Annotated in this window: 49 protein-coding genes and 1 pseudogene; 19 read left to right on the forward strand and 31 right to left on the reverse strand. The window is 65.1% G+C overall.

Features of this window, described 5'->3' with window-relative positions; genetic code table 11:
- The 16 genes and pseudogenes from VEC01_RS15640 to VEC01_RS15715 all read right to left on the reverse strand — a co-directional run.
- A pseudogene (locus VEC01_RS15640) lies at window positions 1-325 on the reverse strand (8-amino-7-oxononanoate synthase); the annotation flags it as partial.
- A 2-nt stretch (window positions 326-327) separates the two neighbouring features.
- Entirely contained in the window at window positions 328-1,719 is a 1,392-nt protein-coding gene (gene bioA / locus VEC01_RS15645) for an adenosylmethionine--8-amino-7-oxononanoate transaminase (protein ID WP_414691460.1), read from the reverse strand.
- On the reverse strand, window positions 1,720-2,139 hold the full coding sequence (locus VEC01_RS15650; RefSeq protein WP_324901834.1) for an endonuclease domain-containing protein: 420 nt from the start codon (window positions 2,137-2,139) through the stop codon (window positions 1,720-1,722).
- 43 nt (window positions 2,140-2,182) lie between these two features.
- Window positions 2,183-2,968 carry an enoyl-CoA hydratase/isomerase family protein gene (locus VEC01_RS15655; protein WP_324901835.1) on the reverse strand — a complete coding sequence of 262 codons (786 nt, stop codon included), beginning with the start codon at window positions 2,966-2,968 and terminating at the stop codon, window positions 2,183-2,185.
- Between the two features lie 24 nt (window positions 2,969-2,992).
- On the reverse strand, window positions 2,993-4,600 hold the full coding sequence (locus tag VEC01_RS15660) for a carboxyl transferase domain-containing protein (RefSeq protein ID WP_324901836.1): 1,608 nt from the start codon (window positions 4,598-4,600) through the stop codon (window positions 2,993-2,995).
- Complete coding sequence (locus VEC01_RS15665) at window positions 4,597-4,992, reverse strand: YchJ family protein (RefSeq protein ID WP_324901837.1); 396 nt, start codon at window positions 4,990-4,992, stop codon at window positions 4,597-4,599. The genes VEC01_RS15660 and VEC01_RS15665 overlap by 4 nt, the downstream gene beginning before the upstream one ends.
- A complete protein-coding gene (locus VEC01_RS15670; RefSeq protein ID WP_324901838.1) occupies window positions 4,992-5,393 on the reverse strand; it encodes a rhodanese-like domain-containing protein in 402 nt (133 codons plus the stop codon). Before VEC01_RS15670 ends, VEC01_RS15665 begins: the two co-directional genes overlap by 1 nt.
- A 12-nt stretch (window positions 5,394-5,405) precedes the next feature.
- Complete coding sequence (locus VEC01_RS15675) at window positions 5,406-6,008, reverse strand: 2-hydroxychromene-2-carboxylate isomerase (RefSeq protein WP_324901839.1); 603 nt, start codon at window positions 6,006-6,008, stop codon at window positions 5,406-5,408.
- 9 nt (window positions 6,009-6,017) lie between these two features.
- Complete coding sequence (locus VEC01_RS15680) at window positions 6,018-7,148, reverse strand: acyl-CoA dehydrogenase family protein (RefSeq protein WP_324901879.1); 1,131 nt, start codon at window positions 7,146-7,148, stop codon at window positions 6,018-6,020.
- Between the two features lie 11 nt (window positions 7,149-7,159).
- The gene (locus tag VEC01_RS15685) at window positions 7,160-7,831 is read right to left on the reverse strand and encodes an SDR family oxidoreductase (protein WP_324901840.1); all 672 of its coding nucleotides are present in this window, start codon (window positions 7,829-7,831) and stop codon (window positions 7,160-7,162) included.
- A gap of 83 nt (window positions 7,832-7,914) precedes the next feature.
- Window positions 7,915-9,096, reverse strand: coding sequence for an acetyl-CoA C-acetyltransferase (locus VEC01_RS15690; protein ID WP_324901880.1), 1,182 nt, complete (start codon window positions 9,094-9,096; stop codon window positions 7,915-7,917).
- Between the two features lie 21 nt (window positions 9,097-9,117).
- Entirely contained in the window at window positions 9,118-10,911 is a 1,794-nt protein-coding gene (gene aceK, locus VEC01_RS15695; protein ID WP_324901841.1) for a bifunctional isocitrate dehydrogenase kinase/phosphatase, read from the reverse strand.
- A 3-nt stretch (window positions 10,912-10,914) separates the two neighbouring features.
- Window positions 10,915-11,856 (reverse strand): pyridoxal-phosphate dependent enzyme, encoded by a 942-nt coding sequence (locus VEC01_RS15700; protein WP_324901842.1) that lies wholly within the window; start codon window positions 11,854-11,856, stop codon window positions 10,915-10,917.
- Window positions 11,857-11,890: 34 nt separating this feature from the next.
- The gene (locus VEC01_RS15705) at window positions 11,891-12,328 is read right to left on the reverse strand and encodes a PaaI family thioesterase (protein WP_324901843.1); all 438 of its coding nucleotides are present in this window, start codon (window positions 12,326-12,328) and stop codon (window positions 11,891-11,893) included.
- Between the two features lie 203 nt (window positions 12,329-12,531).
- On the reverse strand, window positions 12,532-13,716 hold the full coding sequence (locus VEC01_RS15710) for an isovaleryl-CoA dehydrogenase (RefSeq protein WP_324901844.1): 1,185 nt from the start codon (window positions 13,714-13,716) through the stop codon (window positions 12,532-12,534).
- A gap of 138 nt (window positions 13,717-13,854) precedes the next feature.
- Window positions 13,855-14,292, reverse strand: coding sequence for a MerR family DNA-binding transcriptional regulator (locus VEC01_RS15715; RefSeq protein ID WP_324901845.1), 438 nt, complete (start codon window positions 14,290-14,292; stop codon window positions 13,855-13,857).
- Window positions 14,293-14,445: 153 nt separating this feature from the next.
- Between VEC01_RS15715 and VEC01_RS15720 the strand changes: the two genes are divergently transcribed.
- Together VEC01_RS15720 and VEC01_RS15725 are read left to right on the forward strand one after the other, a co-directional pair.
- Complete coding sequence (locus VEC01_RS15720; protein ID WP_324901846.1) at window positions 14,446-15,489, forward strand: MBL fold metallo-hydrolase; 1,044 nt, start codon at window positions 14,446-14,448, stop codon at window positions 15,487-15,489.
- Between the two features lie 246 nt (window positions 15,490-15,735).
- The gene (locus VEC01_RS15725; protein ID WP_324901847.1) at window positions 15,736-16,143 is read left to right on the forward strand and encodes a hypothetical protein; all 408 of its coding nucleotides are present in this window, start codon (window positions 15,736-15,738) and stop codon (window positions 16,141-16,143) included.
- Here the strand turns inward: VEC01_RS15725 and VEC01_RS15730 are convergent.
- The 6 genes from VEC01_RS15730 to VEC01_RS15755 all read right to left on the reverse strand — a co-directional run bounded on the left by VEC01_RS15730 (window position 16,121) and on the right by VEC01_RS15755 (window position 21,423).
- Window positions 16,121-16,921: a helical backbone metal receptor gene (locus tag VEC01_RS15730; RefSeq protein ID WP_414691461.1), complete on the reverse strand. Its 801-nt coding sequence runs from the start codon at window positions 16,919-16,921 to the stop codon at window positions 16,121-16,123. The genes VEC01_RS15725 and VEC01_RS15730 overlap by 23 nt on opposite strands.
- On the reverse strand, window positions 16,921-17,706 hold the full coding sequence (locus tag VEC01_RS15735; RefSeq protein WP_324901849.1) for an SDR family oxidoreductase: 786 nt from the start codon (window positions 17,704-17,706) through the stop codon (window positions 16,921-16,923). The genes VEC01_RS15730 and VEC01_RS15735 overlap by 1 nt, the downstream gene beginning before the upstream one ends.
- Before the next feature lie 115 nt (window positions 17,707-17,821).
- Window positions 17,822-18,487 carry a thiol:disulfide interchange protein DsbA/DsbL gene (locus VEC01_RS15740; RefSeq protein ID WP_324901850.1) on the reverse strand — a complete coding sequence of 222 codons (666 nt, stop codon included), beginning with the start codon at window positions 18,485-18,487 and terminating at the stop codon, window positions 17,822-17,824.
- 34 nt (window positions 18,488-18,521) lie between these two features.
- Window positions 18,522-19,187 carry an SPOR domain-containing protein gene (locus VEC01_RS15745; protein WP_324901851.1) on the reverse strand — a complete coding sequence of 222 codons (666 nt, stop codon included), beginning with the start codon at window positions 19,185-19,187 and terminating at the stop codon, window positions 18,522-18,524.
- 20 nt (window positions 19,188-19,207) lie between these two features.
- On the reverse strand, window positions 19,208-20,947 hold the full coding sequence (argS, locus tag VEC01_RS15750; protein WP_324901852.1) for an arginine--tRNA ligase: 1,740 nt from the start codon (window positions 20,945-20,947) through the stop codon (window positions 19,208-19,210).
- 74 nt (window positions 20,948-21,021) lie between these two features.
- Window positions 21,022-21,423 carry a gamma-glutamylcyclotransferase family protein gene (locus VEC01_RS15755; RefSeq protein WP_324901853.1) on the reverse strand — a complete coding sequence of 134 codons (402 nt, stop codon included), beginning with the start codon at window positions 21,421-21,423 and terminating at the stop codon, window positions 21,022-21,024.
- A 137-nt stretch (window positions 21,424-21,560) separates the two neighbouring features.
- Here VEC01_RS15755 and VEC01_RS15760 point away from each other — a divergent pair, with 137 nt between their 5' ends.
- From VEC01_RS15760 to VEC01_RS15785, 6 genes are all read left to right on the forward strand, one after another.
- Entirely contained in the window at window positions 21,561-22,634 is a 1,074-nt protein-coding gene (locus tag VEC01_RS15760; RefSeq protein WP_324901854.1) for a 3-deoxy-7-phosphoheptulonate synthase, read from the forward strand.
- Between the two features lie 62 nt (window positions 22,635-22,696).
- Complete coding sequence (locus VEC01_RS15765) at window positions 22,697-23,389, forward strand: cytochrome c4 (RefSeq protein WP_324901855.1); 693 nt, start codon at window positions 22,697-22,699, stop codon at window positions 23,387-23,389.
- 7 nt (window positions 23,390-23,396) lie between these two features.
- Window positions 23,397-24,674 carry a cytochrome c gene (locus tag VEC01_RS15770; protein ID WP_324901881.1) on the forward strand — a complete coding sequence of 426 codons (1,278 nt, stop codon included), beginning with the start codon at window positions 23,397-23,399 and terminating at the stop codon, window positions 24,672-24,674.
- Window positions 24,675-24,724: 50 nt separating this feature from the next.
- Window positions 24,725-25,645 carry a delta(1)-pyrroline-2-carboxylate reductase family protein gene (locus VEC01_RS15775; protein ID WP_324901856.1) on the forward strand — a complete coding sequence of 307 codons (921 nt, stop codon included), beginning with the start codon at window positions 24,725-24,727 and terminating at the stop codon, window positions 25,643-25,645.
- Window positions 25,646-25,704: 59 nt separating this feature from the next.
- Window positions 25,705-27,471, forward strand: coding sequence for a thiamine pyrophosphate-requiring protein (locus VEC01_RS15780; protein ID WP_324901857.1), 1,767 nt, complete (start codon window positions 25,705-25,707; stop codon window positions 27,469-27,471).
- 14 nt (window positions 27,472-27,485) lie between these two features.
- Window positions 27,486-27,659 carry a hypothetical protein gene (locus VEC01_RS15785; RefSeq protein ID WP_324901858.1) on the forward strand — a complete coding sequence of 58 codons (174 nt, stop codon included), beginning with the start codon at window positions 27,486-27,488 and terminating at the stop codon, window positions 27,657-27,659.
- A gap of 6 nt (window positions 27,660-27,665) precedes the next feature.
- Here VEC01_RS15785 and VEC01_RS15790 read toward each other — a convergent pair whose 3' ends face one another.
- Window positions 27,666-28,679 (reverse strand): AI-2E family transporter, encoded by a 1,014-nt coding sequence (locus VEC01_RS15790; protein ID WP_324901859.1) that lies wholly within the window; start codon window positions 28,677-28,679, stop codon window positions 27,666-27,668.
- 113 nt (window positions 28,680-28,792) lie between these two features.
- On the opposite strand from VEC01_RS15790, the gene VEC01_RS15795 reads away from it, so the two are divergent.
- Entirely contained in the window at window positions 28,793-29,902 is a 1,110-nt protein-coding gene (locus VEC01_RS15795; protein WP_324901860.1) for an NADH:flavin oxidoreductase/NADH oxidase, read from the forward strand.
- A gap of 15 nt (window positions 29,903-29,917) precedes the next feature.
- Here the strand turns inward: VEC01_RS15795 and VEC01_RS15800 are convergent, their stop codons facing one another.
- Both VEC01_RS15800 and VEC01_RS15805 read right to left on the reverse strand, forming a co-directional pair.
- Window positions 29,918-30,592: a hypothetical protein gene (locus VEC01_RS15800; RefSeq protein ID WP_324901861.1), complete on the reverse strand. Its 675-nt coding sequence runs from the start codon at window positions 30,590-30,592 to the stop codon at window positions 29,918-29,920.
- Between the two features lie 126 nt (window positions 30,593-30,718).
- The gene (locus tag VEC01_RS15805) at window positions 30,719-31,870 is read right to left on the reverse strand and encodes a metallophosphoesterase (protein WP_324901862.1); all 1,152 of its coding nucleotides are present in this window, start codon (window positions 31,868-31,870) and stop codon (window positions 30,719-30,721) included.
- A 274-nt stretch (window positions 31,871-32,144) separates the two neighbouring features.
- Between VEC01_RS15805 and VEC01_RS15810 the strand changes: the two genes are divergently transcribed.
- The gene (locus VEC01_RS15810; protein ID WP_324901863.1) at window positions 32,145-34,730 is read left to right on the forward strand and encodes a sensor domain-containing protein; all 2,586 of its coding nucleotides are present in this window, start codon (window positions 32,145-32,147) and stop codon (window positions 34,728-34,730) included.
- Window positions 34,731-34,807: 77 nt separating this feature from the next.
- On the opposite strand, the gene VEC01_RS15815 is transcribed toward VEC01_RS15810, so the two are convergent.
- Window positions 34,808-35,722 (reverse strand): Tim44-like domain-containing protein, encoded by a 915-nt coding sequence (locus tag VEC01_RS15815; RefSeq protein ID WP_324901864.1) that lies wholly within the window; start codon window positions 35,720-35,722, stop codon window positions 34,808-34,810.
- A 217-nt stretch (window positions 35,723-35,939) separates the two neighbouring features.
- Here VEC01_RS15815 and VEC01_RS15820 point away from each other — a divergent pair, with 217 nt between their 5' ends.
- From VEC01_RS15820 to VEC01_RS15835, 4 genes are all read left to right on the forward strand, one after another.
- Window positions 35,940-36,821 carry a Ku protein gene (locus VEC01_RS15820; RefSeq protein WP_324901865.1) on the forward strand — a complete coding sequence of 294 codons (882 nt, stop codon included), beginning with the start codon at window positions 35,940-35,942 and terminating at the stop codon, window positions 36,819-36,821.
- A gap of 12 nt (window positions 36,822-36,833) precedes the next feature.
- Window positions 36,834-39,359: a DNA ligase D gene (gene ligD / locus VEC01_RS15825; protein WP_324901866.1), complete on the forward strand. Its 2,526-nt coding sequence runs from the start codon at window positions 36,834-36,836 to the stop codon at window positions 39,357-39,359.
- 114 nt (window positions 39,360-39,473) lie between these two features.
- Entirely contained in the window at window positions 39,474-40,211 is a 738-nt protein-coding gene (locus tag VEC01_RS15830) for a type 1 glutamine amidotransferase domain-containing protein (protein WP_324901867.1), read from the forward strand.
- A gap of 101 nt (window positions 40,212-40,312) precedes the next feature.
- Entirely contained in the window at window positions 40,313-40,594 is a 282-nt protein-coding gene (locus VEC01_RS15835) for a hypothetical protein (RefSeq protein ID WP_324901868.1), read from the forward strand.
- Between the two features lie 19 nt (window positions 40,595-40,613).
- Here VEC01_RS15835 and VEC01_RS15840 read toward each other — a convergent pair whose 3' ends face one another.
- The 3 genes from VEC01_RS15840 to VEC01_RS15850 all read right to left on the reverse strand — a co-directional run bounded on the left by VEC01_RS15840 (window position 40,614) and on the right by VEC01_RS15850 (window position 42,515).
- Complete coding sequence (locus VEC01_RS15840; protein WP_324901869.1) at window positions 40,614-40,994, reverse strand: hypothetical protein; 381 nt, start codon at window positions 40,992-40,994, stop codon at window positions 40,614-40,616.
- Between the two features lie 95 nt (window positions 40,995-41,089).
- Window positions 41,090-41,779 carry an MgtC/SapB family protein gene (locus tag VEC01_RS15845; protein ID WP_324901870.1) on the reverse strand — a complete coding sequence of 230 codons (690 nt, stop codon included), beginning with the start codon at window positions 41,777-41,779 and terminating at the stop codon, window positions 41,090-41,092.
- Window positions 41,780-41,918: 139 nt separating this feature from the next.
- A complete protein-coding gene (locus tag VEC01_RS15850; protein ID WP_324901871.1) occupies window positions 41,919-42,515 on the reverse strand; it encodes a TetR/AcrR family transcriptional regulator in 597 nt (198 codons plus the stop codon).
- A gap of 115 nt (window positions 42,516-42,630) precedes the next feature.
- Between VEC01_RS15850 and VEC01_RS15855 the strand changes: the two genes are divergently transcribed.
- On the forward strand, window positions 42,631-43,452 hold the full coding sequence (locus VEC01_RS15855; protein ID WP_324901872.1) for a metal-dependent hydrolase: 822 nt from the start codon (window positions 42,631-42,633) through the stop codon (window positions 43,450-43,452).
- 22 nt (window positions 43,453-43,474) lie between these two features.
- Here the strand turns inward: VEC01_RS15855 and VEC01_RS15860 are convergent, their stop codons facing one another.
- Both VEC01_RS15860 and VEC01_RS15865 read right to left on the reverse strand, forming a co-directional pair.
- Window positions 43,475-43,780 carry a YkvA family protein gene (locus tag VEC01_RS15860; protein WP_324901873.1) on the reverse strand — a complete coding sequence of 102 codons (306 nt, stop codon included), beginning with the start codon at window positions 43,778-43,780 and terminating at the stop codon, window positions 43,475-43,477.
- A 90-nt stretch (window positions 43,781-43,870) separates the two neighbouring features.
- Complete coding sequence (locus VEC01_RS15865; RefSeq protein ID WP_414691462.1) at window positions 43,871-44,782, reverse strand: DMT family transporter; 912 nt, start codon at window positions 44,780-44,782, stop codon at window positions 43,871-43,873.
- Window positions 44,783-44,909: 127 nt separating this feature from the next.
- On the opposite strand from VEC01_RS15865, the gene VEC01_RS15870 reads away from it, so the two are divergent.
- The 4 genes from VEC01_RS15870 to VEC01_RS15885 all read left to right on the forward strand — a co-directional run.
- Complete coding sequence (locus VEC01_RS15870) at window positions 44,910-45,449, forward strand: hemerythrin domain-containing protein (protein WP_324901875.1); 540 nt, start codon at window positions 44,910-44,912, stop codon at window positions 45,447-45,449.
- Entirely contained in the window at window positions 45,446-45,742 is a 297-nt protein-coding gene (locus VEC01_RS15875; RefSeq protein WP_324901876.1) for a hypothetical protein, read from the forward strand. Before VEC01_RS15870 ends, VEC01_RS15875 begins: the two co-directional genes overlap by 4 nt.
- 112 nt (window positions 45,743-45,854) lie before the next feature.
- Window positions 45,855-46,361 carry a nuclear transport factor 2 family protein gene (locus VEC01_RS15880; protein WP_324901877.1) on the forward strand — a complete coding sequence of 169 codons (507 nt, stop codon included), beginning with the start codon at window positions 45,855-45,857 and terminating at the stop codon, window positions 46,359-46,361.
- A 51-nt stretch (window positions 46,362-46,412) separates the two neighbouring features.
- The coding region (locus VEC01_RS15885; protein WP_324901878.1) for a PQQ-dependent sugar dehydrogenase at window positions 46,413-47,524 on the forward strand (1,112 nt) is incomplete at its 3' end.

Consider the following 47,524-nt stretch of genomic DNA (forward strand, 5'->3'; position numbering starts at 1 on the left):
AATACAGTGCGCGCGGCGCTTCCAGGTGCGGCGCCAGGAATCCGGCAAAGCGCTCTTCCAGCAGCGCATGCGCGCGCGAATGGCCGCTGATCAGGTGCGACGCGCCGCTGCCGGCGCCGTAGCGCGCCGCACCCTCCCGCAAGGCGTCGACCAGGCTTGGATGCGCGGCCAGGCCGAGATAGTCGTTGCTGCAGAAGGCAAGCAGTTCGCGCCCGTCCACCGTCGCCTGCGGCGCGCAGGGCGTATCCGCGACCCGGCGCCGGCGGCGCAGCCCCTGGCGGTCGAGCTGCTGCAGGTCCTGTTCGAGCGCGGCGAGCAGTTCCATCGTCATGCCCCCAGCACCCGGTCGAACACCGCCTGCGTGCGTGCGGCGAGCAGCGCGATCTCCTCGTCGTCGAGGATGTAGGGCGGCATCAGGTACACGGTGCGGCCGATCGGGCGCAGCAGCAATTCCTGCCGCAGCGCTTCGGTGAAGAACCGGCGTGAAAAGGTCGCCGCCTTGTCCGGCTCGTCGACCACCGCGTCGAAGGCCAGGATCATGCCGCGCTGCCGGAAATGCCGCGCCTTCGGGTGGTCTCTCAGCGGCGCGAACGCGGCGGCGATGGCGTGCGATCGCTCGCGGTTGCGGCGCAGCACATCGTCTTCCTCGAAGATCTGCAGCGTCGCCAGCGCCGCGCGGCAGGCGAGGGGATTGCCGGTATAGGAATGCGAGTGCAGGAAGCCGCGTGCCAGATCCGGGTCGTAGAACGCCTGGTAGATAGCGTCGCGCGTCATCACCAGCGACAAGGGCAGGTAGCCGCCGCTGATGCCCTTGGACAGGCAGAGGAAATCCGGCCAGGCCGTGCCATCCTGGTTCGCGGCTTGTTCCGAGGCGAAGAAAGTGCCGGTGCGGCCGCAGCCGACCGCGATCTCGTCGGCGATCAGGTGCACCTGGTAGCGGTCGCACAGCGCGCGCACCTGTTGCAGGTAGACCGGGTCATACATTGCCATGCCTGCCGCGCATTGCACCAGCGGCTCGATGATGACCGCCGCGATCGACTCGCTCCTCTGCCGCAGCAGGGTTTCGAGTTCCCCCGCGGCGCGGCGCGCGACATCGGCGGCCGATTCGCCTTCGCCGGCGGCGCGCGCGTCGGGCGACATCACGACATGGGCCTGCTGCAGCAGCGGGCCGTAGGCATCGCGGAAAATCGCGACATCGGTGACCGCCAGCGCGCCGACGGTCTCGCCGTGGTAGCTGCCTTTCAGGCACACGAATTCGCGCTTGCCGTCCTTGCCGCTGTTGCGCCAGTAATGGAAGCTCATCTTCAGCGCGATCTCGGTCGCGGAGGCGCCGTCGGACGCATAAAAGCAGTGGCCGAGCGCATGGCCGGTAAGCGCGGACAGTTTTTCCGACAGCGCAATCACCGGCTCGTGCGTGAAGCCGGCCAGCATCGCATGTTCGAGCAGGTCGAGCTGTTCCTTCAGCGCCGCATTGATGCGCGGATTCGCATGGCCGAACAGGTTCACCCACCAGGAGCTGATCGCATCCAGGTAGCGCCCGCCGTCGGCATCGTACAGCCACGCGCCGCGCCCGTGGCTGACCGGCACCAGCGGCACCGTTTCATGGTGCTGCATCTGCGTGCACGGGTGCCAGACGCTCTTCTTGCTGCGTGCGATCCAGTCGTTCGCGACCCGGTCGGTTGTGAGACTTGCGTTCAAGTACTGCTCCACGTAATGCATCTACTGGACGGCTCCTTCCCCCTTGCAGGGGGAAGGTTGGGATGGGGGTACGACGGCCAAAGCATCGGCTACAACAGCCAATACCCCTTCAAAATTCTCCAATACATCGTTATTCCAGAACCGAAGAACCCGCCAGCCTTGTTGTTGCAAAGCCGCTGTTCTCCGATTGTCATATTCCGTTTGCTCCTGATGCTGGCCGCCGTCGAGTTCGATGACCAGCATTTTGTTGATGCAGGCGAAGTCCGCGATATAACGGCCGATTGGATGCTGGCGGCGAAATCGGCATGCTCCAACCTGCTTCCCTCGCAATGCCTGCCAGAGCTTGTATTCGGCGATTGTCAGGTCGCTTCTCAAGGCTCTTGCATTGATGGTTCTTTCCGGTTTGATACGCCTTCTATCGTTCAACCTCCGCACCCCCATCCTAACCTTCCCCCTGAGAGGGGGAAGGGACCGTTCTTTATGCTTAACCCAGCCACCCCGGCTTGCGCTTCTCCAGGAACGACTTCACGCCCTCCCTGCCTTCCTCCGAACTGCGGATGTCGGCGATGCGTTCCGCGGTGTCGGCGATCAGCTCCGCCGTCAGCGGCCGGCCGGCGACGTCCTGCACCAGGCGCTTGGCTTCCTTTACCGCATTCGGGCTGTTCGTGACCAATGCCTTGACGATGTCTGCGACCGCGCCATCCAGCGCTTCCGGCGCCACCGCCTGCTGCACGAAACCGATGCGCTGCGCCTCCTGCGCGGAAAAGCGTTCCGCCGTCAGGAAATATCGGCGCGCGGCATTGGCGCCCATTGCGATGATCACGTAGGGCGAGATTGTCGCAGGAATCAGGCCGAGTTTGACCTCGCTCAGGCAGAAATTCGCAGCCTCGCTGGCGATGGCGATATCGCAGGCGGCCGCCAGCCCCATGCCGCCGGCGTAGCAATCGCCCTGGATTTTTGCAACTACCGGTTTCGGACAGGTGTAGATGGTTCGTAGCATTTCCGCCAGCTGCGCCGCATCCGCGCGATTCTCGTCGTGCGTGTAGCCGGCCATTTTCTTCATCCAGTTCAGGTCGGCGCCGGCGCAGAACGCCGGACCGTTGGCCGCCAGCACGATCGCGCGCAGCGCCGCAGTCTGCCCGAGTTCGCCGAATGCCCGCGTGATTTCGGCGATCGTGGTTTCGTTGAATGCGTTGCGCACGTCGGGCCGGTTCAGGGTCACGGTGGCGACCTGCGCCGCGATGCTCACATCGATTGTCTGCCAGTTCACGTTGTTTCCTTCCATACGCTGTCGTCAGATCCGGAACACGCCGAACTTGGTCTCGGGAATCGGCGCATTCAGCGATGCGGAGAGCCCCAGACCGAGCACCATGCGGGTATCGGCCGGGTCGATCACGCCGTCATCCCACAGCCGCGCGGAGGCGTAATACGGATGGCCCTGGTGTTCGTACTGGTCTCGGATCGGCGCCTTGAATGCCTCTTCCTCTTCCTTCGACCAGCTGCCGCCCTTGCCTTCGATGCCGTCGCGCTTGACGGTGGCCAGCACGCTCGCCGCCTGCTCGCCGCCCATCACGGAAATCCGCGCATTCGGCCACATCCATAGCATGCGCGGCGAGAATGCGCGGCCGCACATGCCGTAGTTGCCGGCGCCGAAGCTGCCGCCGATGATCACGGTGAATTTCGGCACGGCGGCGGTCGACACCGCGGTCACCATCTTTGCGCCGTTGCGCGCGATCCCCTCGTTCTCGTACTTGCGGCCGACCATGAAGCCGGTGATGTTCTGCAGGAACACCAGCGGGATCTTGCGCTGGCAGCACAGTTCGATGAAGTGGGTGCCCTTCAGCGCCGATTCCGAGAACAGGATGCCGTTGTTGGCGATGATGCCGACCGGCATGCCGAAGATATGCGCGAAGCCGCATACCAGCGTGGTGCCGTAGCGCGCCTTGAACTCGTCGAATTCGCTGCCGTCGACGATGCGCGCGATCACTTCGCGCACGTCGAAGGGCTTGCGGGTGTCGGCCGGGATTACGCCGTACAGTTCGCTCGGGTCGTACTTCGGCGGCACCGGCTCGCGCAGCAACAGCGGCTGCGGTTTCCTGCGGTTGAGATTGGAGACGATGGTGCGCGCGACCGACAGCGCATGCATGTCGTCTTGCGCGAGATGGTCGACCACGCCCGACAGCCGGGTATGCACGTCGCCGCCGCCGAGGTCTTCGGCGCTCACCACTTCGCCGGTCGCGGCCTTCACCAGCGGCGGGCCGCCGAGGAAGATGGTGCCCTGTTCCTTGACGATGATCGACTCGTCGCTCATCGCCGGCACATACGCGCCTCCGGCGGTGCAGGAACCCATCACCACCGCGATCTGCGGGATGCCCTTGGCCGACAGGTTGGCCTGGTTGTAAAAGATGCGGCCGAAGTGGTCGCGGTCGGGGAACACGTCGTCCTGGTTCGGCAGGTTGGCGCCGCCGGAATCGACCAGGTAGATGCAGGGCAGGTTGTTCTGGTCGGCGATCTCCTGCGCGCGCAGGTGCTTCTTCACCGTGATCGGATAGTAGGTGCCGCCCTTGACCGTGGCGTCATTGCATACGATCACGCATTCCTGCCCGGCCACCCGGCCGATGCCGGTGATGATGCCGGCCGACGGCGCGGCATTGTCGTACATGTCGTATGCGGCCAGCTGCGACAGTTCGAGGAAGGGCGTGCCCGGGTCGAGCAGCATCTGCACCCGGTCGCGCGGCAGCAGCTTGCCGCGCGCGACGTGCTTCCTGCGCGCTTCCTCGCCGCCGCCCTGCGCGATCTTCGCCACCTTTTCCTTCAGGTCGTCCACGATCTTTTGCATGGCTGCCGCATTGGCCCTGAAATCTTCCGAACGCGGATTGAGTTTCGATTCGAGTATTGTCATTGTTGTCTTTCCGGAAAACTGCCATCTATATAAAACCACTTGCCGTCCTCGCGCACGAAGCGGCTGACCTCATGCAGCCGGTGCGCGCGCCCGCCGACCTTGTAGCGCGCAACGAATTCCACCATCGCCGCATCGCCCGCCGGCACATGCCTTTTCACTTCCAGCCCCAGCCACTTCGTGCCGTCGTCCTGCGCGATCGCATCCGCCGGGCGGGTGCTCGCATGCCAGCTCGCCTTCAGGTAGTCTTCCTTGCGCAGCACGTACGCGCTGTAGCGCGAGCGCATCAGCTGCTCGGCCGTCGCCGGCAAGTCGCCGCCGTCGACGAAGCGGCCGCAGCAGTCCGCATAGCTCGCGCCGCCGCAGGGGCAGGCAGACGATTCCTTCTTTGCCATTACGCCTTCTTCGCTTTCTCCGCCACCTGGCCGCCGGCCGCCTTCCAGGCGGAAAAGCCGCCTTCGATATGCGCGACCTTGTCCATGCCCATGTCCTGCACTGTCTTGGTGGTCAGCGCGCTGCGCCAGCCGGCGGCGCAAAAGAAGATGTATTCCTTGTTCTCGCCGAACACCGGCTTGAAGTAGGGCGAATCCGGATCGACCCAGAATTCAATCATGCCGCGCGGCGCGGAGAACGCGCCGGGGATGACGCCTTCGCGCTCCAGCTCGCGCGGATCGCGCACGTCGACGAACTGCACGTCCGGGTCGCCCAGCCTGGCCTTCGCTTCTTCCACGCTGTAGGTCTTCACCTGCGCCATCGCTTCATCGACCAGCGCCTTGTAGCCCTTCTTCATCGCCATCGCGTCTTCCCCTCAGATCTTTCCGTTTTTCAAAAATGCCTCGAGCTGGTCGAAGCGGTCGAAACCCCAGAACGGCTCGCCGTCGGCGATCACGAAGGGCGAGCCGAATACGCCGCGCGCCATCGCCGCATCCACCTGCGCCTTCAGCGCATCCTTGACCGGCTGGCTGTTGGCCCCCTCCAGCATCGCATCAGTGCGGATCCCGACCGCCTGCGCGGCACGGCCGATCCCCTCCGGCTGCGTGATGTCTGCGCCGTCGACGAAGTACGCCGCATAGGCCGCCTTCGCGAACGCCACCGCCTTGGCCTCGCCGAAACTCTGGTCTATCCACGTCATGGCGCGGGCGGCGAGCTGGGTCGCGATCGGAAAGTTCGCCGGCCGCCGGTACGGAATGCCGTGAAAGCGCGCGGTGCGTTCGAAATCGCGGAACGAATATTCGCCCTTCAGCGGCACCGTCGCCAGCGGCACGCTGCCGGTGGTCTTGAATACGGCGCCGAGCAGGACCGGGTGCCATTTCACCGTGCGTCCATGCCTTGCAGCGAGCGCGTCGATGCGCGTCGCGGCAAAGTAGCCGTACGGCGAGGAAAAGTCGAAATAGAAATCCAGCCGCGCCATCGTTTCCTCTTACGCCAGCGCGCGGCCGATCAGGATCTTCTGGATGTCGCTGGTGCCTTCATAGATCTGGCAAACGCGCACGTCGCGGTAGATGCGTTCGACCGGGAAGTCGCTCACATAGCCGTAGCCGCCGTGCACCTGGATCGCATCCGAGCAGACCCGCTCGGCCATCTCGGTGGCGAACAGCTTGGCCATCGCCGCTTCCTTCAGGCAGGGCTTGCCGGCATCCTTCAGGCTGGCCGCGTGCCAGATCAGCTGGCGCGCCGCTTCGATCTGCGTGGCCATGTCCGACAGCCTGAACTGCACCGCCTGGTGCTCGAACAGCGGCTTGCCGAAGCTGGTGCGTTCCTTCGCATAGGCGAGCGCGGCATCGAACGCGGCGCGCGCCATGCCGACCGCCTGCGATGCGATGCCGATGCGGCCGCCTTCCAGGCCGGACAGCGCGATCTTGTAGCCCTGGCCTTCCTCGCCGATCAGGTTCTGCGCCGGAATGCGGCAGTTTTCGAACAGGATCTGCGCGGTATCCGAGGAATGCTGGCCCATCTTTTCCTCGAGCCGGGCGACGACGTAGCCGGGCGTATTGGTCGGCACCCAGAAGGCGCTGATGCCTTTCTTGCCGGCGGCCTTGTCGGTCACCGCCATCACGATCGCGACATCCGCATATTTGCCGCTGGTGATGAACTGCTTCACGCCGTTCAGCACGTAATGGTCGCCGTCGCGGGTGGCGGTGGTGCGCAACGCGGCGGCATCGCTGCCCACATGCGGCTCGGTCAGGCAGAACGCGCCGAGCATCGTGCCGCGCGCAAGCGGCTTGAGCCATTGTTCCTTCTGCGCCTCGTTGGCGTACATCATCGCGATGCTGCACACCGGGCAGTTGTTGACCGAGATGATGGTCGAGGTGCCGCCGTCGCCGGCGGCGATTTCCTCCAGCACCAGCGACAGCGACAGGTAGTCGAGGCCGGCGCCGTCGTACTGCTCCGGCACCGCGACGCCGAAGGCGCCGAGTTCAGCCAGTCCCTTCAGCTCTTCCTTCGGGAAGTGGTGTTCCTTGTCCCAGCGCGCGGCATTCGGCGCAAGGCGTTCCTGCGCAAAGCTGCGCAGTGCGTCGCGGATCATTTCATGTTGTTCTGACAGAACCATCATTTTCCCCTTTACCAGGCCAGGTTGCGGCCGGCGTAATTCCTGTAAGTGCCGCTGTCTTCTTTTTTCAGGTTGCCGATCACGTTCAGCAAGCCGGCAACGCTTTCATCGACTGCAATCGATGCATTCGGCCCGCCCATGTCGGTGCGCACCCAGCCGGGGCAGAGCGCGACGAAGGTCGCCGCCGGATAGTCGAGCGCGGCGCTCTTGACCGCCATGTTCAGCGCCGCCTTCGAGGTACGGTAGATCCAGCCGTAGCTGCTATCGGTCTCGGCTATGCTGCCCATGCCGCTGCTGATGAAGGCGAATGTGCCCTGCGCCGCCTCCACCATCGGCGCGACCAGCGGGATCGCCTGCATCGCGCCGAGCACGTTGGTGTGCATGACCTTGTCGAAATCCTGCGCGGCCGGCGGCGCCTTCGGGCTTTGCCCCTGCGGGCCGTACACGCCGGCCACGTACACCGCGAGGTCGAGCTTTTCGCCGTCGAGCTGCCAGCCGAGGCCGGCCAGCGAATCGGGACTGGCGACGTCGAGCTTGTACGCTTGTGCGCCGGCCTGCTTCAGGTCCGCGAGCGACGCGTCGTCGCGGGCGGTGGCGTGCACGTGCCAGCCGGCGGCAAGCAGCTGGCGCACGAATTCGCGGCCGATGCCGCGCGAGGCGCCGAGGATGAGGGCGGTGGGCATGATCGAGTCCGAAGAAAAGTCGTTCAAAGTTCCTGCTGCCAGTCCCCTCCCCCGGAAAGGGGGAAGGGGCCGGATGCAGGTTGTTACACCAGCTCGATCGCCATCGCGGTGCCTTCGCCGCCGCCGATGCACAGCGACGCCACGCCCATCTTGCCGCCGGTCTTCTTCAGCGCACCGATCAGGGAAACGATGATGCGCGCGCCGGAAGCGCCGATCGGGTGGCCGAGCGCACAGGCGCCGCCGTGGATGTTGATCTTGTCGTGCGCGATGCCGAGGTCGCGCATCGCGGCCATCGGCACCACCGCGAACGCCTCGTTGATCTCGAACAGGTCGACATCCTTGGTGGTCAGGTTCAGCTTCTTGTACAGCTTCTCGATCGAACCGATCGGCGCGGTGGTGAACCAGTTCGGTTCCTGCGAATGGGTCGCATGGCCGAGCACGCGGGCGATCGGCTTGCAGCCGAGCTTCTGCGCGGTCGATTCGCGCATCATCACCAGGGCCGCCGCGCCGTCGTTGATCGAGGAAGAGGAGGCGGCGGTGATGGTGCCGTCCTTCTTGAACGCCGGCTTGAGGGACGGGATCTTGTCGAGGCGCGCCTTGAGCGGGCCTTCATCCTTGTCGACCACCACGTCGCCGGCCTTGCCGGCGATCGTCACCGGCGCGATTTCCCACTTGAAGGAACCGTCGTTGTTCGCTGCCTGCGCGCGCTTGACCGACTCGATCGCGTACGCATCCTGCGCTTCGCGGGTGAACTCGTATTTGGCCGCGCATTCCTCGCCGAAGGTGCCCATCGAGCGGCCCTTCTCGTAGGCGTCTTCCAGGCCGTCAAGCATCATGTGGTCGTACATCATCGCGTGGCCGATGCGGTAGCCGCCGCGCGCCTTCGGGATCAGGTAGGGCGCGTTGGTCATCGATTCCATGCCACCGGCGACCACCACCTCGTTGCTGCCCGCGATCAGCGAGTCGTATGCGAACATTGCCGCCTTCATCGCCGAGCCGCACATCTTCGACAGCGTCACCGCGCCGGCGGACACCGGGATGCCGGCCTTGATCGCCGCCTGGCGCGCGGGGGCCTGGCCCTGGCCGGCCATCAGGCAGTTGCCGAACAGGACTTCGTTTACGAACTGCGGCTCCAGGCCGGCGCGCTCGACGGCGGCACGGATCGCCACTGCGCCGAGGTCGCTTGCCGACAGCGCGGAGAAATCGCCCTGGAAGGCACCCATCGGGGTACGGGCTGCGCCGACAATAACAATAGGATCGTTCATCATCTATCTCCAGTAGGGTTGCTAGGCGGCCTGCGCCGCGGGGGGTAGGGGTTTGTAGCTGAAGCGCAGTTCCTGCGGATAGGGGAACACGTCCTCGATCTGGCCGTCCAGGATGCGCTGCTTCGCGTTCTGCCAGTACTGCGGGGTCAGCAGGTCCGCATGGTGCTTCAGGAAATACTTCTTTACTTCGGGGTTGCCGAGCAGGAAAGTGCCGAACTGCTCGGGAAAGACATCGCTCTTTGCCACCGGATACCAGGGCTCGCTGGACATCTCGTCCTCTTCGTTGCGGGGCGCCGGGATCGCGCGGAAATTGCAGTCCGTGATGTATTCGATTTCGTCGTAGTCGTAGAACACCACGCGGCCATGCTTGGTCACGCCGAAATTCTTGTACAGCATGTCGCCGGGGAAGATGTTCACGCCCACCAGCTCCTTGATTGCATTGCCGTACTCGACCATGCCATGCTCCAGCGCCGCATGGTCGCCGCGCTTTTCCGCCTCGGCCAGCCAGATGTTGAGCGGCGTCATGCGGCGCTCGATGTAGAGGTGCCTGATGATGATTTCATCGCCCTCTTCCTCGACGATCGACGGCGCCACTTCCTTCAGTTCGGCCAGCAGTTCGGCCGCGAAGCGCTCGCGCGGAAAGGCGACGTTGGAGTACTCGAGCGTGTCGGCCATGCGGCCGACGCGGTCGTGGTTCTTCACCAGCAGGTATTTTTCCTTCACCAGCGCGCGCGTGGTTTCCTTCGGCGGCGGGAAGTGATCCTTGATCACCTTGAACACGTAAGGGAAGGACGGCAGCGCGAACACCACCATCACCAGCCCGCGGATGCCGGGCGCCGCCTCGAAGCAGTCGGAGGAATGGCGCAGGTGGTGCAGGAAATCGCGGTAAAACGCGGCCTTGCCCAGCTTCTGCAGGCCGAGGATGGTGTAGATCTCGCTGCGCGGCTTGTACGGCATCAGCGTGCGCAGGAAGTGCACATAGGCGGACGGCACTTCCATGTCGACCATGAAGTAGGCGCGCGTAAACGAGAACAGCACCGTGATCAGCGTCGGGTCGAACAGCACCGTGTCCAGCACCAGCTGGCCCTTGCGGTTGTAAAGGATCGGCACGACGAACGGATAGATGCGGTTGCCGTTGATGCCCTTGCCGATGATGTAGGCGCCCTTGTTGCGGTAGAACAGCGACGCCAGTACCTGGATCTGGTGGTTCGGCTCCATCAGGTCGCTGCCGAACATCGCGCGCATGCGCGCTTCGACGAAGCCGATGTCGCGGTCGAGATCGGCGAACGCCGGCTGCAGCTGGAAATTGGTGACGATGCGCTTCAGCGTGAAGCGCAGGCCGTCCTTGGCCGGGTAGTACACGCGATAGGTCGGCTGCGGCTCGTCGGTTTCGATGTATTCGGTCGACACCGCCGGCCGCACGAAGATGAAATCGTTGTGGTAGTACGAGCGGTGCAGGATGTTGCAGCACACCGAGTTGAAGAAAGTCTCCGCCAGCTCCGGCTGCTTGTGGTTGATCAAGAGGCCGATGTAATGCAGCTTCACTTCGCGCCACACCTCGTCGCCGATCTCTTCCTGGTCGTATTCATCCTCCAGCGCCTGCACGCATTCCTGCACCCGCTTGTCGTAGAACGCGATACGGTCGCGCGCCTTGGCCTGGGCGGTCTTCCAGTCGCTTCTTTCGAAATAGCGGCGCGCAGCCTGGCTTTCCGCACGGAACAGGCGATAGTGCTTGTCGAAGCCATCCAGGATCGCGCGCGCGATGTCGAACGCGATCTGGGAAGAGAGCAGCTTGGGAAAGGCGGTCTGGGGCATGGTCTATTGCTCGAAGTGGTTCTTCCAAGCCTCCAGTTTAGCCAAATCCACCCCGATGCCGCCGCAGACAACGACCAGTGGCGCATGAAATTCTTTCAGGGCTGGTAGTTGCTCATATGCAACCGCCAGAGCCGCGCCACAGGCCGGCTCCACCAGCACGCGCAGGTCGTCGGCGAAACGCAGGCAGGCGCGCACCGCTTGCGCATCGCTGACGGTCACGCTGCTCACCTCGTGGCGCCGCGTCCAGTCGAGCGCCTGCCGCGCGACGCGCTTGGCGCCGAGCGTGGTTGCGATCGAGGTGATCGCGGGCAGCGTGACCAGCTGCCCGGCCTGCACGGCGGCATGCAGCGAGGCCGCACCTGCGGTTTCCACCGCGATCACCGGCACATGCGCCTTTCCGTTGCGGTGCAGGCCTTCAAGGACGCCGCATAGCAGGCCGCCGCCGCCGACCGCGCAAATGACGGCATCGAAGTCGCGCCCGTGTTCGTGCGCCTGCGCGACCGCCTCGTCGATCAGCGTCGCGTTGCCGTCCCAGATGTCGGGATGATCGAACGGCGGCACGTAGACGGTGTCCGGCTGTTCGCACAGGCGGCGCGCTTCCTCGTTGGTCTCGTCCCACACGTCGCCGTGGACGATCACGTCGGCGCCGGTGGCGGCGATCCGGAAGCGCACCGATTCGTGCGTGGTGCGCGGCACCAGGATCGTGGTGCGCACGCCGAGCGCGACGCCGGCGACGGCGGCGGCAAAACCGGCATTGCCGCCGGACGGACAGACGAAGCGGGCCGCGCCCTGCTGCGCCGCGCGCTCGCACAGGCGGCCGATGCCGCGCAGCTTGAAGGAGCCGGACGGCTGCAGGCTCTCCATTTTCAGCATCACATGCCGCCCGCACGCGGCGGACAGCGCGTCGTGTTTCAGCAGCGGGGTGGCGATATGCAGCGTAGTCATGATGGAAATCTGGCGCGGGTTGGGCGGCTGCTGTTCACGCGGCGCTCCTGGCCAGCACAGCCATGGTGGCGGACAGCTTGCTGATCATCGTTTTGCGGCCGTCGGCAACCGCGAAAACCTCCGCCTCCACCACATGAAAGGCACGCCCGGGCTTGAGCACCTGCGCGCGGCACAGCAGCGCATCGCCCTTGCCGACGCGCAGCAGATGTATCTTGAATTCGGAGGTCAGGATGAACTGATCGGCCGGCGTCACGGTCATCGCGGCGCCGCCCGCGGTATGATCGGCGATGGTCGCCTGCACGCCGGCGTGGATGACGCCGGTGTGCTGCAGGTGACGCGGCGCGATGCGCAGCGATGATTCGCACCAGCCGGGGCCGCAATCGACAAGGGAAATGCCGAGCTCGGACAAGAAGGCGGCTTCGCGGAAGCCGTGTTCAACGACCTTGCGGTAATCGGGATCGGGAGCGTGCATGGGTTGTCTCCGCCAACAGTGCTCTGGCTGCCTGCCCTCCCCCTCGAAGGGGGAAGGTTGGGATGGGGGCTGGGCGATTGAGCTTGCGTGCCCGCGGACTCGCCCGATATTCCGGTTGCGCGTGCGCAGTCCCTTGCTCAACCTCACCACCTTCATCCTGCCCCTCCCCCAGGCAGGGGAAGGGAAGCGTGCAGCGATGGTTTTTACTTCGTCTCCGCAAACAACTCGCGCCCGATCAGCATCCGGCGGATCTCGCTGGTGCCGGCGCCGATCTCGTACAGCTTCGCGTCGCGCCACAGGCGGCCGACCGGATATTCATTGATGTAGCCGTTGCCGCCCAGGGCCTGGATCGCCTCGCCCGCCATCCAGGTCGCCTTTTCAGCCGAATACAGGATCGCACCGGCTGCATCCTTGCGCAGCGCGCGCACCTGTTCCGGCGCCGTGGCGCGGTCGCAGGCCTGGCCGACGGCGTACACGTAAGCCTTGCATGCCATCATGGTGGAGTACATGTCGGCGATCTTGCCCTGCATCAGCTGGAATTCGCCGATCGGCTGGCCGAACTGTTTGCGGTCATGAATATAGGGCACGACCGCATCCATGCACGCCTGCATGATGCCGAGCGGGCCGCCGGACAGCACGGTACGTTCGAAGTCGAGACCGGACATCAGCACGTTGACGCCCTTGCCGAGGCCGCCGAGCACGTTCTCGGCCGGCACTTCGCAATCCTGGAACACCAGCTCGCCGGTGTGCGAGCCGCGCATGCCGAGCTTGTCGAGCTTTTGCGCGATCGAGAAGCCCTTGAAGCCCTTTTCGATCAGGAAGGCGGTCATGCCGCGCGGGCCGGCTTCGAGGTCGTTCTTCGCATACACCACCAGCACGTCGGCGTCGGGACCGTTGGTGATCCACATCTTGGTGCCATTCAATACCCAGTGGTCGCCTTTCCAGTCGGCGCGCAGGCGCATGCTGACCACGTCGGAGCCGGCGTTCGGCTCGGACATCGCGAGCGCGCCGACATGTTCGCCGGAGATCAGCTTGGGCAGGTACTTCTTCTTCTGCTCGTCGGTGCCGTTGCGCTTGATCTGGTTTACGCAGAGATTGGAATGCGCACCGTAGGACAGGCCGACCGACGCGGAAGCGCGCGAGATTTCCTCCATCGCAACGATATGCGCGAGGTAGCCCATGTCGGTGCCGCCGTATTCCTCGCTGACCGTGATGCCGAGCAGGCCGAGGTCGCCCATCTTCTTCCACAGGTCCATCGGGAACTGGTCGGTGCGGTCGATTTCAGCGGCGCGCGGCGCGATTTCCGCCTGCGCGAACTGCTGCACGGTTTCGCGCAGCGCAGCGATGTCTTCGCCGTGGTCAAAGGTCAAGCCGGGCAAATGAATCATGTCGTCCTCGTGTTGTTGGAGTTATGACAAGCGAAGGGCGCGCGCGCCGCTTCGATTGCCGATGATGAAAATCATACTGCCAATTTACGTTTACGTAAACGTAAAGCAGTTACGGTGAAACTACGGTAGCCGTGCCGTTCAGGCGGCGTCCTTCAGCTTGCGCGGCGAGGCTTTCCTGACCGCAGGTTTCACCGCCTTCTCGCCGTCCAGCAGGCGCCGGCACTCCTGTTCATGCGCGTCGATCTCGGCCAGCGTCACTTCCAGGTCTTCGCGCTGGCGCTCCAGCGTCTCGCGATGCTGCGCCAGCACCGCGAGGAAGCGCTTGAGCTGCGCGGTGGTATCCTTGGGTGACTCGTACATGTCGACCAGCGCCTTGATTTCCTGCAGGGAGAGCCCGAGGCGCTTGCCGCGCAGCGTGAGCTTGAGACGGGTGCGTTCCCGCGCGCTGTACACCCGCGTGCGGCCGCCGGCGCCTTCGCGCTTCGGGCTGAGCAAACCCTGGTCCTCGTAGAAGCGGATCGCGCGCGGCGTGATGTCGAATTCGCGCGCGAGTTCGGTGATGGTGTAGGTCGGCATGGGAATTCCGGTGGTCTCCAGCAGCAAAAACGGATTGTGTTTAGAATCGGTCTTTACCGGTTGCAGTTTACGTTAACGTAAAGCGCATTGTAGACGCGCGGCGCGCAAATGTGAACATGCAAAAATGAAAATTAATCAGCGGAAACGGCACGGATGAACCCCCTCGAATCGCAACTCGATTACGCCTTCGGCGACACCATTCCCGCGCCCGGCGCGCTGCATGAAATCGCCCCCGGCCTCTACTGGCTGCGCATGGGATTGCCGTTCGCGCTCGATCACATCAACCTGTGGCTGCTGGATGACGATGCCGGCTGGACCATCGTCGATTGCGGAATCGCCGACGATGCGACGCGCGCGGCCTGGGAAACCGTGTTCGCGACCGGCCTGGCCGGCAAGCCGGTGCGCCGGGTGATCGCCACCCATTGCCATCCCGACCATGTCGGCCTGTCCGACTGGCTGTGTTCGCGCTGGGACGCGCCACTGTGGATGAGCACCGGCGAATACGGCTTCGCGCGCATGATGTCGGCATCCCTGCCCGGCGTGGACGGCACCGCGATGCTGCCGCATTTCCAGCGTCACGGCGCCACCGACGAGACGGTGCTCGAAAAGCTGCGCGGCCGCAGGAGCTACTATCCGACGCTGGTGCCGGCGGTGCCGGCCGCCTACACCCGGCTGCAGGATGGCCAGACGGTGCGCATCGGCGCGCACGGCTGGCGCGTCATCACCGGCTTCGGCCACTCGCCCGAGCATGTCGCGCTCTACTGCGCCGAGCTTGGCACGCTGATCTCCGGCGACATGCTGCTGCCCCGTATCTCGACCAATGTGTCGGTGTTCGCGGTCGAACCGGAGGCCAACCCGGTGCAGCTCTATCTCGATTCCATCGCAAAATTCCGCGACCTGCCGGAAGATACGCTGGTGCTGCCCTCGCACGGCAAGCCGTTCCGCGGCGCGCACACGCGCATCCGCCAGCTGCAGGACCATCACCGCGAACGCCTGGCCGAGGTGCTCGCGGCTTGCGCATCGCCGCAGTCGGCGGCCGACATCGTGCCGCTGATGTTCAAGCGCGCGCTGGATGCGCACCAGCTCACGTTTGCGATGGGCGAAGCGCTGGCGCACCTGCACAAGCTGTGGTTCGACGGCTTGCTGGTTCGCGATGCCGGCAGCGACGGCATCATCCGCTTTTGCGTCCGCCACTGACACGCCGCCGCCCCCTCCGTCACCCGCCGTTCCGCCCCCTTCCGCGCCCTCCGACCGGTAACTACCGGTATTCACCTTATTGACGCTATGCCGCGTTCCCGGCATAGAGAGCATGTCGTCTGTACGAGTAAAAAACGCATGTCTGCTTGTCATTATGTGTTACAGTGATTTAACACATTAGGTCACAAACAGTTCTTGCAATCTATTGACTGACTGTCAAGCCCTGTCATGGAATAGTGCGCGGTCATGAACCCATCTATTGAACGAGAAAGCTTTAGCGAGCGCCTGCAAATGGCGCTTCGAAATGCGGAATATTCGCCGGACAGCCCGACGCAACTCGCACGGGAATTCAACATCCGGTTTGAAGGCCGTCCTATCACCGTGCATGCCGCACGCAAGTGGCTCGTCGGCGAAGCGATTCCGACCCAGGAAAAGCTGCGCACGCTCGCGCAGTGGCTTGGCGTGCCCGCGGAGTGGCTGCGCTTCGGCGGAGCCGACGGACGCGGCGGCGAAGGGGGCAGCGCCCCTGCGCGTTTCGAATCGGCCGATGTGAAGCTGGTGGCCGACCTGCAAAGGCTCGACCCGCACCATCAGGCGATCGCCCGCGAATTCATCCGCATGCTGCTGCGCCTCAGCCGCCCGACCCAGAAATAGCCAGTTCCCTAAGGTAGCGCAAGCCGGCGATCGCCCGGCTTCCGTACCAGGACATCATTTCTCCGTCGACCAGCCATACCGGTTTGCCGACCTGCCGCTCGAGCGCGTCGGCATGCGCTTCGGTGAAGCGGTACGGCTCGGTCGACAGCAGCACCCCGTCGACCGCGCGCGCAAGCTCGTCCGACCAGCCAAACACCGGGTAGCGCGCCGCCTGCCCGGGCGGCTGCCATACCTGCCAGCCGATTTCTTCCATCATGCGGGCGATATAGGTATCGCACCCCACCGTCATCCACGGGTCCTTCCAGATGCAGTACAACATGGTCCGCGGCCGCCCTTTCGGCAGGGCGTGCAGCAGCGCATATTCGCGTTCGAATTCCGCGCACAGCGCCTCGGCACGCTGCTCCGCGCCGAAGATGCCGCCCAGCAGACGGTACAGCGCCAGGTTGTCGCGCGGCGCCAGCGGGTGGGTGACGACCACATGGGGCACCCATTGCGCCAGCGCGTCCACGGTCGGCTTCTCGTTCTCGTCAATGTTGACGATCAGGTGGGTCGGCGCCAGCGCACGCACCTTGTCCGCCCGCACGTCCTTGGTGCCGCCGACTTTCGCGATGTCGCGCACCACCTCGGCCGGATGGATGCAGAAACCGGTGCGGCCGACCAGCGACGCGGCCAGTCCGAGGTCGCACAGCAGTTCTGTAATGGACGGCACCAGCGACACGATGCGGGCGGTGCCGGGCGCGACCGGCTGATGCGCATGGCCGACGGCATCGACCAGCATCACTTCCCCGCCGCGCGCGCCTTGTGCGGCGCCCTGGAAAAAGCGGCGTCGTACAGCCAGTTCGGCAGCGCGCGCAGCAGCTTGGCGACAATCCCCATCTGCCACGGGATCACAAGGTAGTCCGTGCCGGCGTCGATGGCGGCGCACGCCTTCTCGGCGAACCTATCGACCGGCATCAGGAAAGGCATCGGATAGCGATTGGCCTGCGTCATCGGCGTGTCGATGTAGCCGGGCGCAATGGTGACGACCCTGATGCCGGCCGACCGCAATTCCACCCGCAGCGACTCGCAATAGCTGATCACCGCCGCCTTCGACGCGCTGTACGCCTCGGAACCGGGCAGGCCGCGGATGCCGGCCACGCTGGCGATGCCGACCAGCCGGCAGTCGCGGCTGCCGGCCTGCGCCTGCCGCTTCATCGCCGCGATGAAGGGAGCGAAGGTGGCGACCGTCGCGGTGAGGTTGGTGCCGATGATGCGCTCGAACACGGCGAGGTCTTCCGCATGCTCGGTCAGGGTGCCGGCGGAGACCCCGGCATTGGCGATCACGACATCCGCGCCGCCGTGGGCCTGCAGGAAATCCTGTGCAGCCGCCGCAACTGCCGCATGATCGGTCACGTCGACCGGGTAGATGCGATGGCGCTGGGCGTGCGGCAGGGCCTGCACGAGTTGCTCCAGCGTCTCGCGGCGGCGCGCCAGCAGTCCGAGCGCCGCCCCCTGCTGCGCATAGCGCCGGGCGAGCGCGGCGCCGATCCCGCTGGAGGCGCCGGTGATGAATATGCGTTTCATTCTGTTTCTTCTACATTCGTCGACATGGAATCCGCGGACGGCCGGCAAGCGCCGCGGACAACAAAAAGCCCGCCATTCCTGCAAATGGCGGGCTTCAGTGTAATACCTTGCCGGCTTACTTGCCTTGGGCGCTCTTCTTGACCAGCCAGTCCATCACCTGGAAGGTGGCCTGGAACAGCACCGGTTCCGGCTTGCTGCCGATGCTGGCGCCGACCACGCTGGGCGAGGTCAGGTACTTGCCGTCGACCGCGAGCATCGGCACGCCATCGATCTGGTAAGCCTGCATCAGTTGCGTGGCACGCTTGGCCTTGCTCTGCACCCCGAAGGAGTTGTAGACGTCGAGGAATTTCTGCTTGTCGATGCCGTTCTTGACCACGAAGTCGAGGATCTCGGCATCGGTATCGACGCGCTTCTTCTCGACGTGAATGGTGTTGAACAGCTTCTGGTGCAGCTCCTCGAACTTGCCCATCGCTTCCAGCGTGTAGAACAGCTTTTGCTGCGGCACCATGGAGTCGCGGAAAGCCACCGGCACGCGCTTGAAGTTGATGCGGTCGCCCTGCTTCTTCAACCACGCCACCAGGTCGTGCTCCAGAGCGAAGCAGTGCGGGCAGGAGTACCAGAAGAATTCGGTCACCTCGACCTTTTTGCCGGAGTCGGTCTGCTGCGGCTTGTCCAGCGTGCGGTAGTCGACGCCGCTCTGCGGATTGTCCGGCGAGGCGGCCGCGCCGAAGGCGACCAGGGAAAGGCTCAGTGCCGCGAGGAGATGTTGAAGAAAACGCATACGCTTCCTTTGCTTGTAGAAAAAATTTCCGGGATTACTTCGCCATGCGCACGACAGCCGCATCCACGCCGTTGTCAGACAGCTTGCCGCGCACCTTGTTCATCGCTTCCATCTGGCCGAAGGGGCCGACGCGCACGCGGTACAGCGTGCCGGTGTCGGCCTGCCGCTCGGAGACCTTGGCTTCCACGCCCATCAGCGCCAGCTTGGCGCGCATGCTTTCGGCGTCGGACTGTTCGCGGAACGCGCCAGCCTGCAGGAAGTAGCTCCACTTGTCGTCCTGGCTGTCGGCCTTGGCGTCGGCGGCATCCGGCTTCTTCACGGCCACCGTCGACTGCTCGACCACCGGCGCCTTGCTTTCCTGCTTCGCTTCCGCCCTGGCGTCGCCCTTCGGATCGACCTTCACCACTTCCGGCTTCTTGTCGGCCTGCGGCGCGGCGGTGTTTTCCGGCGGCGCCGGCTCCTTCACGAAGTCCTTCGCCAATTCCTTGGCCGCGCTCCGGTTCCCGTACAAGGGCTTGTTCGGATCGGCGCTCTGGCCGGCAGTCGGCTCCGCCGCCTTCACCCGGCCCGACTTGTCCATAAACGGCATCGGCGTCTTGGTGATTGCCATCGCCACCGCAAGCGCGATGCCCAGGCCGATCACCAGTCCGATGATGATGCCTAAAACGGTTCCGCCCTGTTGCCTGTTATGTTTATGCATACTTCCTCGATTACATGCTGTTACATCCTCGCCGGCGCCGATACCCCGATCAACGCCAGGCCGTTGCGCAGAACCTGGCGTGTCGCGTGCATCAATGCCAGGCGCGCCATCCGGGTGGCTGCGTCGTCCACCAGCACGCGCTCGGCGTTGTAGTAGCTGTGCAGCTCGCCCGCCAGATCGCGCAGGTAGAACGCTACCTGATGCGGGCCGAGTTCGTCGAGGGCTTTTTGTAACATTTCCGGATACTCGGCAAGCTTCTGCAACAGCGCCGCTTCGCGCGGCGAAGCCAGCGGCGACAGGTCGACGCCCACCAGTGTCGTTTCGTCACCGCCCCACTGCGCCATCACCGAGCAGATGCGCGCATGCGCGTACTGCACGTAGTACACCGGGTTCTCGTCGGATTGCGACAATGCCAGGTCGACATCGAAGGTGAATTCGGTATCGGCCTTGCGCGAGATGAGGAAGAAGCGCACCGCGTCGCGGCCACGGGTCAAATCACGATCGAGGCCGCGCTCGCCGTTTTCCTCTTTTGCATCGCCGGCCGACCATTCGATCAGGTCGCGCACCGTCACGTAGGAACCGGCGCGCTTGGAAATCTTCACTTCCTCGCCGTTTTTCATCACCGTGACCATCTTGTGCAGCACGTAATCGGGATAGCCCTCGGGGATCCCGAGGCCGACCGCCTGCAGGCCGGCGCGCACGCGCGCGATGGTGCCGTGATGGTCGCTGCCCTGCACGTTGATCACCTTCTGGTAACCGCGCTGCCATTTCGTGATGTGGTAGGCGACGTCCGGCACGAAGTAGGTATACGTGCCGTCGGACTTCTTCATCACGCGGTCCTTGTCGTCGCCGTATTCGGTGGTGCGCAGCCAGAGCGCGCCGTCCTGTTCGTAGGTCTTGCCGGCTGCGACCAGCGCCTGCACCGCGGCTTCCACCTTGCCATCCGTGTAGAGCGAGGACTCGAGGTAGTAGTTGTCGAACTTCACGCCGAACGCCTGCAGGTCGAGGTCCTGCTCGTGGCGCAGGTAGGTGACTGCGAAGCGGCGGATCGACTCGATATCGTCGGCATCGCCGCTGGCGGTGACCGGCGAGCCGTTGCTGGCCGACACTGTCTTCTTCGCGAGGAAGTCGGCCGCGATGTCGGCGATGTAGTCGCCGTTGTACGCGGCTTCCGGCCATTGCGCGTCGCCCGGCTTGAAGCCGCGCGCGCGCGCCTGCACCGACAGCGCGAGATTGCCGATCTGGACCCCGGCGTCGTTGTAGTAGAACTCGCGGGTGACATCGTAGCCCTGCGCCTCAAGCAGCGAGGACAGCGCGTCGCCCAATGCGCCCTGGCGGCCGTGGCCGACATGCAGCGGGCCGGTCGGATTGGCCGACACGAATTCCACCATCACCTTCTTGCCGGCGCCGCTGCCGCCCTTGCCGTAGGCGGCGCCTTCCTTCTGGATCGCATGCACCACCGCCTGCTTGGCGGCGGCCGCCACCCGCAGGTTGATGAAGCCGGGGCCGGCGATCTCGGCGCTCTCGATCAGCGCGCCCTTGTTGGCGAGCAGGTGATCGACGATGGCCTGCGCGACTTCGCGCGGATTCTTTTTCAGCGGCTTGGCCAGCTGCATCGCGATGTTGCAGGCGATGTCGCCGTGCGCGGGGTCGCGCGGACGCTCCAGCACGACATTGGGCTTGAGTTCGGTTCCGGCGACGATCGGTGCGAGCGCGGCCTGGAACAGGTCGACGATCTGTTGTTTTTGCGAAGCGAGCATGGGATAAAAGACGACGGCGGCAAGGCCGTTTCAGTGATTTCGGAAATGGGGTGAATTATACCGGCAGGCCGCCTTTAGCCCAATTTCTGCCGGCAATAGGAACCGATGAAACGCGCCATCTGGAACGCTTCCGGCCGCCATGGCGACTCCGACAACTTCTGCGGCAGCAGGTAGAGGTAAGAGCCGGCTTCCACCGTTTCGCCGGATTCCAGCCGCACCTGCACCGCGGCGCGCCGGTATTCCGCCCCCTCGAAGGCGTCCAGGGCGTCAATATCGGCCGGCGCGACGTCGAGGTAGAGCACGCCTTCCACCACCGACCCGCGGCGCTCGACCATGCCGGGATAGGTCTCCCCGACGATCTCGAAGCGCGCATGGCCGTCCAGCCGGGCAGGCATGGCGCGGTAGTGGCCGCGCACCACGCGCGTCCAGATTTCCGGGAACATCAGCGAACCGTAGGTGAATACATGGGAGGACATGGAGCAAGGATAACGCCTTCCGGCATTGCTTGCAGACGGGTAACGGTGCCGGACCGGCCGGCGCAGGATAAACTAGCGTTTTTCATTGCACTTTTTTCACACGGCGGCGCACCGCCCAGCGGAGCCGGCAAGTTCTCATGACCACCTTCAATATCGAAAACGTCAACGTTTCTTCTTTCGAAACCATGCCCACGCCGGAGGCGCTGCATGCGCAGCTGCCGCTGACCGACAAGGCGGGCTCCAGCGTGATGCAGGGACGCGAAGCGCTGCGCAACATCCTCGACCGCAAGGATCCGCGCCTGTTCGTGGTGGTCGGCCCCTGCTCAATCCATGACCCGGCGGCGGGCCTGGACTATGCACGCCGCCTGAAGCAGCTGCAGGAGGAGGTGAAGGACACGCTGTTGCTGGTGATGCGGGTGTATTTCGAAAAGCCGCGCACCACCACCGGCTGGAAGGGCTACATCAACGACCCGGACATGGACGACTCCTTCCACATCGAGCGCGGCATGGCCAATGCCCGCAAATTCCTGCTCGACATCTGCGAACTCGGCCTGCCGACCGCAACCGAAGCGCTCGATCCGATTTCGCCGCAGTACCTCGGCGACCTGATCTCCTGGACCGCGATCGGCGCGCGCACCACGGAATCGCAGACCCACCGCGAAATGTCGTCCGGCCTGTCGACGCCGGTCGGCTTCAAGAATGGCACCGACGGCGACATCGGCATCGCGATCAATGCCATCCTGTCGGCCTCGCATCCGCATTCCTTCCTCGGCATCAACGGTCAGGGCAAGGTCTCCATCGTGCGCACCAGCGGCAACCGCTACGGCCATGTGGTGCTGCGCGGCGGCGACGGCCGCCCGAATTACGACACGGTATCGGTGGCGATGGCGGAACAGGCGCTGCTCAAGGCAAAGCTGGCGCCCAACGTGGTGGTCGACTGCTCGCATGCGAACAGCTTCAAGAATCCGGAACTGCAGCCGCTGGTGATGGCCGATGTGGTGAACCAGATCCGCTGCGGCAACAAGTCGCTGGTCGGGGTGATGATCGAATCGAACATCGTCGCCGGCAAGCAGGCGATCCCGGAAGACCTGTCCAAGCTGATCTACGGCTGCTCGGTGACCGACGGCTGCGTCGGCTGGGAAACGACGCAAAAGATGCTGCGCGATGCCGATGCGCTGCTGCGCGACGTGCTGCCGCGACGCATGAGGTAAATACCGGAACCGTGCCGCTCGCCGCGGTTCCAACCCGCATTACGAAGAATACGAAGAAAGACATGGCCGCCTTATTCCCGCGACTGCTGCTGACCGCCTTCACCCTGCTGGCGGGAAGCGCGCTTGCGGCGGACGAAGGCATTGCCAGGCGCGCCGAGCCGTGCGTCACCTGCCACGGCAAAGAAGGACGGGCAACGGCCGACGGCTACTATCCACGCATTGCCGGCAAGCCGGCCGGCTACCTGTACAACCAGCTGCGCAATTTCCGCGACGGGCGGCGCCAGCAGTACCCGTTGATGACCTACCTGGTGCAGCACCTGTCGGACGACTACCTGAAGGAATTCGCGGAGCACTTCGCCGCGCAGCATCCGCCCTATCCGCCGCCGCAGCCGGTGCAGGCGTCGGCTGCCGTGCTCGAGCGCGGCCGCCTGCTTGCGAGCCAGGGCGATCCGGCGCGCGACATTCCCGCCTGCATGGCCTGCCACGGCAAGGCGCTTACCGGCGTCGTGCCGGCCATGCCGGGGCTGCTCGGCCTGCCGCGCGACTACCTGCTCGGCCAGTTCGGCGCATGGCGGGAGGGCGCACGCCATGCGGCGGCGCCGGATTGCATGGCCGAAATCACGCGCCAGCTGTCGCTGGAAGACATCAATGCGGTGTCGTCCTGGCTGGCCGCGCAACCCGTCCCGCCCGGCGCGCGGCCGGCGCCGTCGCTGCCCGGCAGACTGCCGATCGCCTGCGGCAGCGTTCCACAGTGAGACGATGATGAAGCGCCTCCTCGCCGCCTTGCTGATCCTCCTCGGCGCCGCCGCCGGGCTGGTCTATTACCTTGGCACACGCGAGGAGCACGTGCCCGCGGCGCCGCCGACGGCAAGCGGTGCGGAGCAGGTCAGACGCGGCGCCTATCTCGCGCGCGCCGGCGACTGCGTCGCCTGCCATACCGCGCGCGGCGGCGTTCCGTACGCAGGCGGGCGCGCAATACCGACGCCGTTCGGCACCATCCATGCGCCCAACATCACCCCGGACAAGGAAACCGGCATCGGCAACTGGAGCGCCGATGACTTCTGGCGCGCGCTGCACAATGGAAAATCGAAGGATGGCCGGCTGCTGTACCCCGCCTTCCCTTATCCGAACTACACCCGCGTCACGCGCGCCGACGCCGACGCGATGCACGCCTACTTCATGTCGCTGCCCGCGGTGCGCCAGGAGAACAAGGCGCCGGAACTACGCTTCCCCTATAACCAGCGCGCGCTGCTGGCGGTATGGCGCGCGCTGTACTTCCGGCCCGGCGTCTACAGGGAACAGCCGAACCAGAACGGCGAATGGAACCGCGGCGCCTACCTGGTGCAGGGCCTCGGCCACTGCAGCGCCTGCCACACGCCGCGCAACCTGTTCGGCGCGACGCAGGACCGCGCCGATCTTGGCGGCGCGATGATCCCGATGCGCAACTGGTACGCGGCTTCGCTCACCGGCGAAAGCGAAGCCGGGCTCGGCAGGTGGGAGGTGCGCGACATCGTCGACCTGATGAAGACCGGCGTGTCCGCGCGCGGCGCGGTATCCGGCCCGATGGCCGAAGTGGTGCGGGAAAGCCTGCAGCACCTGGATCACGGCGACCTGCGCGCAATGGCGATCTATCTGAAGTCGCTGCCGCAGAGTGCGCGCGACGCGGAACAGGCGGCGCCGCCGATGACGCCGGAAAACGAGAGAATACTGAAGCAGGGCGCGGCGCTGTATGAAAAACATTGCGTCGACTGCCACAAGCCGTCCGGCGCCGGCGCACCGCCGCATTTCCCGGCGCTGGCGGGCAACCGCGCGATCATGCTTGCAGCGCCGGTGAACCCGATCCGCGCGGTTCTGCATGGCGGCTATCCGCCGAGTACACAGGGCAATCCGCGTCCGTTCGGCATGCCGCCCTTCGGCAACATCCTTTCCGATCAGGAAGCGGCAGCGGTGGTGTCCTTCATTCGCAACAGCTGGGGCAACCGCGCCCCGATGGTTTCGAGCGAGCAGGTGAACCGCTACCGCACGGTCCAGCTGGAATAAGGGGGGAGCGCTATAGTAGCGTCTCCCGTCCCTGCCATCACTACGCCATCATGCAGATCCTGACTCCAGAAGATACCGCGCGCGCACTGCCTTACGACAAACTTGTTCCCGCCATTGCCCAGGCCGCGCGCGAGCTTGCCTCCGGCGCGATCGATGCGCCGGAAAGAATGGTCGTGAAGGCCGGCAGCGGTGGGGTGCTGCTGTGCATGCCGGCACTCGGCGCCGACCTCGGCGTCACCAAGCTGATCACCGTGCACGGGGGGAATCCGCAGCACGGGCTGCCGGCGATCCAGGGCGAGGTGCTGGTGTTTGAAACTTCGACCGGCCGCCGCCTTGCGCTGCTGGACGGCCCGACCGTGACCGCGCGGCGCACCGCGGCAGTCACGCTGCTCGGCATCCAGACCCTGCTGCCAGGGGCGCCCGCTTCGGCGCTCCTGATCGGCACCGGGGTGCAGGCGGTCGCGCACGCCGATGCGCTGATCGCCTACTTCGGCGTGTCGCGCTTTCGCATCGCCAGCCGCGATCCGGCCCATGCGCAGGCATTCTGCAATGCGTTGATGCGCCACCACCCGCAGGTGACGGCAACGGCGCAAGGCGCGCAGGAAGCGCGCACCGAGATGCCCGATACCGACCTCGTGATTGCGCTCACCACATCCACAGTGCCGGTCGTGCCGGCCAGGCTGCCTGCCGGCACGCTCGCCGCCGGCGTCGGCGCCTTCAAACCCGAGATGGCGGAACTGCCGCCTGAGCTGCTGCGCGAGCGGGACATCGTGGTCGACGACCTTGCCGGCGCAAAACATGAAGCGGGCGACCTGCTGCAGGCAGGCATCGAATGGAGCAGGGTGCGCAGCCTCGCCGCCGTGCTGGCCGACGGCAGGCCGGCCGACCGGCCGCTGCCGGTGCTCAAGACGGTCGGCCAGGCCGCGTGGGATCTGGCCGCCGCGCGCACCGCGATTTCCTCGCTGGGCTGATCCCGCGCAGGCGCGCGTCTTGCGTGCGCTGCTCCCTTTCGGCGGAAAGGGAATGGATCATGGCAAGCACCGTTGGCGATTTCCTGCTGCAGCGCCTGCACGCATGGGGTGTTACCCGCCTGTACGGCTATCCGGGCGACGGCATCAACGGCATCATGGGCGCGCTCGGACGGCAGGACGCGATCGACTTCGTGCAGACGCGGCATGAAGAACTTGCCGCCTTCATGGCCTGCGCCCATGCAAAATTTACCGGCGAGGTCGGCGTCTGCCTGGCCACCTCGGGCCCAGGCGCGATTCACCTGCTTAACGGCCTGTACGACGCGAAACTCGACCATCAGCCGGTGGTCGCGATCGTCGGCCAGCAGCAGCGCATGGCGCTCGGTGGCGATTACCAGCAGGAAATCGACCTGCTGTCGCTGTTCAAGGATGTCGCGCACGAGTATGTGCAGATGGCCACCACGCCGGAGCAGGTGCGGCATCTGGTCGACCGGGCGCTGCGCATCGCGCGCGAGCAGCGCACTGTCACCTGCCTGATCCTGCCGAACGACGTGCAGGAACTCGACGCGGTTACCGTCCCGCCGCGCGAGCACGGCAGCGTGCATTCCGGCATCGGGGAAACCATGCGCGCCGGCGTGCCGGACGAGGAAGGCTTGCGGTTGGCGGCGGCAATCCTGAATGGCGGCAAGAAAGTCGCGATCCTGGCCGGCGCCGGCGCGCTGCATGCGACCGACGAATTGATCGAAGTCGCCGATGTCCTCGGCGCCGGGATTGCCAAGGCCCTGCTCGGCAAGGCCGCGGTGCCGGACGACCTGCCATTCGTCACCGGCGCGATCGGCATGATCGGCACGAAACCGAGCTTCGACATGATGAACGGCTGCGACACGCTGCTCATCGTCGGCTCCAGCTTTCCGTATTCGGAATTCCTGCCGGAGGAGGGCCGGGCGCGCGCGGTGCAGATCGACATCGACGGCCGTATGCTCGGCCTGCGCTATCCGGTCGAATGCAATCTGGTCGGCGATGCGCGGCAGACGCTGCGCGCGCTGCTGCCGCTGCTCGACCGCAAGAGCGACCGCAACTGGCGCATGCAGATCGACCAACAGATGCAGCGCTGGCAGCAGTTGCTGGAAGAACGCGCGCGCGACGAGACGGCGCAGCTCAATCCGCAGCGCGCGTTCCACGCGCTCTCGCCCCGGCTGCCCGACGATTGCATCCTGGCTTGCGACTCCGGCTCCGCGACCGCGTGGTATGCGCTGCATCTGCAGCTGCGGCGCGGGATGATGGCCTCGCTGTCGGGCGGGCTGGCGACGATGGGATGCGCGGTGCCGTATGCGATCGCCGCCAAGTTCGCCCACCCCGGACGGCATGTGATCGCCCTCGCCGGCGACGGCGCGATGCAGATGAACGGCATGAATGCCCTGATCACGATCGCGAAGTCCTGGCGCGACTGGGGCGACCCGCGGCTGACGGTGGTGGTGCTGAACAACCGCGACCTGAACTTCGTCACCTGGGAACAGCGCGGCCAGCAGGGCGATCCAAAATTTTCCGCGTCGCAGGACTTGCCGGATTTCGCCTACGCCGACTTCGCGCGCATGCTGGGATTGCACGGGCTGCGCATGGAACGCGGCACCGACGTCGACGCGGCGTGGGACCAGGCGCTGCAGTCCGACCGGCCGTGCGTGGTCGAGCTGGTGGTCGATGCCAACGTGCCGCCGTTGCCGCCGCAGGTCACGCGCAAACAGATGGCATCCTATTATGAAGCAATCGCCAAGGGCGACCCGGACGCCGACGCGATCCGGCAGGCAATCGACAGGCAGGCTTCCGACTGAACAGCGAGGACACCATGACCAGCACACCACCAATGCGCAACCCGGGCGATGAAGCGCCGCCCGGCAGCGAGCAGACCGGAGAGATTTCCTGCCCGGTCTGTCACGGCAGCGGGCAGAGCGCGGAACGCACGCCCTGCACGCATTGCGGCGGCACCGGGATGGTAGTGGTCACCGTCGGCGATGCGTAACCGCCGTCAGACCAGCCCCTGGTCCTCCAGCTCCTTCTTCACGTAAGCGTAGAACACCGGCGCGGCCACCACGCCGGGCAGGCCGAAGATCGCTTCCATCGTCAGCATCGCGGCGAGCAATTCCCACGCGCGCGCATTGATGTGCGAGCCGATGATCTTGGCGTTGAGGAAGTATTCAAGCTTGTGGATCAGCACCAGGAAGGCTAGCGAGATGGCCGCGATGCCGAGCGAATGCGACAGGCTGACGATGACGATGACGGTGTTCGAGATCAGGTTGCCGATCACCGGCAGCAGGCCGGCGAGGAAGGTGATCGCGATCATGCTCTTGGTCAATGGCAGGTGGATGCCGGCCAGCGGCAGCACGACCACCAGGTAGATCGCGGTGAATACCGCATTGAGCGCGGCGATGCGCACCTGCGCGAACACGATGCTGCGGAAGGCCTGGTGCAGGGTCACCACGCGCGCGTGCAGCGCCGCCGCCAGCGGCTTGTAGTCGTGGCGCACGGTGGTGTCGTAGAGCGCCGCCATCGCGCCGATCACCATCCCGATCAGCAGGTGCGCGATCACGCGCCCCGCCATCTCCCCCACCGTCTGCGCCTGCGCCGCGTGTTCGCGCAGCCAGGCGGTCACCAGGTCGCGCAATCCTTCGGCGCTGTCCGGCACGCGGCTTCTCAGCCATTCCGGCATCTGGCTGCGCGAGGCCTCGAGGATGTCGGCGAGTTTCTTGAACAGCGTGCCGATGTTGCCGGCATCGCTTTGGAAGAAGGCGACCGCGCCCCATACCGACAGCGAGAGCAGGAGCACGATCACAATGCCGAGGATCGCCACCGCGATCATGCGCGCGCGCTGGTCGCTGATATTCCTGCCCAGCACCGGGGCGAGCACATGCACCAGGGAATACACCAGCAGGCCGGAAAACAGCGCGGCGAGCAAACCCTTGTGCAACACGATGAAGAGAGCGACGGCGGCAAGCAGCCAGGAAGCAATAGTGGTTAAATGAACCCTGTTCTGTTCTGACATGGTGTGGTCTTGTTTTGCGCGATGCGCAAGCTTACGCCAACTCGCGCCGCTTGTACTGCAGCGATATTGCGGCGCGTGCAACAAAATTCAAGCTATTACGAAACGAAAACAATATGAGCTCACTCTTTTCTCCGCTTACCCTTGGCAACCTCACCCTGAAAAACCGGATCGCGATTGCGCCGATGTGCCAGTACTCCGCCGACCAGGGGTCGGCCACTGCCTGGCACATGATGCACCTTGGCCAGCTTGCGCTGTCCGGCGCCGGCCTGCTGATGATCGAGGCCACCGCGGTCGAGCCGGAAGGGCGCATTTCCCCCGGTGACCTCGGCCTGTGGTCGGACAGCAACGAGCGCGCGCTCGGGGAAGTGGTGCAGGCGATCCGCCGGCATTCGGCGATGCCGCTCGCGATCCAGCTCGCGCACGCCGGGCGCAAGGCGTCCACCCGCGTACCGTGGGAAGGCGGCAAGGCGATCGCCTCCACTGCCGGCGGCTGGCGCACCTTCGCCCCGTCGGCGCTGCCCTTCGACCCGCAGGACGAAGCGCCGGTTGCGCTCGACGATGCCGGGCTGCGGCGCATCCGCGCTGCATTCGCGGCGGCAGCGCGGCGCGCGGACAGCCTCGGCCTTGACGCGATCGAAGTGCACGCCGCGCACGGCTATCTGCTGCATGAATTCCTGTCGCCGTTGTCCAATCACCGCGAAGACGCGTACGGCGGCTCGCTCGAAAACCGCATGCGCTTTCCGCTGGAAGTCTTCGACGCGGTGCGCGCCGCTTTCGATCCGGCCAAGCCGGTGGGCGTCCGCGTGTCCGCGACTGACTGGGTCGAGGGCGGCTGGGATGTCGAACAGACTGCCGCTTTTGCGCGGGAATTGCGCGCGCGCGGTTGCGCCTTTATCGATGTCTCGAGCGGCGGCCTGTCGCCGCTGCAGCAGATTCCGCTCGGCCCCGGCTACCAGGTGCCGTTCGCCGAGCGGATCCGGCAGGCGGCGGGGATGCCGACCATCGCAGTGGGATTGATCACGGAGGCGGAGCAGGCGGAAGACATCGTGGCGTCCGGCAAGGCCGACATGGTCGCGCTGGCGCGCGGCATGCTGTACAACCCGCGCTGGCCATGGCATGCCGCCGCGAAGCTGGGCGCGCAGGTCGATGCGCCTCCGCAGTACTGGCGGTCGCAGCCGCGGGAATTGAAAAACCTGTTCAGCCAGTCGACACTCGGCCACTGAGCACGCGCGCACCGGCTACAGGTCGAACTGGACCGGCACGCACGCAATCCTGCCCGGCTCCGCCGCACTGTCAGCCTCTGCCTTCGTCTCATGCTGCGTCAGCAGGAATTTGTCGATCGCCAGCGTATCCGGATTGTGATAAATGTTCAGGTACAGCTGCTGCCGTTGCGGCACGTTTTCGAGGAAGCGCGGGCCGTTTTCGGACAGCTGGCCGTCCAGGGTAAATACCGTCACCACATCATCGTCGCCGATGTAGCCGTGCACCTTGTAGACCGGATGGCGCGCGCGGGTGGTGATGATTTCCACTGGCTGCTTGGTCGTAATCAGCCGCACCGGCTTGCTCAGGTCGAGCGGCGGCAAGTCCTTCTGCGACGCGACGCGCACCGGCGTCGCGGGCGGCGGTGCTTCGGTACGGTGCGGCCGCTCCTGCGTCACCGTGTCGGGCTGCCGCAGCGTCGGCGGCTCATCCCACGTCGGCGCCGCGCGCCTGGCGGCGGTCCGGGCCTCGGTCGCGGTGCGCGCCGCCGGCGGCGGCTCATCGAAAGTGCGATGCGGCACGTCGAACGTCACCTCGTAGTTGTACAACTGCTCGTCTGTCATGTCGGGGAACGGGGCCGGATGACCGCCGTCGATGGTGCGGTACTTGACTCCAGACTCGCGCCTTCCCAACAGGGTGTCGAGAATGCCCACTTCAGCCTCCTGCTTTTTTGCGGCGCGCTGATGCTCCGCCGCTCGCCTTGCCGTATTCGACCCCGTGCTCCGGGCGCGGTTCGATACCGGATGGACAGTTTTGTTTCCAGTTGTAGCTCGAGGGTGTTATGAACCAGGGAAGGGGGCGCGCACCAGGCGGACGCGCGTGATTTCGGACGGCGCGCCGAAGCGTTTCGGCGGCCCCCAGTAGCCGGTGCCGCGGCTGGTGTAGACCCATAGCTTGCCCAGCCGGTTGAGCCCGGCCACATAAGGCTGCTGCATGGGCACGAAGTAATTCCACGGGAAGAACTGGCCGCCATGGGTATGTCCGGACAGTTGCAGGTCGAATCCGGCATCGGCGGCGGCGCGCGCGGTGCGCGGCTGGTGCGCAAGGAGGATCTTCACCCCCACGTCGGGCGGCGCGCCTGCAATCGCGCGGTGCGGATCGCTGCGATGGCTTTCGTCGAAATGGTGCGCACTGTAGTCGGTGACGCCGGCCAGCAGCAGTGCTGCTCCCGCATGATGGAGCACCACGTGCTCGTTGAGCAGCACGGTGAGGCCGAGCCGGCGCACCTCGGGGATCCACTCGCGCGCATTCGAGTAGTAGTCGTGGTTGCCGGTGACGAAATAGGCGCCGTGCCGCGCACGCAGGCGGGCAAGCGGCGCGGTATGCGGCGCCAGCCGGCGCACGCTGCCGTCCACCAGGTCGCCGGTGACGGCGACGACGTCAGCGTCGAGACGGTTGACGGCATCGACGATCGCATCAAGGTAGCCGCGCTTGATGGTCGGTCCGACGTGGATGTCGCTGATCTGTGCGATCGTGAACCCGTGCAGTGCGTCCGGCAGGCCGGCGATCGGCACCTCGACATCGGTCACCGCCGCTACCCGGCGGGCGTTGAGCAGCCCCACCAGAGTGGCGAGTCCCGCGAGCGACGGCACGGCAACCGCGCTCCAGGTGACCAGCGCCGGGGTGTAGGCACCGATCAGCGCAGCGATGGCGAGCAGCATGTCGCGCAGGAAGGTCAGCACGAACAGCGAGGAAAACATGCCGAGCGCAAGCAGGCCGGCCCAGGCGACGCGGTCGGCCAGGGGTTGCCGGCGTATCGCGTGCGACAGCAGGCCGGCCGGCACCAGGATGAAGGAGGCCAGCAGCCAGAGCGCGCCGAGCACGCGCACGACGGGCGCGACCGGCAGCTCGGGCAGGACGCGCCAGCCTATGTAGGCGTGCAACAATGCCAGCAAGCCAAGAATGATCAGGGTTGAAGTACGTGGTCTCATGGTGGGGTAGCGCGACCGGAAGGGGAAATCCGATCGAATCGGCGCCCGAATGCGGGGAGCGCTTTCGGGCGGGATCCGGCTTTATATCTTGGGATCAAAGGCCGTCATTCAATAGCCGCTGGGCGGGAACCGTCCCCCGAAACGCCTCTCTTATTTTAAGTAACCAAGTAACGGTAACTTTAAGTAACAATATCGAGGGTGATGGTCCTGTTGGAAAGCGCCATCCCGGGTATGCCGTTGTCCGTGACCCAAGCCGCCGCCAGGAGCACGTCCCATGCATGAAACGCCGGACTTTGCCGCCGTCGTCAACGCCTCGCCCAATCATTACCTGATCCTTGCCCCGGACTTCACCGTCCTCGGTGTCAACGACGCTTTTTTGCACGTTACCGGAGGGACACGCGACGAACTTCTTCGCCGCAACCCCTTCGACGTCTTCCCGCCCGCCCCGGATGACGCGGCCGCCGCGGAATTGATCCGCGCGTCCTTCGAGCGGGCGCTGGTCAGCCGCTTGCCTCATACCATTCCGCTGTTGCGCTATGCGATGCGCGATCCGCGCGCGGGCACCGGCGGCACGGCGGAGCGTTACTGGACCATCGTGCATGCACCCGTCCTCAATGCCCGCGGCGAAGTTGCGTGCGTCATCGCGAACCCGGTGGACGTCACCGAACTGGTCAAGCTCAGGCGAGCCCTCGAGGATGCCGGGAAAGGGCGCGTCCTGCGTACCGAAGCAAGCGTGTTCATCCGGTCCCAGCAACTGGAAGAGACCAACCGGATGCTGGACGCGGAACTGGACGAGCTGCGTCGCCTGTTCGAACAGGCGCCCGGTTTTGTCGCGGTGGTGCGCGGCCCGCAATTCATCTTCGAACTGGCCAACGCTGCCTACCGCCGGCTAGTCGGGCGCGATGACCTGATCGGCAAGCCCTTCCGCGATATCCTGCCGGAACTGGAGGGCCAGGGCTTCGTCGGGATCATGGACCGCGTACTTTCCAGCGGCAAGCCCTATGTCGGGCACGGCCTGAAAACCATGGTGCAGCGCGAGCAGGATGGCATGAAGTCGGAGCTGTACATTGACTTGACGGTGCAACCGATTACCGGCGTCGACGGCAGGGTTAGCAGCCTGTTCGTGCAAGGCCACGATATCACCGCGCAAAAGCGCGCCGAGGACGAGCTGCGTATCAGCAACGAGCGCTGGAAACTGGCGATCGAAGGCACGGGCGACGGCGTCTGGGACTGGGACATGCAGAGCGGAAAGGTCGTGTACTCGGCGCGCTGGAAACAACTGATCGGCTACGTCGAGCACGAGATCGGCGACAGCGTGGACGAATGGCGCAACCGCCTGCACCCGGACGATGCGCAGTCCGCCTCTGCAATGTTGCAGGACTGTCTCGCAGGCAAGGTGCCCACTTTCATCAGCGAGCACCGGCTACGCTGCCGCGACGGCAGCTGGAAGTGGCTGCTGGCGCGCGCGGTCGTGGTCGCGCGCGACGCGTCGGGAAAGCCGTTGCGCATGACCGGCACCATGACTGACATCTCGGCCAAGAAAGAATCGGACGAGCGCATCTGGCGCCATGCCAACTTCGACATCCTTACCGGCCTGCCCAACAGGCGTCTGTTCCGCGACCGGCTCGAGCAGGAAGTGCGCAAGGCGCACCGCAGCGGCGTGCGTGCCGCGCTACTGTTCGTCGACCTCGACCGCTTCAAGGACATCAACGATACGCTCGGGCACGATGCCGGCGACCAGTTGCTGATCCAGGCGGCGCAGCGCCTGGGCGACTGCGTTCGCGAATCGGATACCGTTGCGCGACTCGGCGGCGACGAATTCACGGTAATCCTGACGGAACTGGACGGTGTCGCGCATGTGGAGTACATCGCGCAGAACATCCTGCGCGCGCTGGCTGAACCGTTCCACCTCGACAATGAGGTTGCCTATATTTCAGGCAGCATCGGCATCACCCTCTATCCCACCGACGGCACGGCGCCGGAGGAACTGATCCGCAACGCCGACCAGGCGATGTACGCGGCCAAGACGAGCGGGCGCAACCAGTTCAGTTTTTTCACGAGGTCGATGCAGGAACAGGCGCGTAGCCGCCTGCGTCTGGGCAGCGACCTGCGCGACGCGCTCCATGGCGGACAGCTGCGCGTGTACTTCCAGCCGGTCATCGATATGCGCAGCGGGCGCATCGCGAAAGCGGAAGCCCTGCTGCGCTGGATGCATCCCGGACTGGGAGCAGTCGACCCCGCGCAATTCATCCCGCTGGCGGAAGAGTCGGGCATGATCAACGAGATCGGCGACTGGGTGTTTCGCCAGGCGGCGGCGTTTTCGCGCCGCTGGAGCCCGCACGCCGGCGCGCCATTCCAGATCGGCGTCAACAAGTCGCCGGTACAGTTCATGGCGCATGCGCGCAGCGATGACTGGAGTGCCACCTTGAAAGGCATGGGCTTGCCGGCCAATAGCATTTCAGTCGAAATCCCGGAAATGCTGCTCAACAAAATGACCGCCGCGGTGGCAGACCGGCTGCTCGAGTACCGCGCGGCCGGAATGCAGCTCACCATCGACGACTTCGGCGCCGGCTATTCGTCGCTGGCTTACCTGAAGAAATACGGGATCGATTACCTGAAAATCGACAATACGGTGGTACGCGACATCACGGCCAGCGAGAGCGCCCGCGCGATCGCGGAATCAATGATCGTGATGGCACACCGGCTTGGATTGCAGGTGATCGCGGAAGGCATCGAGACCGCCGAGCAGAGCCAGTTGTTGCGCGATGCCGGCTGCGATTTCGGGCAGGGTTTCCTGTATGCGGCGCCGGCGCCGCCGCAGGAATTCGAGCAGATGCTACTGCGCGACGACGCGGGATGAAAAAAAGGGCCGGTTGCCCGGCCCTGCAAGAGGAGACGCGCCCAGGGGAAGGCGCGGTGACACTGTTACTGCGTGCGTTACGACAGCTGCTGGATACCGCCGAGCACCCAACCACCGTTGCCGGTAGCCGGCTTGGACAGGTTCCACACCTCGGTGAACGGCTCTGCCGCGGCGTTCTCGGATTCGCGGATCACGCCGTGGAATTTCACGCTGGCGACATGTTCGGTGCCTACCGACTCGACGCCCAGCAATTCCGCTTCCAGCGATACCACATCGGTATGGTTCGGCGAGGGGCCGCGCTCGAGCAGCTGCTGCTTGAGTTCCGCATACATTTCCGGCGTCGTGAACTCACGCAGGTCGTTCACATCGGCCTTGTCCCAGGCTGCCTGCAGACGGATGAAGTAGGTCTTTGCATGACGCAGGAATGCCGCGCTGTCGAAGTCTGCCGGGATGGTCCAGGTGGCGTCGGTCGCGTTACCGGGTGCGGCAGTCGATGCCGTTGCGCCGGGTTCGACCCGCGAGCCGATTTCCGGAACCGCGAAGCCCGGAGAAGCGTTGCCGGCATAGGCCGGGTTCAGCCCGCTTTTCGCCTGCGCATTGGCGTGCTGCTTGCGGGTCACCATGCGGTAGATGAAGTAGCCGGCTGCCACCAGGAGCGCGATCATCAGCAGGTTGCCGATCATGCCGGCAAGTGCGCCGCCGATGCCAAGGTGCGACAGCAGTGCGCCCAGGCCGAGGCCGAGCAGCGCGCCGCCGAGGATGCCCTTCCACGGGCTCGATGCCTTGGCCTGCTGCGCCGCGGCTTGCGAAGGCGCTGCCTGCTGGGCAGCGGCGGGGGCGGCCTGCTGCTGTGCCGGCGCCGCCTGGCGCGTCACGTTCTGCGACTGGCGGCCGACTGAACCGCCGCCGCCCATGCGCTTGGCTTCCGCCTCGGGCAGGACCACCGACAGCGCAGTGAGTGCGACCATCAGGGTGAGCAAATACTTTTTCATGCTTCCTCCAGTTGTAATAAGCGTGCGGTTCCGGCGAGGTGCCGGAAGCGAGACAACGACGCTATGGTACGGCCCCTGTCAAAATATAAAAAGCGAATAAATATTGAAATTCCCTTCGCAAAAAATGGAAACTGCGATGGCCGAACTCCAGCCGCCCATCCATGTCGAATCAATAACATTTCCACCCAATCACACCGGTGTCCGGAGAAAGGCCCGTATGTCCCGAGTCATGTGGAAAGGCGCGATCAGCTTCGGCCTGCTGCACGCGCCCGTGGGGCTCTACCCCGCCTCGAAACAGGACGACATAGATTTTGACTGGCTGCACCGCGAGTCGTTCAAGCCGGTCGGCTACAAACGCGTCGTCAAGGAAACCGGAGAAGAGGTCGGCAAGGACGACATCGTGAAGGCGGTCAAGTACGAAGGCCAGTACGTCGTGCTTTCGGACGAGGAAATCAAGTCCGCCAACGTGAAGTCCACCCACACCATCGACATCGTCGGCTTCACCGGCGCGGAAGACGTCAATTTCCTGTTCTTCGAGACACCTTATTACCTGGCGCCCACGAAAGGCGGCGAAAAGGTGTACGCCCTGCTGCGCGAAGCGCTGCTGAAGACGAAGAGGATCGGCGTGGCGCTGGTGGTGCTGCACAACAAGCAGCATCTCGCGGCGCTCATCGCCACACCGCAGGCGCTGGTGCTCAACACGCTGCGCTGGGCGCAGGAAGTGCGCGGCACGGAGGAACTCGACCTGCCGGAAGAAGGCATCAAGGGCGTTGCGATCAAGCCGAAGGAATTGCAGATGGCCACGCAGTTGATCGACAGCATGACCGAAGACTGGCATCCGGAAGAATACAAGGACAGCTTCCGCGATGACATCATGGCGCTGGTCAAGAAGAAGTTCGACGCCGGGCTTGCGGAAACCATCTCGGATGTGAGGGTCGAGCCGCCGGAAGAAACCAGCAACGTGGTCGACCTGACCGAATTGCTGCGGCGGAGCCTGCAGGGCCGGGAGCAGCGCGTGCCGGGCAAGAGCGCCGCGCCGAAGAAGACGGCGCCGCCGAAAAAGCGCGCCACGGCGCGCGCCTCCAAGGCCGTGCATTGAGCCGGCGGCGCGATGTCCGGCAAGCTCTCCGCCTATCACGCCAAGCGCAACTTCGGCATCACGCCGGAGCCGCGCGGCGAGGTCGCGCAGCCGTCGGAACGCCTGCGTTTCGTGGTGCAGAAACACCACGCGCGCAAGCTGCATTACGACTTCCGGCTGGAGCTCGACGGCACGCTGAAAAGCTGGGCGGTGCCGAAGGGACCCAGTCTCGATCCGGCGGAAAAGCGGCTGGCGGTGCACGTGGAAGACCATCCGCTGGACTACATCGACTTCGAGGGCGACATTCCGGAACACCAGTACGGCGCCGGCCATGTGGATGTCTGGGATAGCGGCTGGTGGGAGCCGCAGGGCGACGCGCTGGCCGGCTACCGCGCGGGCAAGCTGAAGTTCCGTCTCGACGGTGAAAAGCTGCGCGGCGGCTGGACACTGGTGCGCACGCGCCTGCCCGGCGGCAGCAAGGAGCAATGGCTGCTGATCAAGGAAAAAGATGACGCGGCGCGGGCGCAGGCGGAATACGACGTCACCGAAGCGCTGCCGCACAGTGTGCTCGCGCGCAAGGGCGAGCGCGGCGCGGCGCGCAGGAAGAACGGTGCGGCCGGCAACGGTGGGGCCGGCAAGGGCGCGCGCAAGGCGCCGCTGCCGCCGACGCTGTCGCCGCAGCTCGCGACCCTGGTCGACGCCGTTCCCGCCGAAGGCGAATGGATGTATGAAATCAAGTTCGACGGCTACCGGCTGCTGGCGCGCGTCGACGGCGGCGAGGCACGGCTGTTCACGCGCGACGGCAAGGACTGGACCGCGCGCCTGCGGCCGCAGGCGGAAGCGATCGAGGCGCTCGGCGTGGACAGCGCCTGGCTCGACGGTGAAATCGTGGTGCTCGACCGCCAGGGCGTGCCGTCCTTCCAGCTGCTGCAGAACGCATTCAATGGAAAGGCCAGCGGCGACATCCTCTATTTCCTGTTCGACCTGCCCTACCTGAACGGGGTCGACCTGCGCCAGGCGCCGCTGCGCGAACGGCGCGCATTGCTGGCGCAGCTGATGGATGGCGCCGGCGCCGGCCCGCTGCGCTACAGCGCGCCGATCGAGGAACCGCCGCAAAAACTGCTCGACAGCGCCTGCGCGCTGTCCATGGAAGGCATCATCGGCAAGCTTGCCGATTCGCCGTACGAAGAGCGGCGCAATGCGAGCTGGATCAAGCTCAAGTGCCGGCGGCGGCAGGAATTCGTGATCGGCGGCTATACCGAGCCGCAAGGCAGCCGCAAGTTCTTCGGTGCGCTGCTGCTGGGCGTGCATGAAGACGGCAAGCTGCGTTACTGCGGCCGCGTCGGGACCGGTTTCGACCGCCAGCTGTTGCATGCCCTCCACGGCCAGCTGCAGGCGCTGGCGCAGAAAGCCAGCCCGTTCGCGCAGTTGCCGGCCGAGGCGCGCCGCGCGCATGCGCGCTGGGTCAAGCCGCAGCTGGTCGCGGAAGTCTCGTTCGCGGAGTGGACCGGCGAGGGCCTGCTGCGGCAGGCGGTATTCCATGGCCTGCGCAATGACAAGCCCGCGGCGGAAGTGCGGCGCGAGGAAGCGGCGAGCCTGCCGCTGAACGGCAATGGCGACCATGGCGGCAATGGCGGGCGCGCAGGCAAGCAGGCGCGCGGTGGCGGCGCACCGCTGCAAGGGATCCGCATCACCCACGGCGAGCGGGTGATCGATGCGGCGAGCGGGCTGACCAAGCGCGACCTGGCGGCTTACTACGAGAGCATCTCGACGCACATCCTGCCTTATCTGGCGGACCGGCCGGTCTACCTGCTGCGCTGCCCGGAAGGCATCGCCGGCGAACATTTCTTCCAGAAGCACAACAAGCGCATCACGATTCCCGGCGTGCGCACGCTCGACCCCGCACTCGATCCCGATCACGATCCACTGATGGTGGTAGACGATGCGCGCGCGCTGGTCGGCGTGGCGCAGATGGGCGCGATCGAACTGCATACCTGCAACGCCACCGCCGACCGCATAGAGCGCCCCGACTGCATGATCTTCGACCTCGACCCCGATCCGTCGCTGCCATGGAAAAAAGTGGTGGAAGGCGCGCGCCTGGTGAAGGTCGTGCTCGACGAACTCGGGCTGAAGAGCTTCCTGAAGACCAGCGGCGGCAAGGGTCTGCACCTGGTCGTGCCTCTGGCGCGCCGCCAGGACTGGGACGAGGCCGGCGCGTTTTCGCAGGCGGTCGCGCAGCACCTGGCGCGCACCCTGCCGCGCCAGTTCAGCGCGAAAATGGGCGAGAAGAACCGCGTCGGCAAGATCTTCATCGATTACCTGCGCAATAAGCGGCAGGCAAGCACGGTCGCGCCCTATTCGGCCCGCGCGCGCCCCGGTTTGCCGGTGGCAACCCCGATCTTCTGGGAGGAACTGGATGAGCTGCCGGGCGCCGCAGTGTGGTCGATCGCGTCCCTGCCGCAACGGCTGGCGCGCCTCGCGGCCGATCCCTGGCAGGACTATTTCCGTACGCGCCAGTCGCTGACCCGGGCGATGAAGGAAAAGCTGGGCCTGGCTTGACTTGCTGCAAGCCGGACGTCGTTCCCGAACTTCGCCCTGTTTGGGGGCTCTGAAAATGCAGTGCGCGCTGGCCGCGCACGCCGTACCGAATGATTTTCAAGAAGGAGCCATCCCATGTTTGAAAGAACGACCCTGGAAGGCCGCCGCGTCGCGGTGCTGGCCGCCGACGGCTTTGAAAAGATCGAGCTGACGCTGCCGCTCAAGGCGCTGCAAGCGAAGGGCGCGCAGGTCGACATCATTTCGCTGCGCCCGGGCAGCATCCGCGGCGTGAACCTGCAGGAACCGGCGAGCAGGATCAAGGTAACGCGCACGCTGGATGAGGCGGATCCCGCCGACTACGATGCGCTGCTCATTCCCGGCGGCTTCATGAGCCCGGACCTGCTGCGCCAGTCGGCCGCCGCCCGCGATTTCGTGCGTGCATTCGATGCCGCGCGCAAACCGATTGCCAGCATCTGCCATGGCCCCTGGCTGCTCGCTTCGGCCGGCCTGACGCAGGGCCGCACCATGACATCATGGCCGGGCGTGCGGGACGACATGGTGAATGCGGGAGCCACCTGGCTCGACCAGGAAGTCGTGCGCGATGGAAACTGGGTGACCAGCCGCGGCCCGCAAGACATGCGGCCTTTCGTCAAGTCAATGACAGCGCTGTTTACCGAGCAGGCGCCGGTGATCAAGAGTACTGCCTATTCACTGTTCTCCGACCCGCAGCGGCAGTCGCCGCCGGCGCTGGTGACGACCGCCATGCGCCTGCTGCCCAAGCCGTCGCTGCGCACACTGGTCGGCGTCGCCGTGGTCGGCGCCGGCATCATGGCCGCGACCCGGCGCAAGCCCGGGCCGTCCGCGCCGCAGTAGGGGAATCCGGAAGCAGTTGCCGGATTGAATCGGGAACTCGCGAGTTATTGATGTGTCAATGCAGTCCCAACGTTGCACACGTTAGTGAAACAAGGAAAGCAATGACACAGACTGCACTACAACACGCATACGATCCGAACCGCTTGCTCAATACCCTCATCGACCGCCTTGGCGTGCGCAGCGACAACGCGCTGTCGCGCCGCCTGAAAGTCGCCGGCAACGTGATACGCGATATGCGCGACGGCCGTATCCCGGTCGCCGGCTCGATGCTATTGTGGATGCAGGAAGTCACCGGCATCAGCGTCGACGAGCTGCGCGGCCTTCTCGGCGACCGGCGCGCAAAGTGCCGTCTTCACTACGGCATCCGTACGGCCGGCGCCTGAGCCGGCTGCGCGTTTTGCCTCAGCCTTCGTGGCGCCGCCAGGAGGTGAAGTCGTCGATGTCGCGCGCGCCGAAGCGGTCCATGATGTCGCCCGCTTTCGCGCGTTGCGCTTCATCCTCGGCCTCCACGGCCAGCATGAAGACGCCGCGCCAGACCGGCTCGGAATTGTTGTAGGCGTCGGTACGCTCTTCCATGCCGAGCATTCTTTCGACCGGTCCGCCGGACGGCCCGTTGCCCGTGTCCTTCGCATCGAGAATGCCGTTGCCTTCGACCGGACCGGCTTCATCCAGCTTGCTGTCGAGGTGAACATTGTCCGGCGGAAATCCTGACGCGAGTAATTGCTCGCGCGCGTGCTGGGCGGCATCGAAGCTGTCGTAGATACGGATGAGCGGATTGGGCATGGCAACTCCTGGAATACGAGGAAGACCGGCGGAAACGTCGGCACATGCCAGTGTGACCGCGGCGGCGGGCACGCGTTCTGCCCGTGTGGCCCGGACTAGTCGCCGGTTGGCGTGATCTGGAAGGTGCGCACCTGCTGCATCTTGCGCAGCCGGTCCGCGAGGATAGAGGTGTTGCGCTCGTCGGAAGTCTGCAGCACCATGCGGTACTCGAAGCAGTCCCCATCGTCGGTGATGCGGTAGCTCATGTTGGCGACGGTGAACCCGTGTTCTGCCAGCACCGCCCGCAGCTGCGTTTCGGACATCGCATCGAACCGGGCGAAGCGGATGTAGTAATGCGCATAGGAATGCGAGGGCATCATCGACTCGATGCGGCGGAAGACCGACAGCACCCCGAGCGTGAGCAGGGTGGCGAAGATCGCGGGGAAATAGAAGCCGATGCCGAACAGGATGCCGATCGCCGAGGTCATCCAGATCGATGCCGCGGTAGTCAGGCCGCGTACGCTGAATCCTTCCTTGAAAATCACGCCGGCGCCGAGAAAGCCGATACCGGTCATGATGCCCTGCGCCATCCGCGTCGGGTCGGTCTGCACTACGCCGGAAGTCAGGCCGAGCCATTTCCACTGATACAGCATGACCAGCATCAGCAGACTGGATGCGAGACATACCAGCGTGTGCGTGCGAAAGCCGGCGGGGCGGCCATGATAACTGCGCTCCAGGCCGATGATGCCGCCGGCGCCGATCGCGCCCAGCATGTGGATGGTAATGGTGAAATAGTCGGGATCCATGGTTTGCCTGCCTCCAGGAAGGAAGCGTATGCCGGAACCGGCGACGCAGTTCTGCGCGACAACAAGAAACGGTTACCGCCGGTTCCGCAGAAAACGAGGGCAGTGCGGGGGCGAGATAAGGCAACGCCGGCGGGGGGCGTCAGGCAGTGCGGGTAAGAGCCCGCATCAGTTGCACCGCCGGTGCGGTGAGCCTGCGCAGCTGGTCGACACGGTTCGATTCGATCGCATGCAGCACCAGCTCGTTCATGCCGCCGACGATTGCCAGCGCCATTTCCGGCGAAAGGGTTGCGGCGGGCGAAATGCTGCCATCATTAATGACAGTGAGCATGAACGCGGTGATCTCGTCATTCACGCGGCGCCGCGCGGCAAGCCCGGGCGCACCGAGGCCGAGGATCTCGATGAACAGCGTACGCACCAGCACCGGGTTTTGCGCGAGGCAACCGAAGTAGGCGGCGATCGCGGTCTCCACCTGCTCCTGCCAGCCGCGTGTGGGATCGATCGCGGCGCGCAGCACGTTAAGCGCGTTATGGCTGGATGCCTCGTATAGCGCAACCAGGCAGTCAGCCTTGGTGGCGAAGTGTTCGTAGAAGGTGCGACGCGACACCGCAGCCTCGCGCACGATGTCGCCGATCGTCGTTTCCGCATAGCCCTTCGCCGCCACCGCGCGCGCCATGCCTTCCAGCAAGCGATGTCGGTGGCTGTTGGTTGTTTCCGTATTTCTCAAGGCTTGCGTCATATCAGCGATTCTATCTCGGTACTTGACAGTACCAAACCCTCATACCAATATGATGGTACCAGCCAGTACCGAGAACACCACGGTAACGCATCAAGATTTCCTGCCGGAGTCCTCAATGACCGACCTCGTTGTGCGCCGCTTGCTGATCGACCTCGAAAAGCCGTTCGACCGTCACTGGTGGGGCGGCGATGCGTTCCGTAGCGCGCTGTTCAACGCGCTGTCGATGAGCTTTCCCGTCGGCGAACAATTTTTCATCGACTCGGTGCGCATGGGCTACAAGGCATTACCGGAAGACAAACAGGAACGCTTCCGAACGGAAGTGCAGGGCTTCGTCGGCCAGGAAGCGACGCACCGGCGCATTCATGGACTGTTCAATGCCCATCTTGACCAGCAAGGGCTGGTCAACAACTGGGCGCCGCGCGTGCACAAGCGCCTGAAACTGCTGCAGGGCGTTGCTCCTGTGCACTGGGTCGCGATCACCGCCGCCAATGAGCATTTCACCGCCATCCTTGCCGACTGGCTGCTGCGCAACCACGACCTGCTGGACGATGCCGAACCGCGGCTGAAGACCATGTGGCTGTGGCATGCGGCGGAAGAGTCGGAGCACAAGAGCACCGCGTTCGACCTGTTCCATGCGCTCGGCGGCGACCGCAAATGGCGCCTGATCTGGATGCGCCACGTGACGATGATCTTCCTCGGCGACGCGATCCGCCAGACCGTCAGCAACCTGCGGCGCGAGGGCATGCTGTGGAAATGGAGCACATGGAAAAGCGGCGCGCGCTTCCTGTTCGGCAAGCGCGGCATGGTGCGCGAATCGTTCAAGCCGTGGCGCGCCTACTTCCGCAAGGATTTTCACCCATCGCAGCAGGAAAGCGGTCTGTCGGCGCGCTGGCTGACGGAAAACCGGATGATGTATACGCTGGTGGGCGGCGCCTGAACGGCGGCCGCCTTCGGACCAATCAGCGCATGCCGAAGCGCGAGCGCGACAACAGCCGTTCAGCCGCGGCGCGCGCCTGCTGCAGCACGCCTGCCGGCGCAAATTTCAGCAGTGCCGGAATGCCGAGCGCCAACAGCGTGACGTCGTCGAACCAGCCGAGCAGCGCCAGCCAGTCGGGAAGCATGTCGACCGGGCTCAGTACATACAGACCGATCAGCAAGGCCAGCAGCTTGAAGCGCAGCGGCGTTGCCGGATGGCAGCACGCATACCACAGCACGACGATATCGCGGCCCACTGCCCTGAACAGGCGTCCGAGGCGAAGAAACATGGCTGGCTCCAGGAACTAGGTGATCGGAAAGGACTTTGGCAACGGAATGCCAAGAAAGTGCCCCCGGAAATCCTGAAACGTGCTTCGGAACTACCGCCTTGCATTCACCATGACCACCCCCAGCATCACCAGCACCGCGCCGGCGACAAAGCGTGGGTCGAGCGGATCGTGCAGCAGCAGCACGCCGAAGCCGACGCCGAACATCGGCGTCAGGAAGGCGAACACCGACAGGCGCGATGCAAGGTAATGGCGCAGCATCCAGAACCACACGAGGTAGCTCCCGAACGCGACGATCACCGCCTGGAAGAACAGGCTGGCCCATACCGCGGGCGTGAACGCGGCGCCCGCGGCCTGGCCGTTGATGACGCCGACCGCGACCAGGATCGCGCCGCAGGTGCCCAGCTGGTAGAACAGGGTGACCGCGGGCGGCGCTTCCGACAGCGCGGAGCGCCGGATCAGGATGGTGGTGGCGGCCCAGAATATGCCGCCGAGAACGCCAAGCGCGTCGCCGGCGAGCATCGCGCTCCAGTCGCGCGAGGTGCTGTCAAAGCCGTTCGAGAACGCGACCGCGATGCCGGCGAATGCCGCGAGTGCGCCGGCCCACTGCAGCGGGCCGAGCCGTTCGCCGGGAATGAACCAGTGCAGGCCGAGCACCGTGAAGATCGGCGCGGTGTACAGGAACACCGACATATGCGATGCGGTCGTGTATTGCAGGCCGACCGCGACGCTCAGGAATTCCAGTGCGAACAGGATGCCGGCGCCGATGCCGGGCAGGAAGGTGCCGTCGCGCAGCGACAGCCGCTGGCCGCGCACCAGCATCAGCCCATATACCATCAGCGCGGCGGCAGCCGAGCGCAGGCCGATCTGCAGCACCGGCCCCATGTCCGGCGCCGCCAGCTTCACCGCCACCTGCTGCAAGCCCCACAGCACGCACAGTACGAGCATCGTGAGGACGGCGAGCGTGTCGAGTGGTCTGCGGGTGGCTGCCATGGCGTGGGGGATACAGGGTCAATAGCGAGCCGCTATTGTATGCGTTCGACGAATTTTCCGTCCGGCATCGGCTGTTTTCCTGAACCAGTTTCCTTCTCCCGCTTCTAACCTCTGAAGACAACTACCGGAGTGCAATGCGATGAATGAACAAGAACTCGATGCGGTGCCCCTCCTGACCAAGCAGCACCGTGAGATGGAACAGCTGCTGCGGCAGGTTGCCGACGCGGATGACGATGCGCACAAGAAAACGCTGTTCGAGCAGGCGGCGGACCAGCTGACGGTGCACATCAAGTCGGAAGAGGAAATCTTTTACCCTGCGGTGCACCGCGCGCGCACCGAAGACGATTTGCTGGAGTCGCTCGAAGAACACCTATCGCTCAAGCGCCTGCTGGCCGACCTGCTTGAACTCGACCCGTCGGAAAAATCCTTCGAAGCGAAGTTCAAGGTCCTGAAGGAACAGACCGAGCACCACCACAAGGAAGAAGAAGAGCACTTGTTCCCGGCGGTACTGAAACTGCTCGACCAGCCCACCCGCGCCGCGCTCGGACGCGACATGCTGACGCGGCAGGCGGATCTCACACAGCAGGGAGAGCCGCGCGACGCGATGCCTTCGGAGACCGACGTGGCGGCGGCGCTGCCGCCGCAAGGGGCCCAGACCATTCCGGCCGGAGCGCGATGAAACCCGCATGCGCGCTGCTCGTCGCATCGCTTGCCCTGCCGGCGCTGGCACAGGACGGCATGCGCCGACCGGCGGATCCTTCGGCTGCGCGGCCGGCCGAACCGGGAATGAGCGCGCCGCCGGGCAGGCCGATGAAGATCCCGTCCGATCCCGGCGCCGTGGTCCGCCCGCCGCCGACCGGCAATGAAGAAATGGTCAAAACGCCGAAGAACATCGATCCGGAGATCGACAATGCGACACCGGAAATCGACCGCAAGAACCGCAGTAAAGCGCAACGGAAAGGCGAGCAATAACGGCGGTTCGGGAGCGCACCATGATGGAAACAACCGGCGGCCTGCGCCTGCCGCCATCGGCCTCTGATAGATGACCATGCGCTGGCAGTTGTTATGCGCCGCAGTCCTATACATGGCATGCGGGCAAGTCTGGCCCGCAAGCGTGGAAGTGCCTCCCGTTGCGGCGCCTGCCCCGGCGCAGGCGGAAGAAGAGGAAGACATTCCGCAAGGCGGCCGGCCGGTGACGCCCGAGATGGAGCGCAAGGTGCGCGACTTCCTCGAGCGCTTCATCGACGCGGAAAAGACGCCCGAGGAACAGGCCGCGTTTTTCACCGAACGCGCCGACTATTACGACCAGGGATACGTCGGGAGGGAAGAGATCCGGCGCGACGTCGAGCGCTACATGCGGCACTGGCCGCAGCGCCAGTACGAACTGGAAGACATTTCCTACATGAGCGCCGATCCCGAGTCGGACCGCATCTTCGTCAGCTATACCCTCGGCTACAGGGTCGCGCGCGGCGACCGGTCCGCGCGCGGGAAGGCCAGTTACGGCGTCGTCATTTTCGGCTTGAACAGCGACCCGATGGTGGAGTCGATCCGGGAAAAAGTCGCCGGCCGCAAACCTGCATCAAACGAATGATGCCGCATGCCGGTATCATGGGGCATCGCTCTGATTGTCGAAAGGAGAGGTATGCATACCCCCCGGTTTGCCGCCGTGTCGCTTGCGCTGCTGGCCCCTCTGGCCGCAGGCGCCCAATCCGCCGCCCGGATTACCCCTGAAGTGCTTACCGACAAGCTCGACCACCCATGGGGCGTCGCCTTCATCGGCGATGGCCGCATGCTGGTCACTGAGCGGCCGGGACGCCTGCGCGTGGTGCAGGCGAACGGCGAACTCGGCGCGCCGCTGCAGGGCTTGCCGAAGATCGACGCCGGCGGCCAGGGCGGCTTGCTCGATGTGATCACCGACAGCGGCTTTGCCCGCAACCGCACCCTCTACTTCTGCTTTTCCGAACCGGCGGCATCGGGATCCGGCAATTCCACCGCACTGGCGTCGGCGCGCCTGTCGGACGACCTGAAGCGGTTGGAGCAGGTCAAGGTGATTTTCAGCCAGAAGCCGAAGTACGGGAGCAATGCGCACTTCGGCTGCCGCATCGTCGAGCATGGCGACGGCACGCTGTTCCTGACGATGGGCGATCGTTACAACCGCAAGGAAGACGCGCAGAAGCTCGACAATCACCACGGCAAGATCGTGCGCATCCGCAAGGACGGCTCGGTGCCGAAGGACAATCCTTTCGTCGGCAAGCAGGGCGCGCTGCCGGAAATCTGGAGCTATGGGCACCGCAATGCGCAGGGCGCGGCGCTCGACGCGAACGGCAGGTACTGGATGCATGAGCACGGCGCACAGGGCGGCGACGAGATCAACCGCCCGGAAGCCGGGAAGAACTACGGATGGCCGGTGATCACCCATGGGGAAAACTACGGCGGCGGCAAGATCGGCGAAGGCATCAGCGAAAAGGCCGGCATGGAACAGCCGGTGCATCACTGGACGCCGTCGATCGCGCCATCCGGCATGGCCTTCCTGAAGAGCGACAAGTACGGGAAGGACTGGCAGGGGAGCCTGTTCGTGGGCTCGCTCAAGTTCCGCTACCTGGACCGGATCGAGTTGCGCGACGGGAAGGTGGTGAAGGAGGAGAAGCTCCTCGCGGATCATGGGGCGCGGATACGGGATGTGAAAGAGGGGCCGGACGGGTTGTTGTATGTGTTGACGGATGAGAGGAGGGGGGAGTTGATTCGGTTGCGGCC

This window comes from Noviherbaspirillum sp. (assembly GCF_035627455.1).
In the GTDB taxonomy this organism is placed as follows: domain Bacteria; phylum Pseudomonadota; class Gammaproteobacteria; order Burkholderiales; family Burkholderiaceae_D; genus Noviherbaspirillum.

Excerpts from the sequence above, each read along its gene's own strand:
- VEC01_RS15785 (WP_324901858.1), top strand. The coding sequence starts at position 27,486 with ATGACCAGCACACCACCAATGCGCAACCCGGGCGATGAAGCGCCGCCC.
- VEC01_RS15755 (WP_324901853.1), bottom strand. The coding sequence starts at position 21,423 with ATGTCCTCCCATGTATTCACCTACGGTTCGCTGATGTTCCCGGAAATC.
- VEC01_RS15730 (WP_414691461.1), bottom strand. The coding sequence starts at position 16,921 with ATGCTGGTCGATGCCGTCGGCCATGCGCATCAGCCGGTCGCGCCCGGC.
- VEC01_RS15830 (WP_324901867.1), top strand. The coding sequence starts at position 39,474 with ATGTTTGAAAGAACGACCCTGGAAGGCCGCCGCGTCGCGGTGCTGGCC.
- VEC01_RS15725 (WP_324901847.1), top strand. The coding sequence starts at position 15,736 with ATGAACCCATCTATTGAACGAGAAAGCTTTAGCGAGCGCCTGCAAATG.
- VEC01_RS15705 (WP_324901843.1), bottom strand. The coding sequence starts at position 12,328 with ATGCACGCTCCCGATCCCGATTACCGCAAGGTCGTTGAACACGGCTTC.
- VEC01_RS15815 (WP_324901864.1), bottom strand. The coding sequence starts at position 35,722 with ATGAAAAAGTATTTGCTCACCCTGATGGTCGCACTCACTGCGCTGTCG.
- VEC01_RS15780 (WP_324901857.1), top strand. The coding sequence starts at position 25,705 with ATGGCAAGCACCGTTGGCGATTTCCTGCTGCAGCGCCTGCACGCATGG.
- VEC01_RS15790 (WP_324901859.1), bottom strand. The coding sequence starts at position 28,679 with ATGTCAGAACAGAACAGGGTTCATTTAACCACTATTGCTTCCTGGCTG.
- bioA (WP_414691460.1), bottom strand. The coding sequence starts at position 1,719 with ATGCATTACGTGGAGCAGTACTTGAACGCAAGTCTCACAACCGACCGG.
- VEC01_RS15740 (WP_324901850.1), bottom strand. The coding sequence starts at position 18,487 with ATGCGTTTTCTTCAACATCTCCTCGCGGCACTGAGCCTTTCCCTGGTC.
- VEC01_RS15840 (WP_324901869.1), bottom strand. The coding sequence starts at position 40,994 with ATGCCCAATCCGCTCATCCGTATCTACGACAGCTTCGATGCCGCCCAG.
- VEC01_RS15710 (WP_324901844.1), bottom strand. The coding sequence starts at position 13,716 with ATGATTCATTTGCCCGGCTTGACCTTTGACCACGGCGAAGACATCGCT.
- VEC01_RS15835 (WP_324901868.1), top strand. The coding sequence starts at position 40,313 with ATGACACAGACTGCACTACAACACGCATACGATCCGAACCGCTTGCTC.
- VEC01_RS15870 (WP_324901875.1), top strand. The coding sequence starts at position 44,910 with ATGAATGAACAAGAACTCGATGCGGTGCCCCTCCTGACCAAGCAGCAC.
- VEC01_RS15760 (WP_324901854.1), top strand. The coding sequence starts at position 21,561 with ATGACCACCTTCAATATCGAAAACGTCAACGTTTCTTCTTTCGAAACC.
- VEC01_RS15735 (WP_324901849.1), bottom strand. The coding sequence starts at position 17,706 with ATGAAACGCATATTCATCACCGGCGCCTCCAGCGGGATCGGCGCCGCG.
- VEC01_RS15805 (WP_324901862.1), bottom strand. The coding sequence starts at position 31,870 with ATGAGACCACGTACTTCAACCCTGATCATTCTTGGCTTGCTGGCATTG.
- VEC01_RS15860 (WP_324901873.1), bottom strand. The coding sequence starts at position 43,780 with ATGTTTCTTCGCCTCGGACGCCTGTTCAGGGCAGTGGGCCGCGATATC.
- VEC01_RS15665 (WP_324901837.1), bottom strand. The coding sequence starts at position 4,992 with ATGGCAAAGAAGGAATCGTCTGCCTGCCCCTGCGGCGGCGCGAGCTAT.
- VEC01_RS15795 (WP_324901860.1), top strand. The coding sequence starts at position 28,793 with ATGAGCTCACTCTTTTCTCCGCTTACCCTTGGCAACCTCACCCTGAAA.
- VEC01_RS15700 (WP_324901842.1), bottom strand. The coding sequence starts at position 11,856 with ATGACTACGCTGCATATCGCCACCCCGCTGCTGAAACACGACGCGCTG.
- VEC01_RS15810 (WP_324901863.1), top strand. The coding sequence starts at position 32,145 with ATGCATGAAACGCCGGACTTTGCCGCCGTCGTCAACGCCTCGCCCAAT.
- VEC01_RS15765 (WP_324901855.1), top strand. The coding sequence starts at position 22,697 with ATGGCCGCCTTATTCCCGCGACTGCTGCTGACCGCCTTCACCCTGCTG.
- VEC01_RS15845 (WP_324901870.1), bottom strand. The coding sequence starts at position 41,779 with ATGGATCCCGACTATTTCACCATTACCATCCACATGCTGGGCGCGATC.
- aceK (WP_324901841.1), bottom strand. The coding sequence starts at position 10,911 with ATGCCCCAGACCGCCTTTCCCAAGCTGCTCTCTTCCCAGATCGCGTTC.
- VEC01_RS15690 (WP_324901880.1), bottom strand. The coding sequence starts at position 9,096 with ATGAACGATCCTATTGTTATTGTCGGCGCAGCCCGTACCCCGATGGGT.
- VEC01_RS15880 (WP_324901877.1), top strand. The coding sequence starts at position 45,855 with ATGGCATGCGGGCAAGTCTGGCCCGCAAGCGTGGAAGTGCCTCCCGTT.
- VEC01_RS15660 (WP_324901836.1), bottom strand. The coding sequence starts at position 4,600 with ATGACAATACTCGAATCGAAACTCAATCCGCGTTCGGAAGATTTCAGG.
- VEC01_RS15675 (WP_324901839.1), bottom strand. The coding sequence starts at position 6,008 with ATGGCGCGGCTGGATTTCTATTTCGACTTTTCCTCGCCGTACGGCTAC.
- VEC01_RS15820 (WP_324901865.1), top strand. The coding sequence starts at position 35,940 with ATGTCCCGAGTCATGTGGAAAGGCGCGATCAGCTTCGGCCTGCTGCAC.
- VEC01_RS15715 (WP_324901845.1), bottom strand. The coding sequence starts at position 14,292 with ATGCCGACCTACACCATCACCGAACTCGCGCGCGAATTCGACATCACG.
- VEC01_RS15770 (WP_324901881.1), top strand. The coding sequence starts at position 23,397 with ATGAAGCGCCTCCTCGCCGCCTTGCTGATCCTCCTCGGCGCCGCCGCC.
- ligD (WP_324901866.1), top strand. The coding sequence starts at position 36,834 with ATGTCCGGCAAGCTCTCCGCCTATCACGCCAAGCGCAACTTCGGCATC.
- VEC01_RS15875 (WP_324901876.1), top strand. The coding sequence starts at position 45,446 with ATGAAACCCGCATGCGCGCTGCTCGTCGCATCGCTTGCCCTGCCGGCG.
- VEC01_RS15855 (WP_324901872.1), top strand. The coding sequence starts at position 42,631 with ATGACCGACCTCGTTGTGCGCCGCTTGCTGATCGACCTCGAAAAGCCG.
- argS (WP_324901852.1), bottom strand. The coding sequence starts at position 20,947 with ATGCTCGCTTCGCAAAAACAACAGATCGTCGACCTGTTCCAGGCCGCG.
- VEC01_RS15650 (WP_324901834.1), bottom strand. The coding sequence starts at position 2,139 with ATGGGGGTGCGGAGGTTGAACGATAGAAGGCGTATCAAACCGGAAAGA.
- VEC01_RS15850 (WP_324901871.1), bottom strand. The coding sequence starts at position 42,515 with ATGACGCAAGCCTTGAGAAATACGGAAACAACCAACAGCCACCGACAT.
- VEC01_RS15685 (WP_324901840.1), bottom strand. The coding sequence starts at position 7,831 with ATGCCCACCGCCCTCATCCTCGGCGCCTCGCGCGGCATCGGCCGCGAA.
- VEC01_RS15745 (WP_324901851.1), bottom strand. The coding sequence starts at position 19,187 with ATGCATAAACATAACAGGCAACAGGGCGGAACCGTTTTAGGCATCATC.
- VEC01_RS15670 (WP_324901838.1), bottom strand. The coding sequence starts at position 5,393 with ATGGCGATGAAGAAGGGCTACAAGGCGCTGGTCGATGAAGCGATGGCG.
- VEC01_RS15680 (WP_324901879.1), bottom strand. The coding sequence starts at position 7,148 with ATGGTTCTGTCAGAACAACATGAAATGATCCGCGACGCACTGCGCAGC.
- VEC01_RS15775 (WP_324901856.1), top strand. The coding sequence starts at position 24,725 with ATGCAGATCCTGACTCCAGAAGATACCGCGCGCGCACTGCCTTACGAC.
- VEC01_RS15720 (WP_324901846.1), top strand. The coding sequence starts at position 14,446 with ATGAACCCCCTCGAATCGCAACTCGATTACGCCTTCGGCGACACCATT.